43 protein-coding genes and 2 pseudogenes (1 of these 45 running past the window's edge) are annotated in these 57,671 nt (G+C 63.8%); 25 read left to right on the top strand and 20 right to left on the bottom strand.

Going from position 1 to position 57,671, the window contains the following annotated elements:
* Together HCC78_RS18690 and HCC78_RS18695 are read left to right on the top strand one after the other, a co-directional pair.
* Window positions 1-565, top strand: a 565-nt coding sequence (locus tag HCC78_RS18690) for a hypothetical protein (RefSeq protein ID WP_216671221.1), incomplete at its 5' end; no start/stop codon positions are given.
* Between the two features lie 49 nt (window positions 566-614).
* On the top strand, window positions 615-902 hold the full coding sequence (locus tag HCC78_RS18695) for a hypothetical protein (protein WP_138473155.1): 288 nt from the start codon (window positions 615-617) through the stop codon (window positions 900-902).
* Here the strand turns inward: HCC78_RS18695 and HCC78_RS18700 are convergent.
* The 3 genes from HCC78_RS18700 to HCC78_RS18710 form a co-directional block, all read right to left on the bottom strand.
* Window positions 888-1,760 carry a metallophosphoesterase gene (locus tag HCC78_RS18700; protein WP_138473157.1) on the bottom strand — a complete coding sequence of 291 codons (873 nt, stop codon included), beginning with the start codon at window positions 1,758-1,760 and terminating at the stop codon, window positions 888-890. The genes HCC78_RS18695 and HCC78_RS18700 overlap by 15 nt on opposite strands.
* 416 nt (window positions 1,761-2,176) lie before the next feature.
* Window positions 2,177-2,797, bottom strand: a complete 621-nt coding sequence (locus HCC78_RS18705; RefSeq protein WP_172330316.1) for a glutathione S-transferase — start codon at window positions 2,795-2,797, stop codon at window positions 2,177-2,179.
* Window positions 2,794-3,579, bottom strand: coding sequence for a GntR family transcriptional regulator (locus tag HCC78_RS18710; protein ID WP_371743862.1), 786 nt, complete (start codon window positions 3,577-3,579; stop codon window positions 2,794-2,796). Before HCC78_RS18710 ends, HCC78_RS18705 begins: the two co-directional genes overlap by 4 nt.
* Before the next feature lie 123 nt (window positions 3,580-3,702).
* Between HCC78_RS18710 and HCC78_RS18715 the strand changes: the two genes are divergently transcribed.
* From HCC78_RS18715 to HCC78_RS34885, 8 genes and pseudogenes are all read left to right on the top strand, one after another.
* Complete coding sequence (locus HCC78_RS18715; RefSeq protein ID WP_172330317.1) at window positions 3,703-4,461, top strand: SDR family NAD(P)-dependent oxidoreductase; 759 nt, start codon at window positions 3,703-3,705, stop codon at window positions 4,459-4,461.
* Window positions 4,462-4,525: 64 nt separating this feature from the next.
* Complete coding sequence (locus tag HCC78_RS18720) at window positions 4,526-5,041, top strand: TRAP transporter small permease subunit (protein WP_138472372.1); 516 nt, start codon at window positions 4,526-4,528, stop codon at window positions 5,039-5,041.
* A gap of 1 nt (window position 5,042) precedes the next feature.
* A complete protein-coding gene (locus HCC78_RS18725; RefSeq protein WP_172330318.1) occupies window positions 5,043-6,347 on the top strand; it encodes a TRAP transporter large permease in 1,305 nt (434 codons plus the stop codon).
* A gap of 38 nt (window positions 6,348-6,385) precedes the next feature.
* A complete protein-coding gene (locus tag HCC78_RS18730; RefSeq protein ID WP_172330319.1) occupies window positions 6,386-7,507 on the top strand; it encodes a C4-dicarboxylate TRAP transporter substrate-binding protein in 1,122 nt (373 codons plus the stop codon).
* Window positions 7,508-7,610: 103 nt separating this feature from the next.
* Window positions 7,611-8,348 carry an SDR family NAD(P)-dependent oxidoreductase gene (locus HCC78_RS18735; protein ID WP_172330320.1) on the top strand — a complete coding sequence of 246 codons (738 nt, stop codon included), beginning with the start codon at window positions 7,611-7,613 and terminating at the stop codon, window positions 8,346-8,348.
* Between the two features lie 10 nt (window positions 8,349-8,358).
* Window positions 8,359-9,150 carry an SDR family NAD(P)-dependent oxidoreductase gene (locus HCC78_RS18740; RefSeq protein WP_172330321.1) on the top strand — a complete coding sequence of 264 codons (792 nt, stop codon included), beginning with the start codon at window positions 8,359-8,361 and terminating at the stop codon, window positions 9,148-9,150.
* Window positions 9,140-10,873: an FAD-binding protein gene (locus tag HCC78_RS18745; protein WP_172330352.1), complete on the top strand. Its 1,734-nt coding sequence runs from the start codon at window positions 9,140-9,142 to the stop codon at window positions 10,871-10,873. Before HCC78_RS18740 ends, HCC78_RS18745 begins: the two co-directional genes overlap by 11 nt.
* Before the next feature lie 87 nt (window positions 10,874-10,960).
* Window positions 10,961-11,020, top strand: a pseudogene (locus tag HCC78_RS34885) (hypothetical protein); the annotation flags it as partial.
* A gap of 74 nt (window positions 11,021-11,094) precedes the next feature.
* Here the strand turns inward: HCC78_RS34885 and HCC78_RS34890 are convergent.
* Window positions 11,095-11,403 (bottom strand): annotated as a pseudogene (locus HCC78_RS34890) (Fic family protein); the annotation flags it as partial.
* Between the two features lie 2,606 nt (window positions 11,404-14,009).
* On the opposite strand from HCC78_RS34890, the gene HCC78_RS18760 reads away from it, so the two are divergent.
* From HCC78_RS18760 to HCC78_RS18820, 13 genes are all read left to right on the top strand, one after another.
* Window positions 14,010-15,449 carry a calcium-binding protein gene (locus HCC78_RS18760; protein ID WP_172330322.1) on the top strand — a complete coding sequence of 480 codons (1,440 nt, stop codon included), beginning with the start codon at window positions 14,010-14,012 and terminating at the stop codon, window positions 15,447-15,449.
* 658 nt (window positions 15,450-16,107) lie between these two features.
* On the top strand, window positions 16,108-16,479 hold the full coding sequence (locus HCC78_RS18765) for a hypothetical protein (protein ID WP_172330323.1): 372 nt from the start codon (window positions 16,108-16,110) through the stop codon (window positions 16,477-16,479).
* Between the two features lie 21 nt (window positions 16,480-16,500).
* A complete protein-coding gene (locus HCC78_RS18770; protein WP_172330324.1) occupies window positions 16,501-16,731 on the top strand; it encodes a hypothetical protein in 231 nt (76 codons plus the stop codon).
* Between the two features lie 424 nt (window positions 16,732-17,155).
* Window positions 17,156-18,169: a replication initiator protein A gene (locus HCC78_RS18775; RefSeq protein WP_172330325.1), complete on the top strand. Its 1,014-nt coding sequence runs from the start codon at window positions 17,156-17,158 to the stop codon at window positions 18,167-18,169.
* 65 nt (window positions 18,170-18,234) lie between these two features.
* Window positions 18,235-19,212: a plasmid partitioning protein RepB gene (gene repB, locus HCC78_RS18780; protein WP_172330326.1), complete on the top strand. Its 978-nt coding sequence runs from the start codon at window positions 18,235-18,237 to the stop codon at window positions 19,210-19,212.
* Entirely contained in the window at window positions 19,209-19,850 is a 642-nt protein-coding gene (gene parA / locus HCC78_RS18785; RefSeq protein ID WP_172330327.1) for a ParA family partition ATPase, read from the top strand. Before repB ends, parA begins: the two co-directional genes overlap by 4 nt.
* A 173-nt stretch (window positions 19,851-20,023) precedes the next feature.
* Window positions 20,024-23,059: a BPTD_3080 family restriction endonuclease gene (locus HCC78_RS18790; protein ID WP_172330328.1), complete on the top strand. Its 3,036-nt coding sequence runs from the start codon at window positions 20,024-20,026 to the stop codon at window positions 23,057-23,059.
* Window positions 23,056-23,985 (top strand): hypothetical protein, encoded by a 930-nt coding sequence (locus HCC78_RS18795; RefSeq protein WP_172330329.1) that lies wholly within the window; start codon window positions 23,056-23,058, stop codon window positions 23,983-23,985. Before HCC78_RS18790 ends, HCC78_RS18795 begins: the two co-directional genes overlap by 4 nt.
* Window positions 23,982-26,840 (top strand): site-specific DNA-methyltransferase, encoded by a 2,859-nt coding sequence (locus HCC78_RS18800; RefSeq protein ID WP_172330330.1) that lies wholly within the window; start codon window positions 23,982-23,984, stop codon window positions 26,838-26,840. Before HCC78_RS18795 ends, HCC78_RS18800 begins: the two co-directional genes overlap by 4 nt.
* Window positions 26,841-26,842: 2 nt before the next feature.
* Window positions 26,843-27,214 (top strand): hypothetical protein, encoded by a 372-nt coding sequence (locus tag HCC78_RS18805; RefSeq protein ID WP_172330331.1) that lies wholly within the window; start codon window positions 26,843-26,845, stop codon window positions 27,212-27,214.
* Window positions 27,215-29,224, top strand: coding sequence for a 3'-5' exonuclease (locus tag HCC78_RS18810; protein WP_172330332.1), 2,010 nt, complete (start codon window positions 27,215-27,217; stop codon window positions 29,222-29,224).
* A 19-nt stretch (window positions 29,225-29,243) separates the two neighbouring features.
* Window positions 29,244-32,561 carry an STY4851/ECs_5259 family protein gene (locus HCC78_RS18815; protein ID WP_216671223.1) on the top strand — a complete coding sequence of 1,106 codons (3,318 nt, stop codon included), beginning with the start codon at window positions 29,244-29,246 and terminating at the stop codon, window positions 32,559-32,561.
* Window positions 32,562-32,566: 5 nt separating this feature from the next.
* Complete coding sequence (locus HCC78_RS18820) at window positions 32,567-38,581, top strand: DEAD/DEAH box helicase (protein ID WP_172330334.1); 6,015 nt, start codon at window positions 32,567-32,569, stop codon at window positions 38,579-38,581.
* Between the two features lie 196 nt (window positions 38,582-38,777).
* Here HCC78_RS18820 and HCC78_RS18825 read toward each other — a convergent pair whose 3' ends face one another.
* From HCC78_RS18825 to HCC78_RS18860, 8 genes are all read right to left on the bottom strand, one after another.
* On the bottom strand, window positions 38,778-39,743 hold the full coding sequence (locus HCC78_RS18825) for a DNA-processing protein DprA (RefSeq protein WP_172330335.1): 966 nt from the start codon (window positions 39,741-39,743) through the stop codon (window positions 38,778-38,780).
* Window positions 39,740-41,005 (bottom strand): hypothetical protein, encoded by a 1,266-nt coding sequence (locus tag HCC78_RS18830; protein WP_172330336.1) that lies wholly within the window; start codon window positions 41,003-41,005, stop codon window positions 39,740-39,742. Before HCC78_RS18830 ends, HCC78_RS18825 begins: the two co-directional genes overlap by 4 nt.
* A gap of 142 nt (window positions 41,006-41,147) precedes the next feature.
* Window positions 41,148-43,226: a tetratricopeptide repeat protein gene (locus tag HCC78_RS18835; protein WP_172330337.1), complete on the bottom strand. Its 2,079-nt coding sequence runs from the start codon at window positions 43,224-43,226 to the stop codon at window positions 41,148-41,150.
* 68 nt (window positions 43,227-43,294) lie between these two features.
* The gene (locus HCC78_RS18840; protein WP_172330338.1) at window positions 43,295-43,636 is read right to left on the bottom strand and encodes a hypothetical protein; all 342 of its coding nucleotides are present in this window, start codon (window positions 43,634-43,636) and stop codon (window positions 43,295-43,297) included.
* Between the two features lies 1 nt (window position 43,637).
* Complete coding sequence (locus HCC78_RS18845; RefSeq protein WP_172330339.1) at window positions 43,638-44,141, bottom strand: hypothetical protein; 504 nt, start codon at window positions 44,139-44,141, stop codon at window positions 43,638-43,640.
* Complete coding sequence (locus HCC78_RS18850) at window positions 44,134-44,289, bottom strand: hypothetical protein (protein ID WP_172330340.1); 156 nt, start codon at window positions 44,287-44,289, stop codon at window positions 44,134-44,136. Before HCC78_RS18850 ends, HCC78_RS18845 begins: the two co-directional genes overlap by 8 nt.
* Before the next feature lie 47 nt (window positions 44,290-44,336).
* Entirely contained in the window at window positions 44,337-44,480 is a 144-nt protein-coding gene (locus HCC78_RS18855; protein ID WP_172330341.1) for a hypothetical protein, read from the bottom strand.
* A 374-nt stretch (window positions 44,481-44,854) separates the two neighbouring features.
* Complete coding sequence (locus HCC78_RS18860) at window positions 44,855-45,073, bottom strand: hypothetical protein (RefSeq protein WP_172330342.1); 219 nt, start codon at window positions 45,071-45,073, stop codon at window positions 44,855-44,857.
* Window positions 45,074-45,287: 214 nt separating this feature from the next.
* Here HCC78_RS18860 and HCC78_RS18865 point away from each other — a divergent pair, with 214 nt between their 5' ends.
* The gene (locus HCC78_RS18865; RefSeq protein WP_172330343.1) at window positions 45,288-46,913 is read left to right on the top strand and encodes a hypothetical protein; all 1,626 of its coding nucleotides are present in this window, start codon (window positions 45,288-45,290) and stop codon (window positions 46,911-46,913) included.
* Window positions 46,914-47,079: 166 nt separating this feature from the next.
* On the opposite strand, the gene HCC78_RS18870 is transcribed toward HCC78_RS18865, so the two are convergent.
* Both HCC78_RS18870 and HCC78_RS18875 read right to left on the bottom strand, forming a co-directional pair.
* Window positions 47,080-47,748 (bottom strand): RES family NAD+ phosphorylase, encoded by a 669-nt coding sequence (locus tag HCC78_RS18870; RefSeq protein ID WP_216671224.1) that lies wholly within the window; start codon window positions 47,746-47,748, stop codon window positions 47,080-47,082.
* Window positions 47,745-48,242, bottom strand: a complete 498-nt coding sequence (locus HCC78_RS18875; RefSeq protein WP_172330345.1) for an MbcA/ParS/Xre antitoxin family protein — start codon at window positions 48,240-48,242, stop codon at window positions 47,745-47,747. Before HCC78_RS18875 ends, HCC78_RS18870 begins: the two co-directional genes overlap by 4 nt.
* A gap of 586 nt (window positions 48,243-48,828) precedes the next feature.
* Between HCC78_RS18875 and HCC78_RS18880 the strand changes: the two genes are divergently transcribed.
* Complete coding sequence (locus HCC78_RS18880) at window positions 48,829-49,143, top strand: hypothetical protein (RefSeq protein WP_172330346.1); 315 nt, start codon at window positions 48,829-48,831, stop codon at window positions 49,141-49,143.
* Between the two features lie 69 nt (window positions 49,144-49,212).
* Here HCC78_RS18880 and HCC78_RS18885 read toward each other — a convergent pair whose 3' ends face one another.
* The 6 genes from HCC78_RS18885 to HCC78_RS18910 all read right to left on the bottom strand — a co-directional run.
* Complete coding sequence (locus HCC78_RS18885; RefSeq protein ID WP_172330347.1) at window positions 49,213-50,064, bottom strand: ASCH domain-containing protein; 852 nt, start codon at window positions 50,062-50,064, stop codon at window positions 49,213-49,215.
* A gap of 23 nt (window positions 50,065-50,087) precedes the next feature.
* On the bottom strand, window positions 50,088-53,066 hold the full coding sequence (locus HCC78_RS18890) for a DEAD/DEAH box helicase (RefSeq protein ID WP_172330348.1): 2,979 nt from the start codon (window positions 53,064-53,066) through the stop codon (window positions 50,088-50,090).
* A gap of 139 nt (window positions 53,067-53,205) precedes the next feature.
* Window positions 53,206-54,519 carry an EH signature domain-containing protein gene (locus HCC78_RS18895; protein WP_172330349.1) on the bottom strand — a complete coding sequence of 438 codons (1,314 nt, stop codon included), beginning with the start codon at window positions 54,517-54,519 and terminating at the stop codon, window positions 53,206-53,208.
* The gene (locus HCC78_RS18900) at window positions 54,516-55,511 is read right to left on the bottom strand and encodes an OmpA family protein (RefSeq protein WP_138473148.1); all 996 of its coding nucleotides are present in this window, start codon (window positions 55,509-55,511) and stop codon (window positions 54,516-54,518) included. Before HCC78_RS18900 ends, HCC78_RS18895 begins: the two co-directional genes overlap by 4 nt.
* On the bottom strand, window positions 55,511-57,574 hold the full coding sequence (locus tag HCC78_RS18905) for a hypothetical protein (protein ID WP_138473150.1): 2,064 nt from the start codon (window positions 57,572-57,574) through the stop codon (window positions 55,511-55,513). Before HCC78_RS18905 ends, HCC78_RS18900 begins: the two co-directional genes overlap by 1 nt.
* Window positions 57,571-57,671 carry the 3' end of a Fic family protein gene (locus tag HCC78_RS18910; RefSeq protein WP_138473151.1) on the bottom strand. Its footprint extends 1,063 nt past the window's final position, so only the last 101 of its 1,164 coding nucleotides appear in the window; its start codon lies beyond the right edge, outside the window; it ends in the stop codon at window positions 57,571-57,573. The genes HCC78_RS18905 and HCC78_RS18910 overlap by 4 nt, the downstream gene beginning before the upstream one ends.

Consider the following 57,671-nt stretch of genomic DNA (forward strand, 5'->3'; position numbering starts at 1 on the left):
CTTGGAATACAGGGACGGCCAGCAGATCCGGCGGCTCGGAAACTTGATGCTGCTGCCCCACGGTCTCAACATCACCTTGAGCAACAACACCCCCGAGGTGAAGCAGAAACAGATGGACGATGCCCGGATCACGATGCTGCGCCAGAACGCGACACTGGCGGGTGTCGTGGAAAAGTCCGGACGCTTCGTTGAGCTTATGCAGAACCGAGATGACGAACGGTTTGGCGCGCGCCGCAACCGGTTCAACACGCCGACCATCGAAAAGAACGGCACGCTAGCGCTTGTGAAGACCATTTGCGACCTGCGGGAAGAGGCAATGATCGCGTTCGCGCTGCGGGAATGGCGCATGCCCGGAGAAGCCGGTACGGGGCGACGCTTTGCCGGAATGTTCTCCTTCACCCATGCGGACGAGACCTTCCTGTCCGACAGGGAAACTGCCGCCAGCAAGACCAGCGAGAACTACGTCATCGTGCCGGACAATGCCAATGCGCCAGAGGACCTCGTGCGGCTTGAAGCCCGCAACGACGTTCTGGGCGGTGGCATGGAGCCCGTGCGCTGGCAGTAGGAGGACCGCGGCGCAGGACATGACGCCAGGAAACAAGGAGAAAAATCGCATGGAGCCTATCGAATACCTCCTGCTGCCAGTGGCGGACGATCCTTCGGAGAATGTCCGCGTCTCAGTGACATTTTCCGGGGAGGGAGCCATAGCTTCGCGCGATGTCTGCCTGCGGGATTTCCTGATCCTGATCGCCGAACAGGGGCAGGTAATCCGGTTCGACGATTATCCATGCGTCCTGACCTCGGTAAGGGTCGATTTCGCGAAGCGGCAGCTCCGCCTCGCCGCGCGGCCTTGGCAGGAGAGCGATGGTCCGCAGGGCCTCTTCGATTCAGAGCAAGGCTAGCAGCTGTTCCGGGCCAAGCCGGTCCTCTCCGTCCCAGCGATAGAGACAGGGCGCCGCCGGATAGTCGAGACAGGCAGCGCGGTCATGGTCGATCCGGAGCGGCGGAGCCATCTTGTAGTGGCCGAACAGAACGCAGGGCCCGTCCCCCGGATAGAGGATATCGGCCAGGTTGGCACCGGGATCTCCGGCAGGAAGCGCACTAGGATCGGGCACAGAAAGCGCGAGTTCCTTCCAACTCCGGGCGCCTGCCCGCCACCAGGCGACGCGGACGTCTCGGCGCAGGTTGCCCTTGATGTCGGCAAAGCCGTGGCTACCGGGAAGCCTAACCTCGGGTCCGGAGACCAGAAGCTTCACTGCGCGACTGAATTCCGTGCTTTCCGCGGCAATCTCGGGCAGGTCCCCATGCTGCAGGAAACCATCCGGACGCCGCGCCCGGATGGTCGCGATCAGCGGATCGGACCAGAAGGCATGGACAAGCCTCAGGCCGGGGCGCTCGTGCCAGAGGGGCAGGGTCCGCAGGAACCACTCCGTCCAGTCGAGTGCCTCCGGAGTCTCTGTGCCGAAGGCGGAGAGGAAGCTGCGGTGCTGGGCGATATTCTTTTGCGACCGTTCCCTGAGCGGCTGTCCGTCTGCACCGCGGCGGTGGAACAGGATGGCATTCAGCTCATGATTACCCATCACCCCGATCGCCCGGCCCGCATCGATCCGCCCGCGTACTTCGCGCAGGACCGCCGCATCGTCCGCGCCGGTGCCACCATCAATGAAGTCTCCCAGAAAGGCGATTTCCGGCCCTGCCTGGGCGAAGCTCGCGGAGAGGCGGGCGGGATCGGCGTGAAGATCGGGAATGACGGTCAGCATGCCCTCGGCCTAGCGCGGCAAGCGGCGGCAGGAAAGCCAGTTACGGGCAAGTACCGGTCAATCCGTTGGCCGACGCCGATTTGCCGCGGACGCAGTAACTAACCGTTGCATCAGGGCACGCCCTCGACTTCTGGTTCTGGTGGACGCGCATCTGGCAGATTTGGTCATCCCGTCGGCGTCAGGCTGCAACCTTCATGTCTACAGGCCGCTTGCATTATGGGACACTTTCAGCCTTCTCGCGCATTTCTCTACCAACTCAAGAATGATCCTGAATGGCGGGCTTCAGTGCCAGCACGGGCAACCGCGCGGAGAAGGATGCGCGCCTTCCGTCGGTGCGCCAGCGTGACCGGCGCCTCGAAGATTGGATATGCCGCATTTCGACCACGAACCAGCAGTCGGCGGAACAGACCGCCGGATCAGCCGCGTGGGAAGCTCGCTTTCATGGAGGGTCGTTCTGACGCCTCCGCGAACCAGGCAGCCAGCTTCGGGTGACCATTGCGCCAGTCCTTTTCGGGAAAGCGGAAGTCGAGATAGCCCAGAGCGCAGGCCGCGGCGATCGAGCCTGCGTGGAAGCCGTCCTCCAGGAGAGCGAACCAGCGCGTCTCGAGCGCGTCGAGGCCGCTGTCGATCTTGGCCATCTGGCCGTCGAACCATTCTTGCCAGCGGAGCGCCTCGGGACGCATCGCCGTTTCGTACCGGCACAGCAGGCAGGCATCGAGAATCGCGTCGCCCAGTGCCTCGAGCGTCAGGACCCGGAAACGGCTTGCGTCTTGCGGGTAGATCGTGCCCTCCGCCGCCGCGAGAGAGTCGACATAGGCACAGATCACGCGGCTGTCGAAAACTGGTTCGTCATCGGCCAAAAGCGCGCAGGGCACCTTGCCCGAAGCATTGTGGCGCACGATCTCCGCGTCGCGCTGAACCGGGCCCGCTGCCGAGGGCAGCGCCTCGATCTGGTCGGCCACGCCGCGCTCGTGCGCCGCAACCCAAACCTTCCGCACATAGGGCGAGGCTGGCGAATGGAACAGTCTGATGGTCATGTCTTCCTCCGGGAATTGGTGCCGCGTCTGGACCGTCCGGCAGGGACGGTCGCGGCGGGCACGCGCAGAAAATCGTCGGGATAGAGTTCCAGATGCGACAGGAGATGTTCCAGCGCATAGGTAATGTGTTCATGCATGATCGCGCCCGCGCGGTCCCCCTGGCCGCGGGCCAGAGCACGTGCGATTCGGCGATGGTCATCGTGCGATCTGCGGATCACGTCATAGTCGCGCCACATGATGATCCGGTCCGACGCCATCGGAACGTCATGCAGCCGCTCGACGAAGTCCCGGATCCAGGGATTGCCGGCGATGCGGATCACCAGGTCGTGGAAAGCCACGTTCATCTGCCGGTAGGATCCGAGGTTATCTGCCACCAGCTCGCCCGGTGCGAGCAGGGCATCGCCCTCCTCGACCAGAGCCGCCAGCCGCTCCGCAACTTCGGTGGTCATGTTGGCGGCAGCCTTGCGGCAGGCCATCGCCTCCAGCTCGGCACGCACCTCGAACGCCCCGACCATTTCTTCATATGAGAATTCGCGCACGCGAAAGCCGCGGTTGCTTTCGTAGACCACAAGCCCTGACTGGGTCAGCGCCGTCAGCGCCGTGCGCAGCGGCGTGCGCGAGACGCCCAGCATTTCGGCCAGCTGGTCCTGATGCAGCTTGTCTCCCGGACGCAGCTCGCCACGCAGAATCGTCTCCCGCAGCCGCGCGACCGCGATCTCTGTACTCGTCGATGCATCTGACATGTCCACTTCTCCACCTGCCGGTCCGGTCGCCAGCGGCACGACCCATCAAGTCCTCTCAGGAAGCATAATTTATCCAAAACGGGCATTCCAGCCAAAAACTTCCTTGCCATTTCCATCGTTTTGTGTCCATTTCAAATGCAACGATCTTGGGAGGATCCATACATGTCAGGACTTTGCCTGGTCACCGGCGCCGCCGGGGGCATCGGGAAGGCCGTCGCCAACCGCATGGCCGCCGACGGCTTCACCGTGCTCGCCGCAGATCTCGACCACGCGCGTGCCGAGGCTGCTCTGGCGGACCTGCAGGGCGAGGGCCATCGTGCCATCGCGCTCGACGTCTCGGACGAAGCCGCGGTTGTATCGGCTTTCAGGGCGGCCGAGGACCAGGGTCGGCCCATAGCCCATGTGGTCGCGGCGGCGGGTATCCTGCTCTTCGCGCCGGATGGCGACCGCCCGCCCCTGACCGAAATCGCGCTGAAGGACTGGGACCTGACGCAGCGGGTCAATTCGACGGGAACGTTCCTGCTCCTGCGGGAATATCTGCGCAGCACCGCCCGCGCGGACACGAAAGGCGGCCGCTTTGTCGGCTTCACCTCAGTCGCGGCTCAGCTTGGCGGCTATCGTTCGAGCGCGGCCTACATTGCCTCGAAAAGCGCGGTCCTGGGCCTGATGAAAGCCGCCGCGCGGGAGGCCGCGCCGCGCGGCATCACCGTCAACAGCGTGGCCCCGGGCCTGATCGACGCGCCGATGCTGCACCAGTCGCTCTCGCCCGAGAACTACGGCGCGGTCGCAGCCAACATCCCGCTCAACCGCATCGGAACGCCCGAAGATGTGGCGGGAGCCGTGGCATTCCTGATGGGCCCGGACGCCGCCTATATCACGGGCGCGGTCATCGATGTGAACGGCGGCTACCGGATGCAATGACGGCGGCAGGAGCGGGCCTCCGGCCCGTGCCGACGGCAACGACAGCGCGCGGGGAGGAGGCGCCATGTTCGCAATACTGAGAAATCTCACCACGGCTCTCGCAGTGCTGGCCGGCATGTCAGTGGCGCTGATGATGCTGCATGTCATGGCCGACGTGATGGGCAAGTACTTCTTCCATTATCCGGTGCCCAGCACCGCCGAGGTGGTCGCCAACTACTACATGATCGCGGTCGTGTTCCTGAGCCTCGCCTGGGTCGAGGCCAAGGGCAGCGCGATTTCGGTCGACCTGATCTATGATGCAGCGCCAGCGGGCGCCCAGCGGATCATGCGCAAGATCGGCGAGGCGGTGACGCTGGCCTTCTACATCGGGCTCGGCTGGTTTTCCTGGGACGTGGCGATCCGCGCCTGGAAGGTCAACGAAAGCGTCGACGGTCTGTGGCGCGTGACCATCTGGCCAGCCAAGTTCATGCTGCCGATCGGAATCGCGCTGGCTTGCCTGGTGCTGCTGGTCCGCATCTTCGCCGAACCCCGCATCCGCATTGACGGCGGCCATCCAGAACACAGCGAAGCGGAGGCCTGACATGGAGCGCATCGAACTTGGATTCGCGGGTCTCGGACTCGTCCTGATGTTGATTGGCGTGCGCGTGCCGATCGGCGCCGCCATGGGCACCAGCGCCTTCCTCGGCATCTGGGCAATGATGGAATGGAAGCCGGCCATCGGCATTACCAAGGCCGTGCCCTTCACGCTGATCGGTGACTGGAACTTGTCGGCGATCCCGATGTTCCTGTTCATGGGCTTCATTGCTGTCGAGGCAGGGCTCACGCGCGGACTCTTCGGCGCAGCCCGCATCCTGCTTGCACGCATTCCCGGAGGCCTCGCTTCCTCGACCGTGGTTGCCTCGGCGCTCTTCGCTTCGGCCTCCGGGTCATCGGTGGCGACTGCCGCAGCCTTCTCGCGCATCGCCGTGCCCGAGATGCTGAAGTCGAGCTACAACAGCGGGCTGGCGACCGGCTCGGTGGCGGCGGCTGGCACGCTCGGCGCGCTGATCCCGCCCTCTGTCCTGATGATCGTCTATGGGCTGCTGCTCGACACGTCGATCAGCACGCTCTTCATCGCCGGCATCCTGCCCGGACTGCTCACTGCCATGGCCTTCATCGGGCTCGTCTCGATCCGTTGCAGCCTCAACCCGTCGCTGGCGCCACGGGTGGCAGTAGAAGTGTCGAAGGAAGAGCGGAGCGCGTTGATCATGGACGCCTGGCCGCTCCCGGTCCTGATCCTGGGCGTGATGGGCGGCATCTTCTCGGGCATGTTCACGGCCACGGAGGCTGGTGCGGCCGGTGCTTTCCTCGCTTTCACCATCGCCGGTCTGCGCGGACGGCTCAGCCTGCCGGTCCTGCGCCGGGCCCTGGTCGACACCGCGTCGGGCACCTCCGAGATTTTCATCGTCGTGCTCGGGGCCGCGCTGTTCTCGCGGTTCGTGGCCCTGGCGACGATCCCCGATTTCGTCGTGGGCCTCTTCGACGGCTACTCGACCGTGACGGTCCTGATCATGATCTGCGTGCTGTTCCTGGTCATGGGCGCGTTCCTCGAGAGCATCTCGATCATGTTGCTGACGCTGCCGGTCCTCGGCCCGGTGCTGGCCGCACATGACGTGAACCTGATCTGGTTCGGCGTGCTCGCAATCAAGCTGCTCGAGATCGGCCTGGTAACGCCGCCGATGGGGATGAATGTCTTCGTCATCAAGTCGTCGATGGGCGACCGGGTGACGCTGGGCGAGATCTTCCGGGGCGTGTCCTGGTTCATCCTCGCCGACATGTTCGTCCTGGCGCTTCTTGTCCTGTTCCCCGTGATCAGCCTGTGGCTGCCGGAGATGATGGCCGGCTGACTGCCGGCGCAACACCCCTTACTTTGGGAGGAGTAAAAATGACCAAGAACCTGCTGCTGGCCAGTGCCGCCGCGATTTCCCTTTCGGCGGCAGCGTCCGCCGACACCTACCAGGCGACAAACTGGATGGCACCGTCGCACATCCTCAACGAGATCGCCTATGCACCCTTCGTCAAGGCCATCGCCGAAGGTACAAATGGCGACGTCGAATTCGAGGTCTATTCCTCCGGGTCGCTGGTGCCCGCCCCCACGACGCTTCAAGCGGTCGGCGACGGGGTGGCGCAGCTGGGGATCGTCGCGGCATCCTACACGCCATCGGAGCTGCCGCTGTCGGGCATGATCAACGACATGGCTTTCACCGCCACCGACGAATTCGCCAACGCCTTCGCACTGACCGAGATCGCGGTGACCAATCCGCGTCTCGTGCAGGAGTATGGCGATCACAACACCATCTTCCTCGGCGGCTATTCGACCCCGATCTACAACTTCATGTGCATGAAACCTGTCTCGGACCCGGCCTCCGTAGAGGGCCTGAAGGTGCGCACTGCGGGCACGGCTCAGAACCAGTGGATTGCCTCGCTGGGCGCAATCCCGGTCGCGGTGCCGATGACCGACACCTACTCCGGGCTGGAACGCGGCTCGATCGACTGCACGCTGAGCGATCCGACCAACCTCGAGAAGGGGTACAAGTTCTGGGAAGTGGTGAAGTACATCAACACCCTGCCACAGGGGGCTTCGATGGGAGCGACCTATGTGCTGAACAAGGACTTCTGGTCCGGCCTGTCGACAGAGGATCGCCGCAAGATCCTCGACCTGACCGGTCCGGCGCTGGCGGCTGCCCAGGTCGCCTACCATCAGGGCGTCGAGTCGGCGATGGCCGGAGCAAGGGAGCGCGGAATCGAGATCACCGAGGCCGATCCCGCCATGGCCGCCCGGCTCGGGGAGTTCCAGGCCAAGATGATCGGCGGGCTCGCGGCCGAGACCGCGAAGGTGCGCGGCATCGACGATCCCTCGGATATCGTGGCCGAATACCAGAAACTGGTCGAGAAATGGCACGGGCTTCTGGCCGATGTCGACCGCAACGATGCCGAGACCGTCGGCAAGCTGGTCAATGACGAGATCTACGCCAAGCTCGACGCCGAGACCTTCGGCCTGAACTGATGCCGTCGGCCGGTGCCCGGTCCGGGCACCGGCTACCCACTCTCTCCATTCGAGCCGCGGCCCGGCCACCGGCGCCTCAATCGGCCAGACCCAAGGGAATCCCATGTCCGCCCCTACCCTGCCCACCGCCATTGTCACTGGCGCCGGCTCCGGCATTGGCCGGGCCATCGCCCATCGCCTGTCCGAAGACGGCTACCTCGTGATCGTTGCCGATCGCGCAGCTGATGCCGCAGAGGAAACCGTCTCCCAGATCACGGCCGCAGGCGGCCAGGCCCGAGCCGAAGTGCTGGACATCACCGATCCTGCCGCAACCCAGGCGCTGATCGATGCGGCATCCGGGCTGCGGGTGCTGGTCAACAACGCGGGCATCTTCAACGTCATCCCCTTCGATGACCTGACCGCCGACGACTTCCGCAGGATGTACGAAGTGAACCTGGTGGCGATGTTCACGCTCTGCCAGCAGGCGGCACGGGTGCTGCCGGAAGGTGGACGGATCATCAACCTGGCCTCTCGCGCGGCCTTCGGTGCGCGCAACTATGCCCATTACGTCGCCTCCAAGGCCGGGGTCGCGGGCTTCACCAAGGCCCTTTCGCTCGAACTCGCGGCGCGCCAGATCACTGTCAACGCGGTCGCGCCAGGCGTGATCGAGACCGACATGCTGAAGGCCCGGCCCGACGGGCTGGAAGAGATGCGCGCGCAGCAGCCCTCCGGCCACCTCGGCCAGCCCGAACACATTGCCCATGCCGTGGCCTTCTTCGCCGATCCGCGCGCCGAGTATGTCACTGGGCAGGTCCTCATTGTCGATGGCGGCCGCTCGGTCGGCGGCACGGCTGCATTCTGAGGATCCGGCCATGACACTCGAACCTAGCAGCCTTTCGGGCCGCAGCGCGATCGTCACCGGCGCCGGGCAGGGCATCGGCCTGGCCATCGCCGAGGCGCTGATCGCAGCCGGGGCCCACGTCCTGGCCGTGGATCGCGACCCCGAGGGCGTTGCCGCCCTGGCCGCCCGCTTCCCCGGGGCGGTGGCGCCGGTCATCGGCGACGTGACCGATCCCGGCCTCACCGCAAAGCTCGATGCGGCGCTCGCCGACCGCGGCAGTACGCTGCACATCCTGTGCAACAATGCCGGAGTGGCCCGCGGCGCCCACGCGCTCGAAACCAGCGATGCCGATTTCGAACGCTATTTCCAGATCAATGTTCTGGGACTCTTCCGGCTGTCGCGTTGGGCGGTACCGCTGATGGTGCGGTCCGGCGGAGGCTCGATCGTCAACACCGCCTCGATCTTCGGCGAAATCGGAGCCCAGAGCTCCTGCGGCTACTCTACCTCCAAAGCGGCGGTGATCGGGCTTACGCGGCAGATGGCCACCGATTTCGGACCGAACGGCATCCGGGTGAACGCCGTTGCGCCAGGCCTGATAGAGACGCCGCTGACGGCCGAGCGCATCCAGACCGAGTCCTGGCGGCGCATGGTGATGATCGACGGCGCGCCGCTGCGCCGGGTGGGCACGCCCGCAGATGTCGCGCGCGCCGTGCGCTTCCTTGCATCGGACGAAGCCGGCTTCGTCACGGGCCAGGTGCTGGCCGTCGACGGCGGCTGGGCGGCGGGCCGCTATCCGCGCGAGGTGCCGATCGATGTTGCCTGAGGCTTTCCCCGATCCCGACGCGCCCCTGCCCGAACGCTGCGAGCTCCTGGTGGTGGGCACCGGTGCGGCCGGCATGGCCGCCGCGCTTCGGGCAGAGGCATGCGGTCTCCACCCCATTCTCGTCGACAAGGCTCCCGTCTGGGGGGGCTCGACCGCGGTCTCGGGCGGTGCAATCTGGGTGCCGGACAATCCCCTCATGCGCCGCGCGGGCATGGCCGACGACCGCGCCGCCGCCAGAGCCTATCTGCAATCAGAGGCCGGCAACCTCTTCAATGCCGAGTTGGTCGATGCCTTCCTGTCCCAGGGCCCCGAAGCCATCGCCTTCTTCAACGACGAGACCGAGCTGACACTGTCCCACCGGCCGGTCTCGCCCGACTACCATTCCGACCGCTACGGCGCTGCCGAAGGCGGGAGGGCGCTCGACGCACATGATTTCGACGGCCGCAAGCTCGGGCCGATGCTGGCGCGGATGAAGCCGCCGATCGAGGATTTCACGATCCTCGGCGGGCTCACGCTCGGGCGGCCGGACATCTACCATTTCCTGAGGATGACCCGCTCTGCCGTTTCGGCCCGGTATGCGGCTGGCCGGATCCTGCGCTATGGGATCGACCGGCTTGGCCATGGTCGCAATACCCGTCTGGTAATGGGCGCGGCGGTGGCTGCGCGGCTGGCGTCCAGCGCTTTCGCCCGCGGCATCCCGATGCATCTGGGACAGGAGCTCGTGGCCCTCGAACGCAACGCCTCCGGCCGTGTGACCGGGGCTCAGCTGCGCTGTGGCGGAGTCATCCGGCGCATCACAGCGAGCCACGGCGTGGTGCTGGCCGCAGGCGGCTTCCCGCACGACGCCGCTCGCCGTGCGCGGACCTTCGACCACGTTCGCCGCGGCCTGCCGCATTACTCGATGTCGCCTGCGTCCGGCACCGGCGGTGCGATTGCCGCTGCCGAGGCAATCGGTGCAGCCTTCGTCGAGAGCAATTCCAACGCCGCCTTCTGGACACCGGTCTCGCTTCTGAAGAACCGCGATGGCAGCACCCGCCCCTTCCCGCATCTGTTCCTCGACCGCGCCAAGCCTGGCGTGATCGCGGTCGGCCATGACGGGCAGCGCTTCGTCAACGAGGCGGTGAGCTATCACGACTTCGTTCAGGCGCTGATAGGCAAGCTTCTTGACGGGGGACAGCGTTCGGCATGGCTCGTCTGCGATCATCGGGCGCTCAGGCGCTACGGGCTAGGTGCGGTGCCGGCCTTTCCGGGGCGCATCGCTCCCCACCTGGCCAGCGGCTATCTGAAGCGCGGTGCGACTCTGGCCGAGCTTGCTGGCAATTGCGGCATCGACCCTGCAGCTCTCAGCCAGACGATCGAGAGGTTCAACCGGGACGCTGCCTCCGGCACCGATAGCGAATTCGGCAAGGGCACGACTAGCTACCAGCGCTATCTCGGCGATCCCGAGTGCAAGCCGAATCCCTGCCTGCGGCCGCTCGTGGGCCCGCTTTATGCAGTCGAGATCTTTCCCGGCGACATCGGCACTTCGATGGGTTTGGAGATTGACGCGCAGGGCCGTGTCAAGGACCGCGAGGGCCAGCCGATCGAGGGGCTCTTCGCCTGCGGCAACGATATCAACTCGATCATGTCAGGGGCCTATCCAGGCGCCGGAATCACCCTCGGCCCGGCATTGACCTTCGGCTATATCGTCGGCAACAGCGCCGCTGAACTACCGGCGGCCTAGGCGCCGCCGGGCACGGACCGCCACGCGGCCGAGTTCGACCGGCAGTTGCTTGCTGCCGCGAGCCATGACAAGGCAGCGGTCTTGCTGATGACGATCCCGGGCATCGGACCGGTGACTGCCCTGTCATTTTCCGCCGCAGTGGAAGACCCGGGCAATTTCCGGCGGTCGCGTTCCGTTGGGGCGTGGCTCGGGCTGGCTTCGGAGCGGGCGAGCGCCATGTCGGCGATCGCGCGGGCAATGCGGCCGTTGCCATCCTCGAAAGGATGGATGGTCACGAACCACAGATGCGCCAGCGCGGCGCGCAGGACCGGATCTGTCTTGTCGGGCCGCTCGAACCAGTCCAGCCGGACGCAGCCATTTGCGAAGGTCGCAGAGAGCGGCCTCACTGTCGGCATTTTACCGGAAAGGCTGGCGGGCGGACGTGCCGGGGCGGCCGGAAATCTGCGGGTCCCAGCCCTTGGCGGCACTGCCGCATGGAGCCGCGGCCCTGCCTGGGCCATTGAGGCCGCCAGTGCCTTCGGCCGTGCCATGCTGCCCGCGGAGTCTCCCCTAATCCTCCCTTTTTGTTACGTGCTCCCCGAAATCCGGAAAACGCAATGAAAACAATGCACGGATTGGAACCCCAGGCAGCGATCAGCGGTGCAAAAGTTACGTTTTATTACGTATGCCCATCGAGGGCACCCGCGCGCCGGATGGATTTCAGGCCGCCATGCCGCCGTCATGCCCATGTCCCCGGAGGCGCCGGGGGCACCCCTGGGCTGCATGCTCCGTGCCGCCATGGCTGCGTCCATGGGGGTCCCCGCCGGGTCGGGTGGCGACGGCAGACAATGCCCGGATGGGGCCCCTCCCGCTTGCCCGACATGCAGCAGCGCGGCCGCGGCCAGCGTCCCGATGGCGTCGCAGGGGGCGGCAAGCCGCCGGAGCGCGGCCCCCTGCCAGCCGCCTCTTCGATGGGAAGCAGCCGCGGTCCGGACCATGGCGCCCGGCCAGGGCCATCGGCACCGGCTTGTCTCCCGGTCGGCGGACCGGCTGCCCCGGCTGCAGCGAAGGGATGGACGGCCAACTCCGCGCAATCCCTGCGGCGGCGGCCCTCCTGCGGCATGGGGGTCCGGAGCGGCGCCCGGAACGGGACTGCGGAAACCCGAAGACGCTGGGCGTCGCGCCGAAGGGCCGTCAGAGCGCCTGTAGCGCCTCCTGAGCGGGGGAGTTTCATTTCCGGCTGGCTAGCACCGTCCAAATGAAGTCCGCATTCTGGGAGCCGCCTGGGAGAGTTTGCAAGCTTTCCGGGACGGCCGGAGATGTTCCCGGAGGTGCCGCCGCAGAGATGGACTTGGCGGGCAGCGCCCAGCGCGTTTCCGGGCAAGACACCATTCGGCCCGCGGCATGAGCCGCGCCGGGACGCTCCGTGGCACCGGGTTCAGGGGGAAGACCCCGGCAACACAGTTCCGGAGATTGGGAGGCAGGAAAGCACCGTGCCTTCGCCCAGCGCGTTCCCGGGTGCGACAGCGTCAGCGGCAGCGGGACCGGGAGAAGGCCCCTCCGGCAGCAGATGGAACCGATGGCCCATATCCGCAGCTCTCCGCAACCGGCCTGTCCGCGCGGGCGGTCCCCGGGAAGGCCCCATGCCAGGAATGCTGGCTTGATGGCCTGGCTGGCCGATGCCGGGTCCTGCGCCGGTTTCCGGCCGCCGCTGTCATCCTGCGCGTGCAGTGCCCGTCCGCTGTGGTTTTCTGTCCCGGGGGTTCGGGAGCCAGGCCCTTCGCGGGAAGGCCGTCCCCGGGCAGAGGCTTGCCTTTTGCCGGTCAGCTTGTCCTGGAGGCCGTTCCGCTTCCGCACGCCAATGCCCGGCGGGACCGCGATCCATCCCGGGATGTCAGGCAGGTCTCTCCCCTGCCCGCCTGCACGGAAGGCAAGCCGGAACCGGACGTGAGGACGCCGTCCGCATCGAAACCCGGTCCGGCGAGGGAGCCGGGGCAAGGCGCCGGACATCGTTCCCTGTCCAGGATGGAGGCCGCTGTTGCAAGGGGCTGTCCGGGCGCTTCGGTCCTCACGGCAAGGCAGCCGGGGCAAACCCTTCACCGTGGCCTGCTGCCTCCGCGGACTGGCCCGGCAATGGCGGACGCGCCGGAGATGCAGAGCGCCCACCAATGCCGCCCCCTCTCGGCCCCCCGGGCCCAATCCGAACGGTCCAGACCTATCCCCGGTGCGCCCAGCGCGTTCGCCGGGCCTCCGGGCAGAGCGGGTGCAACTGGTGCAAGCGCCGGTTCCGGTGCCGCCATGGGCAGGCGCTTCCCGGTCCGGACAGGCGGGACCAGCCGGCCGCCATCTTCGTCATTCCGCCGACGCCTGCCCTTTCCCTGGCTCCGCAGGCCCTTCCCTTCCCCTTGCCCGGAAGGGGGAGCCGCCCTGCCGCAGACGGTGACCGGGACGGGGAGCAGGCATCGTCCCGGTCACGGCGGAACTGCCCGTGGCAAGCTTTCCCGTCCCGCCCAGCGCGCCGTCAGGCTCCGCGGCCGGAGGCTGCTCCATCCATGGATCAGGGCGTCGCGCCGAGCGGCCGGGACCCTTGCATGCCGGGCCGCGGCCAGCGGGGCAGCTGCCGGTCCTCATCATCGCCGCATCTGTCTGGCCGTCCGGCGGCGGTCCGGGACATGAGCGCTTCGATGTCGCCCTGCAAATGCCCGTCGCGACTTTCCCCCGGGATTGCCGCAGTGCAGGTCACCCGATCGGCACCGTTCTGATGGCGTCGCCGGTCAGCGAGGCAAGGCTGGCCTTGGCTGCGCCACGCTCTGCCCCGTCAAGGAGCGCAATCCTCCCGGCGAGGGGAACCGGAAGAAACGCAACCTCCACCCCGTTCGTGTCCCTCCCGCGAGGGCCGCATTCCGGAAATGCGTGCCGGACCTTGCCGCGCAGCTCCCCGCAATGACGGCGCACAGCACAGCCCGGACCAATGGTCTTCCCTCGCGGTCCTGGCGGTTCATCTCCTGTCCGCCTGGCCACATGCGGGAAACGGCCGGATCGCGGGGCCCGGCCGCAAAGCTGCGGCACGTCCGGCAGAAAATCCCAAATCCGTTGGCACCCGACATGGGGTGTCCTAGACCGGAGCCATGACGCTCCACTTCAGGCAGGCATTCCAATGAAAACCTATTCCTTCCGCGGCTACACCCTCATCGACGGCAGCTTGTCCGGTCTCGCGACGCTGGATGTGGTGCTCCCGGACCTGCAGGAATTCTTCGACTATTCGGTCTCGCAGAATTTCTTCGGCCTTCCTGTCGCGGATATGAGAATCCTCGACAGCTCGGGCATTGCAGCAGATGTCCGCCTCAATGGGGCCTCCGTCCCGCAGGACCATTTCGGCGGCCGCTACACGGTGCTGGTTCTGGAGGTTGCCACCGGTGTCCATGCCGGAGCGATCCTGCTCGATCTCTACGATCTCGACGCCAACACCGACATGATCTTCCATCTCGGCGGCACCGCTGCCGATCTATCGGATCTCGATGGCGTGCTGGAATTCATCGGGAGCTTCGATCCCGGCGTGCCGGGCGCCCTGCAGGTGCCGGAGGGCAGCTTCGCCCCGGGAACACCGATCAGCATTCCGGACCTGTCCGGGCTTGCCGAGATGCCAGACGACCTTTCGGGCATCTCCGAGGACGACATGGTCACGGGAACCCGGGAAAGCGAGAGGATCGCCACCGGGCCCGGCAACGACACCGTGTTCGCGAGCGGCGGGCAGGACCGTGTGGAGGGGGGCGACGGGGCCGACGTGCTCTACGGCCAGGATGGCAATGACACCCTGATCGGCGGCTTCGGCCGGGACACGCTGGACGGCGGAACTGGCAACGACATCCTGGAAGGCCGTTTCGGCGATGACAGGATCTACGGAGGCGACGGGAACGACACGGCCGAGGGAGGCCTCGGGAACGACCGTATCGAAGGCGGCGAAGGTTACGACCTGCTCTTCGGCCAGGGCGGCGACGACATGCTGGCCGGTGGCGCCGAAAGGGACCGGCTTGTGGGAGGCTTCGGGGACGACACGCTGGATGGCGGCAGCGACGACGACTTCCTCTGGGGCGGCTTCGGCAATGACCTGCTCTCGGGCGGAGACGGAGCCGACACCCTCGATGGCCGTGGCGGGGACGACACGCTGGATGGCGGGGCGGGCGACGACTCCCTGGAAGGCCGCTCCGGCAACGACGTGATCTCGGGGGGCGACGGCCAGGACACCTTGAATGGCAGCAGCGGCAATGACCGGCTGGACGGGGGCGAGGGCGACGACCATCTGGGAGGCAGCAGCGGCCAAGATATCATGACCGGAGGCGAGGGAGCGGACAGCTTCCATTTCTATTTCAGCTCGTGGTCCGTGAACAGCGCAATCACCGATTTCGAACTCGGCGAGGACGTGCTGCTGCTGAACCGGTCCATCATGAACGGCGCTGCGGACACGGCGGCCTTGCTGGACCAGGTTGCGGCCGATGCGGAAACCGGCCTGCTGCTCGATTTCGGCGGAGACAGGACGTTGCTGCTCGAGGGAATCGCCGACAGGATGCTGCTTGCCGACGACATCTCGTTCTTTTGACCCTCTCCCGGCAGGCGCGGCTCATTTCCCGCCTCCCCGCTTCCGCACGGGTTTCGCTGTCCTTGCGGCGGCAACCCTGCCGCGCTCATAGGCGTCCAGATCGGAAAGGCGCCACCGCGTCGTTCCGGCGGCGATCCGGACCGGCTCCGGAAAGCCGTCCTGGCCCCCTGCCCAGCGCCGGACGGCAGGGCGGGCAACGGAATGGCGCGCGGCGACCTCCCTGTCGGACAGGTACATGTCCCGTCCGGGGCCGGAAGGATTGCCCGGCCGCCCGGAAGCTGCGGCGAGGCTTTCCGCCCGGCGGGCGCCTTCCGTTCCGCTGCCCCGCCCTCCGGGCCTGCAACGGCTGCACGTCCGGTGCGGTCGGCTTCCGGAAAGGTCCCGGTTCCGTCCGGGGAAAGAGCCCCGTGTTCGAACAGGGCTGGCTGGCGATTGGGGAGCACTGACATGTGTCCACCCTCTTGTTGGGCAGCCCGGCACATCATGTGTATATCGGCCGGAATTTTCCATGGACCCCTAGCCGATCTGGCGATCGCGCTGCGGTTGGATACAAGATGCTGCGAGGTGCAGCGGCTGTAAAGCACGAATTCAGGGTCGCCGATGCGGCCCGGCATGCGGGTTTCCGGCAGCCTCCGCCGGGACCGTGCCGGAACGGGCCGTGCCCCTGCCCTCCCCTGCCGCATCCGGCAGCGCCGCGCAGCATCCGGTAACTCTGGCTACGGAAGAACCCGAAATCTTCGCGGGACGAACAGTGCTCGCCGCAGGGGGGCCAGAGGGCCGCTACGAGTATCGAAAGCGCGGCGGGGAAGAAACACACAAACTTACACCGGATGAGATGCCAAGACATGATCACGAACCGGACGGAAGGCTTGAAGGCTACTGGGCAAATGTCCGGGGCGACTCCGCCACAAACGGCTTTCAAGGTGGAAGCTATCGGGTGACATCCCGGAAACCGGTCGCCGCTGGAGGCAGCGAAGCCCACAACAACATGCCGCCCTATATTGCGCTCTACTTCTGCAAGAAGAGCTGATGGGCGGGCTGGGGACCGGTCATGCTGCCTGATGGCGATGCCGCCGTGTCCGGCGGCCTGCTCGCCCTAGTCGCCGCCTCGGGCGAGCGGGCCACGGAGCGCACGCGGGAGTTCTTTGGCGCCCGGATCCGCAACCCGAACACCCGCCGCACCTATCTGCGCGCCGTGACGGAATTCTGCGCCTTCCTCGACGACTTGGGCGACATGCAGCCTCCAGGAGATCCGGCCGCTGCATGTCGCCGCCCATGTTGAGTGCCTGCTGCAGGCCCGCGCGTGCGCCACCGCGAAGCAGCGCCTTGCCGCCATCCGCAGCGGGAATGAGCGTTGGCAAGCGTTTGTGCTCTTTGCTCTTGATACCCGTGACTATCATCTTGCGGGTACATTTTGGTCTGCTTTGGCTCTGAGTTAGTAAGTTAAATAAGAGTTAAAGAGTTACGGTCTGTCGATAACTTGAATCGTCATTGTAAAACAAATGGATAAACTTCGTGACTCGGCGTCGAGTCACGAAGTTGTTGCAGCAAGTTGGCCCCGAGTCACGAAGCCGATGCATCAACACCAAGAATTCGCCCGACTCGGCACTCGTCGGTTGACGTGGCCTGAAAACACGAAGTAGGCTTGAAAGCACGAAGCGGGCCTGAAGGCACGAAGACCGCGTGAACCCACGAAGTATTTGCAGATGAACCAGCAGCTGATCCCTAGCCCTGCACAGCCAGATTTTTTCGTGGCGGATATTCTCGATGCAGCGCCTAGGGGTGATCTGGCCTCGATGGAGCATCCGATCTTCTCGATTTCAACACGTCCTGACATGGTTGCCCGGACTTACAATCTTGGCAAGACCTGCATGGAGGTCATTCCGTCGGGCCGTGGGCTTGCAACCGTGCATGACCGGGATGTTCTCATTTTTGCTGTTTCGCAGCTGGTCGCGGCGGCGGATGCAGGCCGGGAACCTACGGCATATCTCCGTATCAACGCTCATCAGCTACTCCTCGCGACAAACCGTGGAACGGATGGAAGGGCCTACCGGGCGCTGACGGCGGCGCTCGAGCGACTGAGAGGAACGACCATCAAGGCGAACTTCGTCATTGGGGGAAAGGAAATCACCGAGGGGGTCGGCCTGATTGATGGCTTCCGGGTGGTCCGCGAGACGACCGACGGGCGCATGTCGGAGCTCGAGCTCAAGCTGGCCGACTGGACGCTCGATGCAGTCCGGTCGCGGGAGGTCCTGCGCATCTCGCCGGATTACTTCCGTCTTCGCAGTCCGCTTGCGCGGCGCCTCTACGAGATTGGCCGCAAGCATTGCGGCCAGCAGGTGCGCTGGACGATCGGCTGGGACAAGCTCTCGCGTAAAGTTGGAAGCCGCGCCCCGGCGTCGAGGTTCAAGAGGTCGGTCCGGGAACTCCTTGCCGAAAATGGCCAGGATAGATTCATTCCCGATTACCTGATCGAGGAAGAAGGACCGAACGTGATCTTTCGCCGTATTGGCGCGCAGGAGCCCGGCCTTATCCCGACGATGCTTCTGCAGCCGGAAGACTACGAAGAGGCAAGGGCGGCTGCGGCCGGCTGGGATGTCCATGCGCTGGAACGGGAGTGGAGAGAATGGATCGAGGAACTCGAGGATTCACCGCGAAATCCCGGCAAGCACTTCGTCGCGTTTTGCCGGGCGCACGCCAAGCGCAATCGGCTCGACTGATGTTTTGGGGCAGGGACTTGATGTCTTGCCTGGCGGCTTTGTGGCCGGGAAAAGAGGAATAGCCCATGGCTGCGCGCAAGAGTTCGTTGCGGGATTTGGCCGCGAAATCCAGGAAAGGTGGGTTGGCAGCTGCCAACATTGGGCCGGTCGCGGGACGAATTGCCGAACTGGATCCGGAACTCGTCCATGCCGGTGGACTTGAGGATCGCATCGAGGTTGATCAGGCTGAAATCGTCACTTTGGCCGAAAGCATTCGGGTTGCCGGACAGAAAGTCCCGATCCTCGTTCGGCCACATCCCGCAAAACCTGGAGAATACGAGATCGTGGCTGGCCGCCGCAGGCTGGCAGCGTGTAAGCAGGCCGGTCTGACCGTCCGGGCAGAGATTCAGGACCTCGACGCCAAGGAACTGGTCATGGGGCAGGCGATCGAGAACATCGCTCGGGAAGACCTCAGCTACATCGAGCGGGCGAGACTTGCCGTCCGCATGGTCGACGAGGCTGGCTTGACGCCAGCCGACATCGACGCTGCCTTCTCCTGCGGAAAGACCGATAGATCGAGGTACCTCAAGATTGGACGGGGCATTCCTGAGGATATCCTTGCCTTCATCGGGAAAGCGCCTGGTGCCGGTAGGCCGCGCTGGGAAAAGCTTGTCGCGCAGCTCGAAAGCGACGGTACCGCTGAAGGACGGATGCGCGAGGTGTTGGCAGCTGCCAACATTTCGGATGCTGCAGTTGCGTCTTCCGATGCCAGGTTCTCCAGCATCTTCGATGCGGCATTCAGGGTTGAGAAGTCAGATGGGAAGATTGGCATCACAAAGGCCGCGCAGGTAGAGCTCTGGGTGTCTTCTCATGACAGGCCTGTTGGCAGCCTCCGGCGTACAGCCTCCGGCGTCCACATTACCCTCAAGGATGCTCCAAAGGCAGGCTTCCTCGAGTGGTTGTCGTTGAACGGCGGTGTCGTCGTCGAACAGATGTTGCGAGAGTACGAGACATACTTGGAGAGCGATGGCGCGACACCGGACACCGATGAAGGTGGTGCATGAATAGGAATACGAAGGTCATAGCCGTCGCCACGCAGAAGGGCGGCGCGGGTAAGAGCACCATTTCAATTCACCTCGCGGTGCAAGCCATGCAGAGCCGCAAGAACACTCAGGTCGTCCTTCTCGACCTTGACCCCCAAGGGTCTGTCTCTGATTGGGCGAAACTACGGGATCTGGAAGACCCGATTGTGCTGCAGGCCATGCCTGGCAACCTTACGGCTTATCTGAGACAGGCCGAGGAAGACGGCGCCGACTATGTGGTGATCGACACGCCGCCGCACGCGGGCGGTACCATCGACGTCGCAGTTCGTGCCGCTGATTTGGTGGTTGTTCCCATCCGTCCAGGCCCGTTTGATATCAATGCGGCCGCCGGAACGGTTGAGATCATGAGGCAGGCCGGTCGTCCGGGCGTCTTCGTCCTGAGCCAAGTCGCAGCTGTCGGTCCGGAAGGGGACGACACGGAAGCAGTATTGCAGGAACTCTACCCTGAAGTGCCGGTTGCAAAGGCGCGTTTGGGGCAGCGCAAAGCCTTTATGCAGGCCTTGATTTCCGGTCGCGCTATTACGGAATTCGATAAACCAAGCTCGAAGGCAGTCGGCGAGATCAAGGCGTTGTTCCGAGAGGTGAAGGGAAGCCTGTAGCCAAGCGGATTTGGATGCAAATAGATGGAATCTAAAAAGATTATCTCAGTTTTCCAGAGCATTGACGATTCGTCATCTGCCAATTCACCCAATCCTACACCGTCCTGTATTGCTCTCCCGTGCTCTCCAGAGAATACAGAAATGAAAGCCACAAGATTTCACGAGGCCGGTTGATGAGCTTTTTCGAGAAACCGATTTTGAACTCGCCATACTCCGAGCCCGACCGGCATTGGGAACTGGATAAGGATGGCCTGCCGACAGATGTAATCGCGGCAACTCGGCGGCGATCCGATCTGGTTGCGGCCATGCCTCAAGTGCGAAGCCGGAAAGAGGTTCGACAGGATTCCTTCGATCTCGGGCACGAAGCGTTGAGCGGTTCTGGCGTCGAATACAACGTAACAGAGTTCGTCAACGAAATTCGACGCGAAGTCGAGGTGTGGCGCCGACTGCCGAACCCGGCGCAATGGCAGGTCACTCCGGTGACCCAGAGGCTGCTGCAGCATTGGCGCGCCCTACAGGCCGACGAGATGCAAGCGATCCGGCCCTTCTTCTGCCAGCTCGAGGCTGTTGAAACTGCCATATGGCTGGCCGAAGTGGCTCCGAAGGAGAAGAAGCGTGGCAGCCGGTTTCGGGCCCGTCTCGAGGCGGCGAATGCGGCGGCCAATCCGGACCTTTTCCGGATTGCGCTGAAGCTGGCGACCGGTGCGGGAAAGACGACCGTCATGGCGATGCTGATCGCTTGGCAGACGCTGAACGCGGCGCGCAGCCAGAACTCGAAATCCTTCGGGAAGGGGTTCCTTATCGTGACCCCGGGCATCACGATCCGCGACCGCTTGCGCGTGCTCCTGCCGAATGATGCCGAGAGCTACTACCACAAGCGCGATCTTGTGCCGGTCGATATGCTCCGCGAGATGAACGAGGCGAAGATTGTCCTGACCAACTACCACGCCTTCAAGCTGCGGGAACGTATCCAACTCGCGAAGGGCACGCGCGAGGCGCTGGCTGGCCATGGCGAGGGGCTGGCGACGCTTGAGACAGAAGGCCAGATGCTCCAGCGGGTGATGCCCGAGCTGATGGGGGCCGGTCCCATCACGGTCATCAACGACGAGGCGCATCACTGCTACCGGGAACGGGAAGACAAGACTGACGAACCGAAGCTCACGGGAGACGAGAAAAAGGAAGCTGACGAGAACCGCGAGGCGGCGCGTCTTTGGATTTCCGGGCTGGAAGCCGCGAAGCGCAAACTTGGGGTCCGCGCCGTCTATGATCTCTCGGCGACACCTTTCTTCCTGTCCGGGTCCGGCTGGGTCGAAGGCACGCTGTTTCCTTGGGTGGTTTCCGACTTCTCGCTCATGGATGCGATCGAATGCGGCATCGTCAAGCTGCCCCGGGTCCCGGTGGCGGACAACCTGCCGGGGCAGCCGCAGCCGCTCTACCGGAACCTCTGGAAGACCATCGGTAAGAAGATGCCGAAGAAGACACGCGGCAGTACACGTCTTGATCCAGACAAGCTGCCGCTTGAGCTGAAGACCGCCATAGACGCGCTCTACGGGCACTATGCGCAGACATTCAAGCTCTGGCGCGAGGACGGGGTCGGCGTGCCCCCGGTCTTCATCATCGTCTGCAACAACACGACGAACTCGGAACTCTTGCGCGACTACGTGGCCGGGTGGGAACGCGAGAATGCCGACGGCACGATCGAGGTGATGCCCGGGAAATGCGAGCTGTTCTCGAACTTCTCCAGCGATGGCGAACGGCTTGAGAGGCCGCGGACGGTGCTGATCGACAGCGCGACCCTCGAGGCGGGCGGTGACATCGACAAGGCCTTCCGGGATGCCCATGCCGAGGAGATCGAAGCCTTCCGGCGCGAGCAGGCTGTCCGCGATCCAAGCGGGGCTCCCCTGACCGATGCCGATATCCTGCGCGAGGTCATGAACACCGTCGGCCGCAAGGGCAAGCTCGGCGAGCAGGTCCGCTGCGTCGTCTCGGTGTCCATGCTGACCGAGGGCTGGGACGCGAACAACGTCACCCACATCCTCGGGCTGCGCGCCTTCGGGACCCAGCTGATCTGCGAGCAGGTCATCGGCCGCGCACTCCGCCGCCTCTCCTACGATCTCGACGACACGCCTGACCCGGATACCGGCCGCCGCCACTTCCGCACGGAATACGCCGACATCATGGGGATCGACGGTCTGAACTTCTCCGCCCAGCCGAACATCGCCCCGCCGCAGAAGCCCCGCGATGTCGTTGCCGTCCGTGCCGTCAGCCCCGAGCGCGACCATCTGGAGATCACCTTTCCGCGCGTCCAGGGCTACGTTGCCGAGATCCCGCCGGACCGGCTGGAGGCCGACTTCTCGGGCCTGGAGCCCTACATCCTGACCCCGGACAAGGTTGGCGCCTGCGAGATCACCATGCAGGGGATCGTCGGCGAGGATGTCGTCCTGACGCTCGACTATCTGAAGGCCCAGCGGCGCTCCTCCATCGCGACGCACCTGGCCAAGCACCTGATCTTCGAGAAGCTCCGCGATGCCAACGAGCAGCCGCGGATGCATCTCTTCCCGGCGGCCAAGCGGCTGGCCAACCAGTGGCTGGGCGAGGGCCATCTCGTCTGCAAGGGCGGCACCATGGAGGCGCAGCTGCTCTACCGCCAGCTGGCCGACGAGGTCTGCGACATCATCCTGGGCGCGCTCCTCGACAAGCCCCGCGGAGACAGCCTGCTGCGCGCCGTGCTCGATCCCTACACGCCCACCGGCTCGACCCTCGACGTCGCATTCACCACTTCGAAGGCCACCCGCTTCGCGCCGGATCCGCGGCGGTCGCACATCAACTGGGTCATCACCGACAGCAGCTGGGAGGCGGACCTCTGCACGGTCATCGAGGGCAATTCCCGCGTCCTCTGCTACGCCAAGAACCACAACCTCGGCTTCGAGGTGCCCTACCTGGTTGAGGGCGAAAGCCGCATGTACCGACCCGACTTCCTGCTCCGCCTCGACACGCCCGAACCGGTGACGCTGGTCGTCGAGGTGAAGGGCGAGCGCGACGACACCGACCGGATCAAGGCCGGAACGATGCGCGGAAAGTGGATCCCGGGCGTCAACCGGCTGGGCAAGTATGGCCGCTGGGGCTTCGTGGAACTGCGCGACCCCTTCATGTTCGGGCCGGAGCTCGATCGTGCCATCGACGAGCTTCTCGGTGTGGTACCGGCATGACTGACATCGCCTTTGGCAGCCTTCGGGAGGTCCCTCTGCGCGACGCCTGGGCCCATGAGGCCCACGCCTTTACGCCTTGGCTCGCCCAAAACATTGACCACTTGGCCGAGGCTGTTGGCATCCCACTGGAACTGACCGGTACAGAGGTCGCCGTCGACACCTTCGCGGCGGACATCCTTGCCCGCAATCCGCTCGACGACAGCGTCGTTTTGATCGAGAACCAATTGGAGACCACTGACCACGCTCATCTCGGCCAGATCATGACATACCTTGCCGGACTGGATGCCCGCACCGTCGTCTGGATCGCTCCGAAGTTCCGCGTACCGCATCTCTCGGCTATCCGTTGGCTCAACGAAAATACTTCGGATGGTTTCTCGTTCTTTGCGGTCAAAGTCCGTGTTGTCCGCATCGGGGACAGCCCCTTTGCGCCGATCTTCGAGGTGGTGGAGAAGCCCGATGGATGGTCCCGCGCCCTAGTTGAAACGCGGCGACAAGCGACGTCTTCGAGCGACCTGCACACAGAGACACGAACTGCTTTCTGGACCCGATATCTCGAACTTCACCCGGACTCAGCCGAACAAGGTATCAAGGCACAGAAGGGATGGAACGGATACACTGCTCTCGCCGGTGGCACTGTGCGCATCTCGGTTTGGATTGGAGAAAAGTCCGCTGGCATCTACGTCAGAGGTGGCCGTGGCGACGACAAGTTGTCCGCAGCAAGCCTTCTGATGCCGCACACCAAACTGTTTGCGAGAGACCTCGGGATCGAGATCTACAACCCGGAACCAAATGGTCACGTCTTTGGCGAACGGCTGGAGAAATCTTACATTGATCCGGGCAATTGGCCGGAGATCATCGACTGGATGGAGAGCCGTAGGAAAGCCTACGTGGCAGCAATCTCCGACGTGCTGGAACAAAGCCAATGACCGACAAGACCACCCCCATCGACCCGATCACCCATTCCGACGAGCGGCTGAACATCCCGACGCCGGAGCTGGCGCCGATGATGGATCCGGACGATGCGGCGCCGATCAAGGTGGCCTACCGGACGCGGAACCCCGATCTCGATCCGCAGCTGATCTGGCGCGGCAAGGATGTCGACCAGGCCGCGCTGACCCTCGACGCGCCGCCGATCTACCTGCAGGAGCAGGTGCACCCGAAGGCAATCATCGAGGACCTGCGCGCGGGCGGGAAACGCAACGGCGAGGGCGGCGGGGTCGACCTCTTCGACCATTTCGGGGTCAGCGATGACGACCGCGAGGCGGAGATCGAATTCTACCGCCACCACCGCAAATGGTCGAACCGGATGATCCTGGGCGACGGGCTGCAGGTCATGGCCAGCCTTGCCGAGCGCGAGGGGCTGAAGGGGCAGGTGCAGGCGATCTATCTCGATCCGCCCTATGGCATCAAGTTCAACTCCAACTTCCAGTGGTCCACCACGTCCCGTGACGTGAAGGATGGCAACCTCGCGCACCTGACCCGCGAACCCGAGCAGGTGAAGGCCTTCCGCGACACCTGGCGCGACGGCATCCATTCCTACCTGCAATACCTGCGCGACCGTCTGGTGGTGGCGCACGAATTGTTGACCGAGAGCGGATCCTGCTTCGTCCAGATCGGGGATGAAAACGTCCACCGGGTGCGGGCGCTGATGGATGAGGTGTTTGGGGAGGAGAATTTCCTCTCGATGCTAACAGTTCAGAAAACTGGTGGATTGGTCTCAAAGGGCATCGTTCATACGCTCGACTATTTGCTTTGGTTCGCGAAAGACGCGGACAAGGTAAAGGTAAGACAGCTGTTCGATGAACGAAAGGCCGGTCATACTTCACTGGAACGGTATGACCAGGGCACCGACCGGATGGGCCAACTCGTACGATGGAACAAGCTTTCTGAGAAAGCTCGGTTTTCTGGGGAGTGGTTTAGGGCGAGAACTGTCGCACTTGAATCCGCTAATCCTCGTTTCGAGTTCGCTCATGAAGGGTTGATGTTTAACCAGCGGTGGAAAACCAATCTCACCGGTCTACGAAAGTTGCAACAAAGTCTGAGGATACAGAGTACCGGAAAACGGCTGAACTCGATACGACTCGTCGACGATTTTCGTATCATTCCCATCACTGATCGTTGGGAATCTATGCAGATCGGCAAGGAACTGACGTACGTCGTACAGACACCAGAAACCGCAATTGCTCGCTGCCTCCTCATGACCACCGATCCCGGTGACCTCGTGCTCGATCCCACTTGCGGCTCCGGCACCGCGGCTTACGTCGCCGAGCAATGGGGGCGGCGCTGGATCACCATCGACACCTCTCGTGTGGCGCTGGCGCTGGCCCGCGCGCGGATCATGGGGGCGAAATACCCCTGGTACCTCCTCGCCGACAGTGCCGAAGGCCAGCGGAAAGAGGCCGAGGTCACCCGCTCCGCCCCCGCCACGGCCGCGACCTACAACGACATCCGCCACGGATTTGTTTACCAGCGCGTCCCGCACATCACCCTGAAGAGTATCGCCAACAACACCGAGATCGACGAGATCTGGGCCCAGCGGCAACCGGCCGTCGAAGACTCGCTCGCGGCGCTCAACGTCGTGCTCCGCGGCCACACCACGCCTTTCCCGGTGGAAACCGGCGGCCGCAAGGGGAAGAAGATCGACTTCACCGCGACCGGCGACACCACGCTCCCCTCCGGCGAACGCGCGCCCGCAGGCGGGCTGATGGAGTGGGAGGTCCCGCGCCAGGCGCCGAAGGACTGGCCCGCCGCCGCCAAGCCGGCGCTCGACGCCTTCTGGTCCGCGCGCATCGCCCGGCAGCAGGAGATCGACGCCTCCATCGCCGCCAAGGCAGAGTTCGAATACCTCTACGACAAGCCCTACGAAGACAAAAAGCGCGTCCGCGTCGCCGGTCCCTTCACTGTGGAAAGCCTGTCGCCGCACCGCACCCAGGCGGTGAACGAGCATGGCGAGCTGATCGACGAGGCCGAGGCGGCTGCGGGCGGCCGTGGCCGGGATGCGCAGGAGGCAGAGAACTACCTGGCGGCGATCCTTGAGAACCTGCGGAAGGCCGGGGTGCAGCAGTCGGACCGCGCCGACAAGATCGAGTTCACCTCGCTGACCCCCGGTTGGGGCGGCGAGTGGATCGTGGCCGAGGGCCGCTACATGGAAGGCGAGACCGAGCGGCGCGCGGCGATCTTCGTCGGCCCCGAATACGGCACGGTGCAGCGCGCCGACCTGGTGGCTGCGGCGCGCGAGACGGCCGATGGCGGCTTCGACATCCTGATCGCCTGCGCCTTCAACTTCGACGCCCACACGGCGGAGTTCCGCAAGCTCGGCCGCGTGCCGGTGCTGCACGCGCGGATGAACCCGGACCTGCACATGGCGGGCGACCTGAAGGCCGGGGGCGGCAACCTGTTCGTGGTTTTCGGCGAGCCCGACATCGCCGTGGTGCCGGAGGGCGACCGGTTCCGGGTCGAGCTGAAGGGCGTCGACATCTTCAAGCCCGCGACCGGCGAGGTGGTGAGCTCGGAGCCGGACGACATCGCCTGCTGGTTCATCGACACGGATTACAACATGGAGTCCTTCTTCGTCCGGCACGCGTATTTCCCGGGGGCGGACGTGCCCTACAAGCAGCTGAAGACGACGCTGAAGGGCGAGATCGACGAGGACGCCTGGGAGAGCCTGAAGCGGACGGTCTCGCGGCCCTTCGCGCGGCCGAAATCGGGGCGGATCGCGGTGAAGGTGATCAACCACCTCGGGGATGAGGTGATGAAGGTGATGAAGGTGATGGGGGTGTGAGAATGGAAGCCAGTCAAGATTTGATGGCCGGATTGAAATCTGCTGCTCGGATCAGTTTCGAACAGCTCTGGAAGAAACACTCCCATAATGTCGAAATTTCTGATTTGGAGGAATACGAGGGCGGCCTGCATTGCAAGGCCTCATTCGATTGTCCCTTTGATGGCACCACGAATGGCGAGTACTCGTTCGAATGGTCCGCAGTGCTCTTGATGATCGAAGATCCGAACGAGATTGAAGGCGTCGAAGACAGCGTCACGGAATGGCTATCGGAGAACTTTGAATCTGACGGTCATTCCGAATTGTGTATTGATGAAGATGGTCGAGTACACGCAGCTTCCACAATGCGGTGGTTGTCTGAATTCCGAGACGGATAAATGACTTTCCGCATCGCCGACACCTTTTCCGACAGCCTCGCGAAGCTCTCCGCGCAAGAGCAGAAGGCGGTGAAGACTGCGGCCTTCGACCTGCAGATGAACCCGGACACGCCCGGATTGTCGCTGCACCGCGTTGATCGTGCCCGCGATCCCGGCTTCTGGACCGCGCGGGTGAACCTCGACATCCGGCTGGTGCTGCACAAGCACGGTGGCGACACGCTGCTGGCCTATGTCGCCCATCATGACGATGCCTATCGCTGGGCCGAGACCCGGCGGATCGACACCCATCCCAAGACTGGCGCAGCGCAGATCGTCGAGATCCGCGAGACTGTCGAGGAAGTGGTGATCCAGCGCTATGTCGAGGAGGCGGTGCGGCTGCCGCGGATCTTCGCGGAGGAGAGCGATGACACGCTGCTCGGCTGGGGCGTGCCCGAGGACTGGCTCGGCACCGTGCGGGACGCGACCGAGGACACGGTGCTCGACATCGCAAGCCACCTGCCCGGCGAGGCGGGCGAGGCCATTCTCCAGGCAGCCACTGGCAACCGTCCGAAGGCGCTGTTCTCGGCATCCGCCGATGGCGATCCCTATGCCCATCCGGATGCGAGCCGCCGGTTCCGTACCATGGAGAACCTGGAGGAGTTGCGCGCGGCGCTGGACGCGCCATGGGAGCGGTGGGCAGTCTTCCTTCATCCGGCGCAGCGGGAGTTCGTGGACCGGGACTTCAACGGTCCCGCACGGGTGATCGGCTCGGCCGGAACCGGCAAGACCGTGGTGGCCCTGCACCGCGCGGTCCGCATGGCCCAGGAACCCGCCGCGCGCGTGCTGCTGACGACCTTCAACGCGCGTCTCGCCGAGCGGCTTGCCGAAAAGCTGCCACTGCTGGCCGGAGAGGACGTGCGGAGCCGGATCGAGGTGCTGTCGCTCGATGCCTGTATCACGGAGCTGCACGAGCAGGCCTTCGGGCCGACGCGGGTGGCTACGGATGACGAAATCGCGGGGTTACTGAATACGGCAGCGGAGACCGTCGGACTGTCTGTCGATCCGGATTTCCTGATGGACGAATGGACGCTGATCGTCGATGCGTGGGATGTGCCGGATGCCGACACCTATCGCGATCTGCCGCGTCTCGGACGCAAGGTGCGCATGGCGGCATCCCGGCGTGATCAGCTCTGGGCAGCGTTCGAGAGTGTACGTGCTGCGTTGGCCGACCGCGGCTGGACCACCATGGCTGCGAAAGCGCACGACCTGCGGAAAGCCGGGCGCTTCCCCTACAGCCACGCGATCATCGATGAAGCCCAGGACATCGCGGTGGCGGAGCTGATGTTGCTTGGTGCCCTCCTGGGCGAGGTGCCGAACGGGCTCTTCTTCGCAGGAGATATCGGTCAGCGCATCTTCCGGGCGCCATTCCCGTGGAAAGCCGCTGGCGTGGACCTTCGCGGCCGCTCGCGCAGCCTGAAGGTGAACTACCGCACCTCGCACCAGATCCGCCGCCGGAGCGAGGGGCTTTTGCCCGAGACGCTCGTCGAAGCGGATGGCTCGGAGGATCAGCGCCACGGCGTAACCTCTGTCTTCGACGGACCGGCTCCACTGATCAAGGTGTTCGATTCCAGAGAAGAAGAACTGGAAGCTCTCATCGGGTGGCTTGGCGAAATTGCCTTGGATGGGATCGGAGCTTCCGAAACGGCAATCCTTGTCAGGAACAAAGACCTCTCCGGGCTTCTGTCCGAAGCCGTTAGTTCAGAAGTTCAAGTTTTGCCCATGCATGATGCCAAGGGAGCGGAGTTCCGGGCGGTTGCGGTCGTAGCACTAGACCATGACGTGGTTCCTGACGAAGCCCGTCTTCTCGCAGCCCGGGACGAAGCGCAGCTCGACGAGGTCATGGCGACAGAACGGCACTTGCTATACGTCGCAGCGACGAGAGCGCGCGACAGATTGTGGATGTCGGGGGTGAACCCAGTCTCCGAATTCGTAACCGATCTTCTGGCCGCAAAATCAGAATTTCCGACCTAAGAATTGAACTGGACTCCCTATGCCGGACGCATGTGATACGCATTTTCCGACGGGCACGCCTGCCCCATGCCAACATCTCTTTGACAAGATCGGCCTTGCATATCGATCCGGGCAGCCCCTGCACGCATATCGGCTTCGGGACGATGCGGTCGACCTTCTTCAGACGCACCTGGTGGAGGCAATCAAGAGACGTCGGCTGAACGAATACGCTGCGGTCTTCGTGCTGTGGAGCGCGGAGACATTTCGTCGCGAGTTCGACGGTGGGCAATACACTTGGGCGTTTCTGACGGACCGGCTGAATTCAACGCCGGAAGCGCTTGATCTGCAGCACATCGTGCAGCGCGGCCTCACATGGTTTGGCCGTAAGCTAACCCGCACCGAGCATGGCACCACGTACTATCTCAAGACGCTCGCAGCCGAGGGAGGCCTTCCCGAAGCGCTGCTGGCCGATACCGAAGGCAATACCCGCAGGCTAGTGCGTGGCCTTCTTGCCGAAATCGACAAGGTTGGACCGGGCGCGCCCGAGGAGGTTCTCGACGCGCTCACCGCGCAAAGGGCGCAGGCGCTTCCAATGGGGTTCCGAACCCCCGAGTTCCAAACACTCCTGCGCGAATTCTGCCTTCTGCTTCTGGCACGAAAATCCGAGATCCCGCCGGGAATTCCGCCAGGCGCCCGGCAGAGTTGGCTCGATGCGAACCGGCCGGGCTGGAAGGATGCCCTGCCGCTGCGGATCGACTCCACCGCGGCGCAGAGCCTACTCTACGAGGCGGTCCGCACCGAGAACAGTGCCGGGCGCGACACCATCGCGACCCGGCACCTGGTTCGGGTCGAGGACCGCTGGGTGCCGAAGCTGCGCATCGCCCAGTTTGCGGAATTGCCAGATTGGATGATGGGCCTCGACGAGCCCGGACGCCTGCGCTCAGTCAGGTTCCTGCCGGATACCGACCTTGCACAGCAGGCGCCCGGGCTTGTTCTGTCGGCCTACAGAGAAGCGGACAGTCGGAGCTGGGAAGTACGCCGCGACGGCTCCTTGCGACGTGCGGAGATCGCGATGCCGCTTGATGCCCCGGTTGCGTTCCGGCTGGTGGCGGAAGGACAGCTGATGGGCACACATGTGCCCCCAGGCTGCGAGGTACAAGGGGATGACGATATCCCCACTATCTGGGCTGCCGAAGAGAAGGACCCGGATGGCAAGGTGCAGAGCCTGCGCAAACTGGGCGCGAGTGCGCAGAGAACCAAGGCTCCGCACCTCTGGGTGCTGGCGCAGGACGGCACTGCCCGGTTCGAGGACCTTGAGGCAACGGTAGACAGCAGGATCGGCACCGCGACACTGTGGCGGGTGACCGGCAAGGGTGTGGTGATCAATTCCGCAGGGCGCATACCGATCGCCACCGCCGCTGAGGACGAGGCGACCGACAGCCTGATGGCCAGGGCTGCCTCGGTACCTGGCTTGCGTGACAAGAACCGATCCGAGTTCCTGCGCGGGCTGCCCACCTTCCAAGTATTGACCGTGGACGGTACCGGCCGTCGGCTGACCCGGAAGCAAATGTGCTGGCGGGCGGCTGGCCAGAAGAACTGGAAGAAAGGCCTGCCAGATGCTGCAACTTGTCTTGGCACCTATCAGTTCTGCTGGATGGAGGAACATGGAGGCCTGCGCGCATTCACTACCGTCCGGCTGATCCCGGACCAGGCACAGATCGTCCTGATCGATTGTCACGATGGATTTTACGAATGCCGTACGACAGGCCTGCCTGCGGGGACAGTAGTCAGCCTCGGGCAAGGCGTTTCCGGCATGGTCCCGGCAAATGGTGTCATGACCTTGCGCATGGGCGATGCCGCCTCTGTATTGGGACGCATTCCGTTGCACATCCGCCCACCTGAAGATGGAGCCCGCGCTTTCGATGCGACCCTGCCTCGCCCCGGTGACCGGGGCCATTTCATCGATGCCGAGGATCGCATACTTCAAAGCGATATCGAGCTCGACCTTGGCAGCCTTCGCGGCTGGCGGATCGACGCGCCGACCGACCGGAAGGCCGAACTCCGGCTCCGCCTCCAAGGAGAACACAATCCGCGCAAACCGATCCTTCTGAGCGTTACCAACGAGACATCGCTCAGTGCATTGTTGCCCCGGTTGCGCGGACTGATGGCCATCGGCGGGCCGGACAGCGAGCTTCGGATGCGCATCATGGTTGGATCGACGCAAAGCCACCGCATCACGCTCCGGCGCCATCTGCGCAGCGGCGAATGGAACTCTGAAGCCTTCAGGCTAGGGCTGGATAACGAGGCCGTCTCTCCTGGAGGGCTAGAAGTCGAGGCCGTAAATATCTCGGCGCCCTCGCTTAGCACCACGATCCCCGCGCTGCACCCCGGTGAGAGTCCGATGCCGCTTCTGCCGGAGCACCCCGGCCCTTGGATGATCTTTGCACGCGACGCCGAGGGCCTGGTCCGTCCGCCACGGCCACTGGAAAAGACCCTTTCAGGCGAAGCCATCCCGGCGCCACGGTTCTCGGACGAGATGCTGTCCTGCGGACAGTACAGACACCGGAACGAACGGATCGCCGCCTTCGGCAAGGCGTTGCGCGGTCTGCTTTCCATCCAGGGCATGGGTGACCTAGGCCTTTACGAGGAGCAACTCGACGTGCTTGGCGAAGGCGAGGCACTGTCCAGCCTCGACTCCGTCGTAGCATTGTCCGATGCACCGGAACTTGCCTGTCTGCTCCTGCTGCGCGCAAGGCCAGAGGCGCTCGGCGCAAGGCTGGAATTGGAAAGCGTCAGCCCGTTCTCCTGGACTACGCTGCCTTTGAATGCCTGGTGCAAGGCGCTATCCGCACAAGAGGCTGCGCTCTTCTCCCAGCTGCTTCATAGCGGCCTGCCGGAAGGCGACGCACGCAACTACTCACGGAAGGCCGTCGCGGATCGTCTACGGCAGATCCTGGATCGCCGCCCCGAGATCGCCGGACAGATTTTCCTTGCAGCGATGGAAACAGGCATTTTCTTGGCCTTGAAAGATATCTGCCATCCGCCCCCAGCCCTGAACAATCCTGAGGCGGCGCTCTCCAATTTCGCGCAGGAAGCTGTCAAAAAGCACGAGGCTGAAAGGCAGCCATTCGATCTTCGCTCACAGTATACGCCTGCTTCGTTCGAGAAATTCTTCGACGGTATCCGTGGGTTGCTAGACGCGCCACTTGTGGCGGCAGAGCATGTCCTTGGGCTGCTGCCGCATCCGCCAGATACCGAGACCGCCGTCGCGCTACTGCATTATCGGCTGCACGACCCCGACTATTTCGAGACGGCAATGCCCGCCGCCATCGCCCTGATCATTGCCAAGACGAAGTGACGACCATGAAAAGCTCAGGCTACGGCGCCACCCTTTCCAGCATCGCAGCCCGCGCGGCCTCCGCCATTGTCGCGCGCGGCAACATCCGGTCGGATGCGGCCCGCGCGATGTTGCTGCGCCGCCTCTCCGCCGCTCCCGGGCAGGACGACAGCCTGATCGCGCCGCCCGTCTACGAGGCAGCCCGCATTTGGCAAGCAGCCGAGCCAGACATGGCGCAGCTTTCCGGGGCACTGCTCCGGCCTGATCTCGTCAATGCGCTGGACGAAGCAGGCGCCGAGGCAATCCCGAAGGACCGCCACCCCTACTGGCACCAGCACGAGGCATGGAAATCCGCTGCCGCCCGGCGCAGCTACATGGTCACCAGCGGCACCGGTTCGGGCAAGACGGAATGCTTCATGGTCCCGATGCTGAACGATTTGCTGAACTGCGCCGAAACTGGTGCGCGGCACGGCGTGCGCGGGCTCATCCTCTATCCTCTGAACGCGCTGATCGACTCGCAGCGGGAGCGGCTCGGTGCCTGGATCGCCCCTTTCCACGGGCGGATTTCGTATGCGCTGTACAACGGCGACACTCCGGAGACGCGAAATCCGAACAAGCGTCCTGCTCCTTCTGAAATTGCCGATCGCAAGAGCTTGCGCAAGACACCCGCGAACCTGCTGGTGACCAACGTCACCATGCTGGAATACATGCTTACTCGGGCGCAGGACCGGGGCATCCTTGAACAATCGCAGGGCCAGCTGCGGTGGATCGTCCTCGACGAGGCGCACAGCTACGTCGGAGCCCAGGCCGCCGAAATGGCCCTGCTGCTGCGGCGTGTCCGGCAAGCTTTCGGCGTCAAGCCCGAGGACGTTCGGCTGGTCGCTACCTCCGCCACAATTGGCGAAGGTCCCGATACCACAAAAGCGTTGAAACGCTTCGTCGCAAGCCTCGGCGGCGTCGATCCGGAACAGGTCGACATCATCATGGGGCGCGAAGAACCTCTTTCCCTTCCGACAACTATTGCTGACGGACCAATCGAGGCAATCGGCGACACGCCAGAGGCGCTCTGGTCGGCCCTTGCACCGCATCCCCGTGCGCAGAGGGCCCGCGCCATGCTGCGCGCGGGCGGCGCGCGCCTAGACCGCCTGGCGCAAGTTCTCGTGCCCGAGACATGCAGCGCTTCGGAAGCCGAAATCATTCTCGACGCAATGGCACAGGCTCAGCAGGCGCCAAACCTTCCACCCCTGTCGCCATGGCGGCTCAATGCTTTCGAGCGCTCGCAGGCCGGACTCTGGGCTTGCGTCGACCCAGCTTGCACACAGCGCGCGCCCGAGCTTTGCGCAGAGGGCAGCGACTGGCCCTATGGCCAGATCCACCTGTTCCAACGCGAACATTGCAGCTGCGGCGCCCCGGTGTTCGAGATCGGCTCCTGCTCCGATTGCGGTACGCCTTGGCTTCTGGCCCACGAGGAAATCGGCAAGCAGCGGATTTTGCGCCAGTCAGTCACGGACACCGAGGAGGACGATTTCCGTCTCGACGTTGAACCGGGCGAAGATGGCGAAGGTGCCGTGGTCGGTGAAGCCTGCCTTATCGGTCCCGCAGACGAGGCGCATCCGATGCATCAGTTGCGCCACACCGATGCAGTCGTACGGGATGTCGAGACCAGTGAGCCGGGGCACAGCACCATCCGCATTTGTTCGCACGAGGACAGGGGCTGCTGCTCGAATGCTCATCATGCCCGCAGCCGAGTTGCGGTGCAGCGGTTCGGCTCTCCTTTCTTACTGGGCAGTGCAATCCCACAACTTCTCGAGGCGATGCCGCGCCCCGAGGGCATCGACGGTCCCGCTCCGATGGGAGGAAGACGGCTTCTGTCCTTCACCGACAGCCGCCAGGGCACGGCTCGGTTTGCCGCAAAGCTACAGCAGGAGGCCGAGCGCGGCCTGACCCGTGCCGCCATCTGGCACGCGGTGCAGGGCAAAGCCGCGGGCGATCCAACCAAGGCCGCCGATCTGCGGTTGAAGATCGCCCAGCTTGAGGCCATCCCGGGAATGGAAAGCATCGTCGCCGAACAACGCGAGAAGCTCGCCGAAGCCGAAGGCGGCTTTGCTCCGATCCCCTGGAGCGAGATGCTCAACATCCTGGCAGATGTTCCCGACCTGCGCAGCTTCGGCGGGGAAGTTTGGCAGGGGCGGTCGGCCAGCCACCCGTTCGGCGGCCTGACGCTCGCGAAGGAGCCGGTCGAACTGGCAAAACTTCTCTTGCTGCGCGAGATCTTCCGTCGCCCGAAACTGCAGAATAACGTCGAGACGATGGGCTTCGCCCGCCTCTGCTGGCCGGAACTCGAACGTCAGATGTCCGATGCAGATGTCCCCGCTCCGCTGCGTGAAGCTGGGCATGACGCCACGGTTTGGGTGGCGCTGGGACAGGCAGCAATTGATTTGGCCTTCCGAAACCGGCTCGCTGTCCAGATGGAGCGCAATCCTGTCGATCTCGCGCACTGGATCTCGCCACGCCAAGCTGTAACACAGGTTGTCGAGCCTGGTCTTGAATTCGATAACGGCAGTACGAAACGGACATCGCATAGATGGTGGACGGCGACTTCCAAAGCCGGACTTGTTCAGATCATCTATCGACTTATCGGCGGCAGCATTGAATCTTCCATTGATCGGGATCGCAGCCAATCCGTGCTGGACGCACTCTGGACAGCGCTTGTCCGTTCGAAGGTGTTGACTCGCGCCGACCCCGCCTGCTGGCAGCTCGACTTCACGCGTTCCGCACTGATCGGAATGGAACACGCCTGGCAATGCCCCGTGACCGGCAAGATTCTGCCCTACTCCGTTGCAGGAACAACTCTGAACGAGCCGTCGGTCGACAAGGCCATGGCCAAGATAGCGCTGCCGCGCCTCCCTATCGCCAGTCCCGCCGGTCTGACTGAGACCGAAAGGTTGGAGGTCGAAAACTGGCTTGCCAATGACGAGACCGTCGCCACCCTGCGCAACAAGGGCCTCTGGACCGACCTGCAAGACCGCGCTGCCGCCTTCGCGCCCTTCCTGCGCGCGCAGGAGCATTCGGCGCAGATTGATCGCGCAAGCCTCAAGGACTACGAGGAAGCCTTCCGAAAGGGCAGGATCAACATCCTCAACTGCTCGACCACCATGGAAATGGGCGTCGACATTCCCAACGTCGGCACTGTGGTGAACACCAACGTTCCGCCTGCTCCGTCGAACTATCGCCAGCGCATCGGCCGGGCTGGACGGCGCGGCGAGCCATGGGCCATGTCTTTCACCTTCTGCAAGGACAAGCCGCTCGACTGGCAGGTATTCCGCAATCCCGAGACATTGCTGCGTGCCGAGATCCCCGCTCCAGCGGTACGGCTCGACAGCCCGGTGATGACATCACGCCACGTCAATGCTCTGCTGCTCGGCATGTTCCTGCGCCGGGAAGGCGGGTTGAGCATCCAGACCGCCATAGGCTCTTTCTTCGGTGCGCAAAATTTTCGGCTCGATGACGATCTTCCGCAGACCTGGGTGGAAGGCGCAATGGCCGACCAGTTCCTGTCCGAGCTCGATAGCGGCTGGGCACGGGAACCGCAGATCGCCGAGGCCATCGCGCTGCTGGTGCGTGGCACCGCGCTGGAGGGCAAGACCAGCCTGCCCGCAGCCACTGCGACTGCCTTCGCCGATCTCGCGAAGCGCTGGCGCCTGGAATACGAACGGCTCGTGGATGGCTGGCGCGCGGCGTCGCCACGCAGTCCGGAAAAGGCGTTCTATGCCAACCGCGCAAAACGGATGCGCAGAGAGTTCCTGATGACGGAACTGGCCCGGCGCGGCTTCACCCCCGCCTATGGCTTCCCGGTCGATGTGGTCACTTTCGACCATATCGGTGGCGACGGCGGCAAGGGCCCCTCGCGACAGCTCGACATCGCGATACGCGACTACGCCCCGGGCTCGGAAATCGTCATCGACGGGCTAGTGCATCGCTCCGACGGCATCCTGCCGGCGTGGAGCAATACCGCTGATGCCGACAGCCTCGACGACCTGCGCAGCCACTGGCGCTGCAAGACCTGCGCAGCCTTCGGGTTGTCTCGTGAAAACGTGCATGTCTGCCCGCAATGTGGCGATCCCGCAATCAACGGCGAGCTGCTGCGCCCCTCCGGGTTTCTTGGGCGCCGCAAGCCTCATGCGGGCTACGAGCAGGTGAGCTTCGTCGCGCCGGACCGGCCGCGCGTGTCGAGCGGCGACACGCCCTGGCTCAGCCTTGCCGACCCTTCTGTCGGTCGGCTTCGGGCATCGCGGCAAGGACATGTCCTGTTCACTGCCCCGGGCCAGCATGGCCACGGCTACGCCATCTGTCTCGCCTGCGGGCAGGCCGAGCCAGAGACTGGCTCGGCGCAGGACACGCCTCTGTCGCGCAGCATGGCGACGCACTGGCCGTTGCAACCGATCCGCAACAACCCGCGCCATGACGGCAAATGTCCGGGCGGCGACGAAAGCTCTCGCAAGATACGCCGCAACGTGGTGCTCGGAAACGAGATCACCACAGATGTCTTCGAATGGCAGTTACGAGATCTCGGCAGCGCCGCCTCGGACCGCTCGCGCGCCATGGCCATAGCAGCTGCACTGCGCGAAGCGCTGGCAAAGTCGCTGGGGATCGAAGCCGAGGACATGGGCATCGCCTCCGCGCCGAGCCTACTCGAGGACGGCAATCGCGCGATGTCAGTGTTTCTCTTCGACAGGGCCTCCGGCGGTGCGGGCTTTGCGCCGCTGGCTCAGGATTCGCTGCCAGACATCGTCGACAGAGCCAGCCGCATCCTCGATTGCCCGGCGCATTGCGCCTCAGGTTGCCCCGAGTGCATCCTGCGCGGCGACCTCCAGTACGACATGGCGCTGATGGACCGCCCCGGCGCCCTTGAAACATTGAACGGCATCCGCGATCGGCTGAAGCTACCCGCTGCGCTCAAGCTTTTCGGCGAATCTACCCGGGCGCTGCCACAAGCTTTGCCGGACTGGCTCGCACCGCGAATGCGCAGTGGCCACGTAAGCGAGCTTGCTCTCTTCATGCATGGTGAACCCTCGACGTGGGATTTGCGAGACCTAGCCGCACGGCTCCCTCGCCGGGACGAGGCAAGAGTGGCGCAGATCGTGCTCCAGCACGATGTCTTCATGCGGCTGGAGATGCCAGAGAAGGTTGACCTGGTGCGCTTCCTTGCCGAATGCGGCGCAAGACTGCACGGTCTGAAGACCTTGCCCAAGCAAGGCAAAAATCCGGTCCTGTGTCAGTTCCTCTATGAAGGACAGCCACAGGCAGTCGCCGCCCAAGCCGAGGCAAGCGCGGTGCCCGATGGCGGATGGGGGCAACCGGAGGAGGGGCCGATGCTTCTCGGCACCCGCGAGCCGGAAGATCTTGGGCAACGGTTGTCGGCGGAGAAGCTGGTCCAGTTTAACGAGGGAAATTCCATCCACCGCGATGCAGGAACCCAATTCGACCGCAGCGTGGGACATTTCGGACATGCGTTCTGGAAGTTGATCCGCGAGATGCGCCCGCAGCTCGCCCGCGATATTCCTCTGGCTGCGGTTACCTACTCTGACCGCTACTTGCGCGCGCCGCTGCCCCTGCGGCTGCTATTCGAGGTGCTGCGTACCATGCCAGATCGGAAGGAAGGAACTGTGATCACCGTGAACACCGCGGAACAGGACAGGGACAATCGCTTTCTGAGCCGCACCATTGAGGACAACTGGACCGAGGATCGCGTGCGTCTTCAGACCATGAGGGCGCTCCTGCACGGCGCAGACGTGCGCATCCTGCCCAGGAAACTCTGTCCGCACCCACGCAGTTTCGAGCTGATTTGGCAGGACGGACGAAGCGCACGCATCCATCTAGACCAAGGCCTCGGAAGCTGGACTGTCCCGAACCGCATGGCACCGCGCTTTGACGTAGAAGACGATCCCCTTAGGCAAGCAGCCACGCTGGCGAAGATGTCCTTCGAGGTACGCAACCGCCAGCAAGGTGGCGTCGAAACACCAATCTGGGTGTCATGGTGAAATTGCAGGCCGCGCGAAGCTGGCGCGGCCTGCTCCACCAATGCGTAGAATTAATGGCATTGATGGCAGAACAAACGTTCTGCCAGTTTAGACTTTTAAAACTGGCGATACCGCCGCCCCTTTCCGCCCCTTATATGTCCGGTAAGGTTGCATTATCGGGCGTTATGGTGCTCTATCAGTACTGAACGAAACTGGCTCAAACCAGGGAGGTTGCGGACGGTTCCAAGAGCCGGAGAATTGATGCATAGTCCGCCCGGGAATTGATCGGCACCAATGTCGGTCCCTTGGCGCTCTTCACCTGCGCAAATTTCTGCAGCCCGTCTGGTCCTGTTGCCAGCAGTGCATTCGCGCCGAACACCGGATCGGACGCCTCTGCCGTTGGCGGAACGAGGTAGGCGATCACCCTTGGCTGATCGCATGCCTCGGCAACCGTGAAGCGCGAGCCGCCATCAACCGGGCTCTGGACTAGCAGCAGGGCATGAGAGAGACCAGCCTGGAGGCCGCAGGAGGCAATGACCGCATACTGATCCTCGCGAGCGCCGGGGGCAGCATCCGTAACTAGCAGGCCTCCGGCCTCCAGCACGCGCGTCGCCCGCGTGACAATCCGCTCCGGTGCAAGCTTCTCCTCGATCAGATCGAGACCCGCCGCCATCACAGCCACCGCCCCAGGAACAATCTCTCCTTCTGGCTTCATGCTGCAGATATCGATGCCGTCCGCGAGCCCATTGCAGATGGAAACGCCATGAGACGAGAAATGTGCTCCGATCCGGGCAGCCGCGACCTCGCCGATCCGCGTAGGCTTGCGGGTACCGATGACCCCGAGGGTCGGTCGCTCGAGCAGCTCCGCCCGGCCCCGGCAATACAGCACGGCCGGAGGCTTGCGCATTTCCAGCAACCGAGCAGGATAGGCTGGATCAAGCATCGACAGCGCCACGATGCCGACCTCTTCGCATCGTGCCATGACACGGTCAGCCTCACCCAGCCCAGCTACCCACTCTGCCTCACCTGCCTTCTTGCCGATGACGGGAGCCAGCGCCTGGAAGATGTCCGGCTCTGACATGGCCGCGCGGATCTTTCCCAGGCTCTTCTTCATGGTCGCCGGACCAATGCCCCGCAAACTGCTCAAAGCCAGCACAATGCGGAGGGTGTCGTCTTTGCTCATCCGATGTTTCCCACCCAGCCGCATCCCTTGCCTCTATATTCAGGAGGTACACAACTGTAGAAGGCACCGCCATCCTTCTTGCGGTACCTGATCCGGACTGTCCCGGCCTTGCCGCATCTCGGACAGGAGCGTTCGATCGGAACGTCGTTCACAAGAAAAAATAGGGCCACGAACAACACGTTGCGCGCACCAGCTTCCAGAAGCATGTCGGCGTGTGCCACGGCCGTCGCTCCGGTCGTGTATTGGTCGTCGAAGACAATCACGCTCTTGCCATGCAAGTTAGCCGCCGGATCCAGACGGACGAACTGTCGAACGAACTTGGTTCGGTCGTCCCTTTTGGGCTGGTGACGTATGCTCCCCTGCACATCAGGGAGCCATGAGAACAGTTCGGCCTTGGGCACGTCGACATCGAGAGCCTGGAGGAAATTTGCCATCTTCCGCGGCGGCTTGGTCGTAGTCTTGTCCGCAACGCAAGTCGCGAGATCCCAGGAAAACTTGCCTTCGGTCAGGACCTCCTCCCGCAGGTAAAGGCTGACATCCCGCGAGATCCGGCGAAGAAAATCATCCGTCCGATCCTCGCTCTGGAACTGGCGGGACCTCATGCGCGCGCCGTAGGCATCACAGGGCCCCTGTTGCTCGCGAGCCAGCGCTCGGATCACCGTGACGCCATCGCGCCAGTTTTCGTCTGTGCGCAGCCGAGCCGATGACCGGCCTTTCGGGTCCTCGAGGACGTATCTTTTCTCCGCAGGGTTATCAAGGATGCCCAAGACCTCGTCGAAGGAGCGGCAGTAATAGGTAGCCCCCTCCTGAATTCGTTTTGCGCGGTCACTGGAAGGATCTGGCTGATCCCGGTTGGGCGCTCCATAATGCCACAGGTCGAGCATAACCGACGGTATCCAGAGCCCGCGCGCCAGCTGCACATCCAGTTTTGTATCACCGACGAACAGGAACTCTTCCGGCACATGCTGTAGCGGAAAGCCCATGCGCTCGGCGAGAAAGCTGCGTAGATTCGCGATGTTCGGCTTATCCGCCAAAGCAAGCCAGGGCAGGCCGAAACGCTCCTCGGCAACGCGGCCGACATAGGCACCATGTGAATCCGAGACGATCAGGATGCTGTCGCAGCGCTCGCGAAGCGTCTCCACGAACTCTTCGGCGCCCGGGATGGACGGGATGTCGGCCAAGGAAAACTGACGATCCCGACCGTGCTTGATGTCGTGGAATTTGCAGGAGTTCGTGTCGACAAGCGTACCGTCGAGATCCAATAGCAGATGCAAAGAAGACCCTGGAACAATTGAAACCAGACCGAACCCTCAGGGTTCGGGAAGTCGGCCGGGCGCGTGACGCGTGCCGGCACATTCTGTCCGCGGCGCGGCTGCAGAGAGCCGCCGCCTAAGTCAATGCAGATCAGCTTTCTTCTGGCATGCCAGGCGCCTGCGCTTCAGTGTCGAGCGATGCGATCAGCGCAGCGAGTTCTTCTTCTTCAAGGAAGCCGGACATCCTGAGCCAGCGGGCCGCCTCGTCCGGATCCGGCCCAATGCCGTCACCCTTCCAATAAGCACAACCCAAAGAAAATTGAGCGACCTTGCTGCCCTGCTCCGCAGCCTTGCGGAACCAGAGCGCCGCCTCTGCCAGATCGATTTCTGCTCCCTCTCCCTTTTCATAAGCGCGAGCAAGAAGTAACTGTGCAGCCAAATATCCCTGCTCCGCTGACAAGCGGAACCAATGCACGGCCTCATCCGCATCTTGATTGAGGCCGTCTCCTTTTTGATAGGCGAGTCCAATGCGGAACTGGGCAAGAGCATATCCCTGCTCGGCCGCAAGCCGGAACCAGCGAGCGGCCTCCGCAGCATCCTGATCGACGCCGGAACCCTCCTGATAGGCACAGCCCAGGAACCACTGAGCCAGCATCTCCCCTTGTTCTCCGGCAAGGCGGAACCAGCGGGCGGCCTCCGCGGCGTCCTGATCGACGCCGGAGCCCTCCTGATAGGCTAGGCCCAGAGACATTTGGGCGTGAGAATGCCCCTGCTCAGCGGCAAGTCGGAACCAGCGCGCAGCTTCCGCAGCATCCTGATCGACGCCGGAACCTTCCTCGCAAGCGAGACCCAGATACCACTGGGCAATTGCATTCCCCTGCTCGGCGGCAAGTCGGAACCAATTCGCAGCCTCCTCCGCGTCCGGACTGACGCCATCGCCCTTGTCATAGGCGAAACCCAGATCAAGCTGGGCCGGGATATGCCCCTGCTCTGCAGCCAAACGGAACCAGCGCACAGCCTCGGCTGCGTCCGCCTCGACACCGTTTCCGTGCATGAGGCAAATGCCGGAATAATGCTGGGCAGAGGCGTCCCCCTCTGCGGCCAGTTCCAGAGCCTCGCGCCGGAAGTCCAGACTGCCGTCTGCAAGCGTCCCGCTAGCAATCCCTCTCGCGAACACCTTGGCCAGAAGGTCTGCTGTTCCGTCGAGGCAAACCTGAAGATCCGGGGAACCGGCGAGACCTGCCAACTTTGAGAAGGCTTCCATCCGCTGCCCGGCCATTTCGAAAAGACGGCCTGCTTTCGCCATATCCCGCTCGACACCTCTACCCATCACATGCATGAGGCCGAGGAGGCCCTGTGCCAAGGGCTGGCCCTGAGCCGACGCCTGATCCAGCCATCTCGCCGCTTCGGCATCATCCTCCGGCCCATTGTCATTGGCGAATGCCGCAAATCCCGCCGCTACAGCTGCCAAGCCGTGGCCTGCTGCTGCCGCTTTCCGGCACCAGATCAGAGCCCCAGCCCGATCACCATCGGAGAGAAGCTTGGCACTCAGGAAAAGGCAGGCATCCGCATCGCCTTGGTCTGCAAGAACAATGAGGGCCCGTTGGAAATGCACATCATCTGCATTGTCAGGTAGACCCGCAGCAATCACCGCCGTGACGCGCACTGTACCAAGAAGGAAAGCCGCCACCTCTGGTAGAAGTCCCGTCTGCTGACCCGTGGAGCGGCATTTCTTCGCGAAGTCCTCGCCCTGTTCCTCCGCCAGCGCGAGGAGCCTCTCCGCCTCGGTCAGGTCCCTGTCGACACCAACCCCTGCAGCCAGCATCATCCCGAACAGGGATTGAGCTTCTTTCTCCCCTTTCTCAGCAGCCACCGCCAGCCAATGCGCCGCCTCGACAGGGTCTGCAGTGCCTCCGAGGCCAATGAGGGCAATGACACCCAGCCTAGCCTGGGCAGGCGCGTAGCCCTTTGCAGCCGCCTCGAGCAAAAGCGGCCTCGCCTCGCCCAGCCCTTCGCCATTGCGGCTTGCCCCAAGATGCAGCCCGGCCAGAGACGTCAGCGCGACCTCACTCCCAGCCGCGACTGCATTCGACAGCCAGTCAGGTGCCACGACCTCGCGGCCCCGTCCCATTTCCAGCGTCATGTCCCCGAGCAGGGAAAAAAGGTCGCCGATAGCCTCTTGGCGTTTCGAGCTTCCGTCCTGGTCCCCAGATTTCCTGTAGCGCAGCATGGGCGTACATCCGTCCAAACGATTGTTACTTTTATATTTCAATCCGCCAGAGCCAGTTGCTCCGGAGATCAGTCCTTGATTTCGATAACGCCCCGCTCGACCAGAAGGTCGAGCGCGCTGCCTCTCTGGAGCTGGCCGCCTTCCGCGAGGATCTTCCTGATCTGCTCCGCCGCAAGATCGAGCGCCCTGTCCGACGACACGAGGTAGAGGAACAGGCTCTCCGACAAGCCGTCGCTGGCATATTCTGCGGGGCTCTTGGATGTCAGCCTTGAGACCAGATCCAGCAAAGCAGAAATCTTGTCGCCGGGACGGATGCTGAGCAGCATGCTCGGGTCGTCATCCGCCCCCGACTTGCCGACGGCGTTTGCCATGATCCCGGAGATCAGGTCCCCTTTTTTCCGTCGTGCCATGTCAGGACCCGATCATGAGCTTTACCACCTGGTGGAGGTGGCTGTTGCCCTTCTTGTACTTCTCGACCATCTGCAGAACCGGCTCGAGGTCGGCCTCCCGGGTACCGGCCACTTGCGCGACGATCTCGTCGATCTCGTCTGCCATCAGATCGTATATCCAGGGCGTGGACATGATGTCGTACTCTGTGGAGGAGTCTGCCGTCGCGGCGATCAGGAGAAGCGCATCGGCACTGTCCCCGACCATCTGTTCCAGCTCCCGGAAGATGTGGTCATAGATCAGGAAGGAAACGAAGTACGAAGCCGACCTCCCTTCCATGTCCGCGGCCAGCTTGATCACGTCGTAATCCTGCCGGAGCAGCTTGATGTTGTACTTGCGCTCAGGGCCGCGCCGCGATCCCAGAGCGACAGCACTGCTGTACCGCTTCGCCCGGGCGCGATTGACCACGACGACCGGCTTGGCCGCCGCGCCTGAATTCCCGGGGCCAGCTCCGGCTGCATCAGCCATGGCGGATCCGGCAATCCCGCAGGGGAGCAGTGTTGTAATAGGTCGTGATTTTCACTTCGCCGCCCTGCTTGACGACCAGCGTCGCCCCGCCGCGCCTCAGCAGCCGCTCGAGGAGCTTCTTCTCGTTCTGGTCAATGGAAATGCTCATGCGTCTCGTCCTTTAAAGTTCGAAGGGAGGTTCAGGCCCAGTTCCGCCTAGGCGGACTTGGTCCGCGCGTCTTCCTTGAAAAGGTTCAGGATCATCTTCCTGGAAAGGATGATCCGGTCTCCGCGGGCATTGAACTCGCCAAACCTCTCCACCAGCTCGACCATGTCATCGCTTATGCCTCGCTGCGACATCCGGAGTTCCATGTGTTTCGTTTTCATATCTTTGCCAAAGGGTCAAAGTCATCATCTGGTATTACTTATTCCTATTTTGGACTCTATAGTAAAGTCATATTTTGACTATCGTGTAATGCACTGTTTTAAATCATATTTATAGGATTCGACGACGGCAAATCGTGCCTGAAAGCACTATCCAGCCACGAATCAACATTCAGAACGGCTGCATGCGCAACATGGATCAGGTTGCCGGAGAATTTTGGGAGGCATGGGCTTTCTGATCGCACCCGGGAGATGGCACAGGAGGCAGCACGCGGAACCTTTGGCGTAGCGCGCCGCAGCCGGAAGTGACGCTGTTGCTCACCTTGGACTTCGCAAAGGGAACCGCGACCTCATACACCGAGCTTGCGCGCAGCTGGACGCAGGCTGATCTGCAAGGCGGCGAGTTTCTCTGGGGGCATGGCCTGCGGATCCAGATATTGCAGCCAGGCCAGTAGGTCGTCCTGCCGTGGCCGCCCGAAAGCGAGCCAGTACACCGCCACTGATCGGCGCAGCCAAGCCAGACGTCCAACTTCCCGGCTGAACGGAGGCAGGGGAACTACGCTCTGCATCCGGGCATCCCCTTCGAGAATCCACCAGGGCGGTCGGGCGACTGCATCAGGTCGATCCACACGGTGGAGGCGGGTCCGGCCTTGCGCCCCGCCACCAGCGTGAAAGTTCCCTTGTGTCTTCCCGCTTGCCATTACGTCGCAGAAAGCCATAGCCTCTTGAAGACAAGGTCGGGGCCAATTGGTCAGGCCGACGAACTGGGTAAATTAGAAAAGCATGCAGATATCTAGTTATACCGCCCTCACCAGTAAAATTGACCGGCTTCATGGCAATCTTATGTTACTGGCTCCGGTAGGAATTGTTTCTCTAATATACATTCTGACTAGGGAAATAAATGGCGATTCTGTCCCTATTTACGTTTCTCTAATATCTGGCACCTCATGGTTGTACGTATTACGAACATGGCTAAAATATAAATTCCTCTCCAAAAGGAATATCGACTACAAATCTTGTCAACGGATACTCCAACGAGCAAATAATGACGACGATATTTTCTTCCTGCGCCGAGCAATAAAAGACTTGGACACTGGCCGTGGGAAGGACGTTTTGGTAGAGGAAATGGTGAAGAATGACCTTCCCGCACTCCGAAGAAAGTTGGATCTTTTGGAAGATGAAGAAACGCGCAAGGAACGGGAAGAGGATTTAAAAGCCTGCTTTTCATCAGCGAGAGGCAGAGTCAAAACGCAGATGGAAGGCCTAAGAAGCTCCTCAAGAATAATTCGCGCAAGAAATCAAGTTATTGCCGCGGTTGAAAATGCAAAAAGGCAACGACAGCAACTCGGGCGCGACGTCGACGCGCATGTGGCGAAACTGTCTTGGTGGAACCAGCTTACCTTTGATTACCCAGACTATAGGGAAATGGATCGGCAAATTGATAAGCTGCAGACAGAGGGGAACAGCTTCCTCTGGAGAAATAGGTCTGAAATATCGAAGGCAGATAACGCCTTCCAAGAAATGGAAGTGCGAGCACTCCAGAGAATTGACATCGCAGAAAAAGCGTCGATTTCCGCCATACCGCACCGTCGCTCTATTAGCTTTGAGGAGCGCAAAATGGCGAGCAGCGCCTTGTTGCTTGGAGCCCTGTCGGTTCCCGTTTCAGCGTGGAATGACATTTCACGTTCCGGACAGGTATATGACGCCCTCAGATCAGTGAACGGCAACTATGCAGGCATGAGTGACACTGAAATTTGGATGCAGTGCCTGCTTCTGCCTCCGGATAGCCTGCTTGGGCTGGCATCCCTGACCAAAGGCGCCCTGTTTGAAGGTCATGTCGCCGGTACAACCGGTGGAAATCTGCACACCAACTTTAATTTCCCAGAAACGGATATCGTGATCGATGGTACTGCCTACCAGATCAAGGCTACTGACAGCGAAAGCTACATCGCCACAGTTGACCCCGACATTCCGGTGATCGCCACAAGTGAAGTAGCGGAAAGGACCGATGCCATCGACGGAGGACTCTCCAACGCGGAGCTCGAATCCTGGACCGAGCTCGCCTTGGGAGGTACGGTCATTGACCTTGGAGATACGGCGATCGACGCGGTCATGGCCGGACTGGGGGGGCTAAGCGTCCTCGCAACCATTCGCGGCATCAACCATGCAGCTGCGCGGCATAGGGCCGGGATTGACGGCATTGATGCGATTGCGGAGGGTGTTGGAGTGGCCGTGACCGGCACAATGAAGGCTACGGTGGATCTCGCGGAAACGGGCTACAAGATCGCGAAGTCCCGCCCTAGCCGCTTTGTGGGGCGGCAGGTAATGCGTGGCCTAGGTGCCGTGGGGCGTGCCATTGATGGGCCTTCCGAAGACGAGGGTAAGGTTGACGACAGCCGCAAGCGTTGACTTGGCTCTGGTCTCACGAAAAACGCGAGCAGCTCAGGGAAGGCTTGCAACGCCATTCACTCCAATTGTGAGCCTAGCTACGGCCCAAGGTGAGGTTTTGTTGATTATAGCGGCTATTATGGAATGTTAATGGCAAGCTTCTGCTCGGAATGCATGCGTGGCCGGTCTATCCCGGCAGCCTCATCTCGGCGCAGTGCACCTGGCCCTGCTGCGGCACCACGAGCCGGAAATGCCTGCATTGCAGCACATCCAGCACGCCGCTCGGACGGTAGGATACCCAGTTCGTTCCCCCGGCATGGCGCACGCTGTCATAGACGATGCCTGCATGGGGCCCGGCACGGACCGTGCGGGAAAACCCCTGGGTCGAGGGGTAGCTGGCCGGATCGGGGTCGTGAAGCTCCGGGTGCGTGCCCCGGATATCGACGAAATCGCCTGCCAGATTGGCCGTGTATTCCCGCATCTCCTCGGTCTTCTGCTGCAGGGCGCTCAGCGCGATCTCCCCACGGATGCCGTTGGCAACCTCTACCACCGCCGTCTCGAGAGAGCTGGCAGCGTACCACGCCCCGAGCGCAGCATCGGCAAAGCGCGTTCCCTGCGGCGCGCCATGCAGGAAGGCGGCCATCACCACGCTTGCATTGGGACGGCCGTAGACCCATTCGGCCTGCGGGAGCCGCCTCAGCCGTGTCGCCACGAGGCGGTCATTTGTCCAGCCTTCGAGTTCCATCACGGCCTCCAGATCTTCGGGCCGCGTCACGGCCTCGAAGGCGTTGACCGGCGGGAACCGGGACGGGATCAGCCGGTGGGTCCGGTCCGGCGCCGCAGCAAGGCGCGTCACGAGAAGACGACATCCTGCGCGCGGACCGGCTCGAAACCGGCGCCGCCGCGCAGCCCCCCGCGCCATGCATCGAGATAGCGCCGCACCGTGAGGATGCCGTCGAGACCTCCCCCGATCATCACCTCGACCGGGGCCTGGCCGCCGAACACCTCGCCATGGTGCGGCCCCTTGAGCCAGGTCATCCCCTCGGCCTCGATCGGGAACAGGATGCCCAACGCCTTGTGCACCCCGAGGACCCCGGAGATCCGCGTCAGGGTGTCCAGAGGCAGCATGAGCGGCGCCTCCTCCCGCGCCTTCCTGACCCACTCGAAATAGGTCGACCGGGAGGGTTCGCCCAGAAGCTCGATCTGGTCCTGGGTCGCAATGCCGTACCGCTCGGCAATCGCGAGGAAAGTCCGCAGGCCCGGTCCGCTGACGCGGCGGCGCGCGGCCTGATCGATGGTCTGCGGCACCGGCTCTGCGCCCGGCTGTGCCGGAAGCTGAAGAATTTGCATGGGCTGTCTCCGTATGTATCTGGATACATAGTCCAAATCCGGACTCAATGCAAGATGTCACCGACGCTCCTCCCTCGTCTTCAGCCTGGAAGTCAACAGAACCCGCCGCGCCCCGCAGGGCAAAGTTGCCGTCCCGGCCCCGCAGACGGGGGGCGGGCGATGCTCTGCCGTCGGCCCTGCAGCCACACCCCAGCCCAGCACGCAGGACCGCACCCTGAACAATGGCCCGTCCAGCACTGGCCTTCGAGCGAAAGCGGCCTTGCCCCCGGATGTGCCCTGTCCGGGGCCTTCCTTCGCGGGGCAGCCTGGGGCCGCTCAGAGGAAAAGTTGCACCCGGCGATATATCCTGCCAGTCTCCCCAACCCCCAACGCAAAACGCCCTCGGAAGCCGGTCTGGTCGGGAAACCGGGCCGGTCATACTTCGTTAATGGATACCCCCTCAGAGCCGCGGAGCGGCCCTCCGAGATGGGGCCGTTCGTCCGCCCCAAGTCAGCTTGAGAATGCTGCGCAGGAAGGCTTCGTCCTCGGCTTCGCCCGCCTCGCCCTCGCCTATCCCCCGGCGTTCTGGGGCGCAAAGAACGGCCAGATGGAGCGCATCGTCCCCGAAGGGGCCGTCACCTTCGAGGATCTGACCCGCACCGGTCTCGGGCGCGAACAGGCCGAAGCTGCAATGGCGCGGCTCTCCGGAGTGGCCAACCAGTGCATCCTGACGCGCGAGGAACAGCAGCAACGGGCGGAAGTAGCGAAGCGTGCCTGGCTGGACACGCGGTCCGAAGAGTTCCGCGAACGGCATCTGCTGACGGATTGGCCCGGTCTTGCCGACCCTGCGCAGCTCGCGCTCTTCCACGGCCGCCGCGAAGAGGCCCTGCTCGAACGGATGGCGCTGCAGCCTGCCGCCTGACCGGAATGCCGCCCGCCGCCGCCCAGCCGGGCGGCGGCGCTACCGCCATCTCGCCACCATGCGGCCCTGTCAGCGCAGGACGCGGACGCGGTATGCGTAGGGGCCGGTTTCCTCTACCGCGACCGTGTCCCCTTCTCTTGCATCGGCCGCGGCGAAGAACTTCCCGATCCAGCCGCGGGCCCGGAAGATGGACTTCGTCCCGTCGATATCGGTCAGCACGGCTTGCGGTCCGCCCCAATCAATCAAGATTTCTCGTTGCGCCTTCGAATCCTTGTTGCGACCGCCGATGGCATCGGCCGGAAATTTGCCGAGAATGGGCCTCAGGTTGATGTGACTGTTCCTGATGTTGCCGCCGCTCAGGACGCATTCCCCCAGTCTCTTTCCGCCCGGCCCCCGCAGGTTTGCGACCGGCGCGCTCCGGTCTGCATCGGGCCGCGCGCCGGAAGCTTCCGCCGCCTCCCCGAGCGCAGTCAGTTTTTTCGCCTCGAGCGGCGTGCCCGGCTCTGCCTCCGGGACATCGGACGAGGCCGCGAGATCCAGCGCAGCCAGCTGCTCCCGGGCGGCCTCATCGAGCTTGACCCAGAGCGTCGCCCCCGATGCATGCCGATAGGGGACCGGCCGGTCGAGCGCGCGGACATCAGCGAGCTTCCAGGGGGTGGTCCATTTCGCGACCTCTCCCGAACGGATCATCCGCTCCGGAATTCTGTGCCGGTCCCGAGCGGCGATCATCTCGTCCACTGTCAGCGGCTCGCCGCAACCGACCAGTCGCGCCACGCCGACCACCGTCCCGGTGCCCTGCCGGACGAGAGCGAACCAGCCGCGATGCGCGGTCTTCGCCGAGCGCATTTCCCAGGTCTTTACCCCGTCGAGGATCAGATCGATCCACGGTTCGCGAATGACAAGACCAACCTCGATTTCCATATGTATTTCTTTCACTTATCTTCTCACGGCAGACGGTAGGCACCGTTCGCATCGGGCTGCAATCCGGGCATGCTGTCGCGCCGGAACAATTCTGCCATGCTCCCCTCCAGTGAGCCGTCCCGGGGAGCCATCTCGGCGCCAAGGGATGCCTGAAGGGCCGCAACCTCGGCGCCGGTGTCGCCCATGGGCCAGAGCGCCTTCTGCGCAAGGCGGCGCTTGCGCTGCATCAGGCTCTGCAGGAGACCGTCGAAGGACGACGCGCCGTAGCGGGGATGGATCGCCATCGGGACATGGACCTCGACCGGCCTGGCCTGACCGATCCGGTGGACCCGGTCGTTGCATTGCTCCTCCACGGCCGGGTTCCACCAGCGCGACAGGTGGATAACATGCGTGGCCGCGGTCAGGGTCAGGCCGGTTCCTGCTGCACGGGGTCCGAGAACGAGAACGTCGAACCCCTGATCGCCCTGCAGATGCCGCTGGAACCGGGTCACGATCTCCTGCCGCCGCGGGATCGGCGTGTCGCCATTGATGATGTCCACCCGTTCCAGGCCGAAGAAATGCCTCAGGAGCTCGGCAAAACGGAACTGCATGTCCCGGTGCTCGATGAAGACGAGCGCCCGTTCGCCTTTTCCGGCGATGCGGCGGAGGATGGCGATCGTCGCATCGAGCCTGGCGCTCAGCTTGACGAAATCGTCCGGCAGCAGGTCCTGCCCGATGCCCGGATGGACCGAAACCGAGCGGATGTGATGGAGCATCTTGAGCTGCGCGCCCATGCCGCCTTCGGCCAGCTTCCGCCGCGCCTCCTCGTAGGCGTCCGCTTGGATCTGCGGCATCAGCTGCGGATGCAGGAACCGAGACTTCTGCGGCAGATCCTTCGCCACCTCGTCCTTCAGCCGCCGCAGCCCGAGCGGCGGACAGGAACCGGCGGGCCGGAACACCCTGGCATGAAGCTCGTCCATGTTGCCTTCGTCCGGGGTGCCGTAGCGCGACCGGAACTCGGCCCCGGAGCCGAGAGAGCCCGGCGCGATCCGGTCCATGATGGTCCACAGATCGATGGTCGCATTTTCGATCGGCGTCCCGGTGAGTCCGATGCGGAAATCGGCATTCATCGCCTCCGCGGCCTTCGAGGCGATCGTCGCGCGGTTCTTGATGTTCTGGATCTCGTCCATCACCATCGCGGCGAAGGGGATGCGGCCGAGCGAATGCTGGTAATTGGCCAGCGTGGTGTAGGTTGTCAGGATCCAGTAGCGGTGCGCCCTGCCCTCGCCGACCGCCTCCTCGAGCCAGTCCAGGTCGAGATGCGGCAGACCGCTGGCGGTCTCGGTCCCGCGCGTGCCGCGCCGCTTGTGCGAAGACAGCGAAGACCCGTAGAGTCGGACCAGCGTGCCGAATTTGCGCGGGGCAACGTGGGTCTCGACCTCCTGCTCCCAGTTCCGGAGCAGAGACGTCGGCGCCACCACCAGGATCGGCCCCTTCGGCGCCGCCCCGGCCACCTGCATGTGCGACTGGAGCCAGGCCAGGAAGGCGATGGTCTGCAGCGTCTTGCCGAGTCCCTGCTCGTCGGCATTGAGAATGCCCGGAAGGCCCTTCTGCCAGGCGTCGAGAGCCCAGCGGAAACTCTCGAGCTGGTGCTCGCGCAGCGGAGTCGCGATCACCGAAGGCAGCGCCGTTTCGACGGCCGGAACACGCGGGCGCAGCTCCTGATGCCAGGTCAGCTCCTCGAAATTGTCGAGAGTTTCCAGGATCACCGGACCGGCCCGCTCTTCGTCGCCCTCGTCCGGGCTAACGGGCGTTTCATCCTCCGCTTCCCGGGACCGCCGCAGTGTCTCGGCTTCCACCGCCGCCACGGTCTCCGGGGTCACCGGAACCTCTTCGCCCGCGATGGCGACGCTGGCCGCCGCACCGTCGCCGAGAGCCGCCTTCATCCTGGCCTGCAGATCATCCAGCTCCGCATCCGGCATGGCCTTCAGCGCCCCGGCCACAAGCTCGCCGAAGACTTCCGGCAGCCATGTCGTGCCGCTGCCTTCGTAGTCCTGCGCTGGCTTTCGATATTCGACCGTGCCGGTCACGCGCTCGGAATACTCGCGGCTTTCGATCAGCGCAGGTCCCGCCACGGACGCGGTCAGTTCCTCCTGCGCCGCATCGTCGAGACCCTCGAAAGCGCCGGAAGCTTCCAGATGCCGGGAGACGGCATCCGTGATGAAAGCTCGCGGATTGGAAATGAACTCCTTGCGCTCGTCGCGATCGGCCTTCTGCGCCCGGACGATTTCCTGCAAGACCGGAGCCGCGCCGGGATCTACGACCAGATAGGAATTTCCGCCGAGGCTGTAGGCCGGTTTCGCGCCTCCGCGCCGGAGACCATATTGAAACGCGGCCAGCGCCTCGCCCGAAAGCTCCGCATCGCCCTCGGCAACCTCCGCCTCGCCAACACCTTTTCCGTCCAAGCTCCGCCCCGAATAGGGCACGACCTCGAACTGGCTCAGCCCTTCGACGGGAGAGATCGAAAAGCGGTCGGCCAGCCGGACCTCGAGCCCGCGCAGGAAGGGAGTCATCGCAAGCGCGGCGACATCCCGGTTCTCCGGCATCTCGCCGGTCTCGTCCGGATCGATGGCCCGGCGGAATTCGGCAAGCGCGCGCCAGTGGTCCTCCAGCGGCGCAGCGGCGTCGAAATTGTCCGCAAGATCAAGCGCCCGCTTCATCCAGAGCGGCACCCGCCGCGCGCCGTGCCTCGTATGGAGGAAAGCGCCCTGGCGACGCGGCGTCTCGCGGCGACCGTTCCGTTTCCATTCGTAGTCAAGCCGGAAGTCCGGACGGCCGAGGCTCCCCGTCGCGTCGGTCCGGAGAACCAGATCGACATCGCCGGGCAGTCCGAGCGCCGCGGCAGAGCGTGCCGAGAGGCTCGCCGCCGCATCATGGCTGAGGCTCATATGACCATCGGCAATCTCCACTTCGCTGGGATGCGCGTCCTGCCAGTTGCGCAAATCCCCCATCGCGAACAGCAAGTCTTTCTCGCTGGATTCGAGCTCGGCGATGGAACGCGGCTTCGTCCCCTTCCCAGCCAGGCGCCGAAAAAAACCGCGCTTGCCGTCGGTAAGTCGGATAGTGACTCCATGGTCGCCGATCTCGTGGACAAGGCTGGCATCAGACATTTTGCAGAACCCATTGAGACCAAACAGGAATTGAATTGTGCGGCTTTGACCGGGGCGAGCGGCGCATGATCTGATCGCAACGGTACTCGGACTGGTAGAGTTTCGGCGCATCAATGGAATTTGCGTCGAAAATGTGTGTCCGGTAGCTGTGGCACCCGTCCACGACGATCTTGCCGCCGATGCGCATCACGAGCAGCGACGTGCTCCCGCCCCGGTCGAGCTGTCGGCCGAAGCGACGGCTCAGGATTGCATCGTTGGAACCCGCCAGAAGTTCGCGGGCATAGCGCCTGGCCGCCCCGCCGAAGGCGACCCACGCCTCGTCGATGCGGCCCTCCTCGTAGAGGTCCAGCCAGAAATCCCGCCGCGGCGGCCACATGTGGCTGTCCTGGGTGGCATCCACCATGTCGCAGAAGAACTTCATGTCCTGCTTGGTCAGCCAGCGCAGCAATATCGACCGCAGCTCGGGATCGAACCCTGACCAGATGCCGCCGCGGTGCAGCCGCGGATCGTTGTAGGCGCGGATGATGCGCTCGCTCAGATCGTGCCGCACGTCGTCCGGCGGCATCTCGGTCCGCCAGGCCGCAAGGAGCGCTTCGACCGCCCTCGCCGCGCCGGTTTCCAGCGCGTTGCCATGCTCCGGGATCAGCCAGCGCAGAAGCTGCTCGCGCGCATCGGCACGCCTGAGCGACGGGGCAAGCTCCTTGACGAAAATGTCGTGTGCGGCGCAACACAGGCCGGAGGCATGCGGCGTCCTCAGACCGAGCTCCTTCAGCGCCTCGTAGGGATCCGGGCTCTGCCGCATCAGCTCCGCCAGCTCCTTCGGGGCGAGCTGCGGCGAGAAGATCCGCGGCAGCCTGATGACAAGCTCGCGGATCCGCGCGCCGAGGGCGGAGGCGCGTTTCGCCAGCATTTCCGCCAGGCGGTGCGTATGCACGGCCCCTGCGCGGAACGTGTCCGCATAGACCCGGACCATCGCATCCAGGAACGTCGTCGATGTCGATGCCGCGATCTCGTCGAGGTAGAACTCGCGGACCTTGGCGAGGTCGTCCCTTTCGCACCTCTCGGCATCGAAAACGGCGAACGCCGCGGCCGTGATGCGGGAGGTCTTGACGCTGCTCCAGTCCCAGCGAAGCACGCGGCGCAACATTTCCTTGGCGAGCTTTTCGCGGTCGCGCTCCTCCGGCTGCGAAACGACATCGGGCCAGCGGTCGAGCACGCGCTTCACGCCGCGGTCCAGCAGCTCCAGGGACGGCAGCACGCGCACATTGAGGCTCGGAGGCCGCCCCAATGCGTCGCGGGCCTTCATTCGGCGGTCCCCAGCGATGTTTCCAGCGCAGCCCGGATCGCGGCGATGCCGTCGGTGTCCTGCGGGGTGACCATGATGAACCGCAAGTCGATCCGCCGGTTCGTCGCGCGCCCCTCCTCCGTTCCGTTCGCCGCCACCGGCCGGTCCGGCCCGTAGGCTGCAACTGAGAGAACCGGCTGCAGCTTGAGATTGAGCTGCTCCATCAGCAACGGCGCCGCTCCGGTCATTGCAAAGAAGGTGCTGTTGGCCCGGGCCGTCGACAGGTTTCGGTTGAGCCTGTCCGTCCCGACATTGTCCGTGTGGCCCTCGATCTGCACGGCTTCGATCATGACGAAGCCCGGATTGCAGTCCTCGGCGAATTTCGATCTCGGTCCCAGGGTGAAACACGGCAGAACCTCGTCGAGACGCTGCGCCAGCCGCGCCACGATGTCCTCCTTGGCGGGCGTCAGGTTGGAGCGCCCCGACGCGAAGAGCCCCTCCCCCTGGAACCGGAGCGCATCGCTCTCTTCGCTGAGCTCGACCTGGAGATCGGGGAAATCCTTGCGTATCGCGTCGCGCAGCCGGACCAGAACCTCCCTGCGCGTCTGCGTCACACGGGAGAGATAGGCCTCGAGAGGATCGACCTTGCGAAGCTCCGCCAGCTCCGCCTTCAGCTCCCGGATCTGTTTCTCCAGTTCCTCGATCCGAACCTTCGCCGCCTGCAGACTGGTCCGGGCCTGCTCGAGATCGTTCTCGGTCTGCTGCAGCTGCAGCTGCAGTTGCGCGAGAAGCACCTCCAGTACGGCAACCCGCTTGAACGCGACATCGCGGTCACGCACAACCCGTTCATGCGTTTCGAGAGGCACGGTCTCTGTCTGATCCAGGGCTTGGCTGACGAAGAAGGCCAAGAGGATCATGATGATAAAGAGGAAACCGACGGTCATGTCGGTCATCGAGACGAAGGCGCTCTCCTCGTCCTCGTCCTGCAACCTCCGCCGGAGCTGGCCCCGCATCAGAGCCTCCGCTGCGACGGGATGAAGTTTTCAGCCTGCTCGACGACGCCTTTCAGCGTGTCGATGCCCGGCGCCAGCGTGTCGCGCATGCGCGTGACATGGTCCTGAGCCGTGCCGAGCGCGGAATCGAGCTGGGCATTGTAGTCGCGCAGCGCTCGTCCGAGCATCTCGTCGATCCGGTCCAGCTGTTCCGCCTGCCCGGTCAGTGTCGAGAGAGCGGCCCGGATGGATCCGAGCGCCGCCTGGATGCCTTCCCGCTCGGTGCCGAGCGCCGATTGCGCCGTCTCGAGCACATGCTGCGCGTTCTCGGCGATCATCGCGGAGTTCTGCGTTAGCGTCGCAGACACCGTCTCGACATTGGCCTCCAGACGGCGGAGGCTCGTTTCGATCCGCTCGTGCGACGCCCGGAGGGGCTCGCTCGCCGCACGCATGTCGCGGCTGGCCGCGCCGAAGGCCGTGCTCGCCCCCGTGATGGCATTCGCGCCGTCCTTCATGCCCGTCGCAGCCGATTTCGCGCTCTCCGCCCCGTCCGCCAGGGCCAGCGCGATATCCTGCAGGCCCGTGCCGACAGACTGGATCCGGCCCATCAGATCGTCGCCGATCGCGCCGCCCATTTCGGCCCCGAGCCGCGCAATATTCGTTCCGACGGCTTCGAAGGAGTCGAGAAGAGACTTGCCCGCACCCTCGATCGCGCTGCCGGCTTCCTGCGTGCTGGCCGCCATCCTGGCCTGAAGCGCCGCCGCCCCTTCCGCTCCGGCGGCATCAAGCTGCTCGCGGAAGCCTTCCGCCGCTTGCCGCAAGTCGGCGGCCGCCGTTCCCATGGCCTCGGCCCCGCGCGCCGTGTTCTCGCGTATGCCGCCCAGCGTCTCGTTCATCACGGCGAGCATCTGCTCGGCGCCGGCCGTCATGCTGTCGGCCGCCGCCCGGCCGCTGGACGCAATTTCGGTGCGCATTTCCGCCAGCGACCCGGCAAGCTGCGACAGCGCCGTCTGAAGGCCTTCCCCGGCTTGTGCATTCGACGCATTCATGCGATCGACCATCAGGCCGATCCGGTCGGTCGCCTCGCCCAGCGACACGCTGGCCTGCGTCAGGGCATTCCCGACCGAATGGCTGAGCTGCGAGGACAGATCGCCCACAAGGCCCTCCATGTTCGACGATCCCATGGCGCCGACCTTGTCGAAGATCGGTTCCATGCGCTCGGTGATCGCCGTCGTGATGCGATCCGGCATCACCTCGAGCGGCTGCCGGAGTTCAGCCACCATTTCCAGCCCGATCTGACGCAGATGTTCGCGCTGCTCGTCCGCGGCCCGCAGCTGTCGGAATGCGAGATCCTCGAGGCTGACAAAGCTCAGGCGGCGCTCGATCGCCACGCAGAGCCCCTGGAGGTCGTGTGCGACCCGATCCGAACGCACGCGCAGGAAGATGTTGAACAGGATGGAGCAGACGAGCCCGGCCAGCGACATGATGAATTTGGCCGAGGCGATCTGCATGAAGTCCTGCATCGCCAGATCCATCGAACCCCCTCCGGGACCGGAAATCTGGCCGGAAAATCCATGAAGCGCCGCCACCAGCCCGAGGAAGGTCATCAGCAGGCCGAGCGACACGAAGAGGTTCGGCAGGATCCGGAACCAGCCGGGGCCGTAGCCAAGGTCCTCGACATTCATGAAGACGGCGGGGCGGATGGAATTGCGCAGGGAGACATTGCCGTCCAGATCGTCGGCAACGACCGTTTCCGAAAACTCCTGCCAGGCATCGCGGAGCGACGCACGGGCCCGAGACGCGTCCGGGATTTCCCCGACCTTGGCCTGGAACACCTCGTAGTTCTCGCTGAACGCTTCCTCGTCTCGGTATTCGGCCAGGAGCTTGCGCATCTGGCGGATCGCCCGGCGCTGTCTGCCCGTCTTCCAGAAAAACCAGACGCTGAAGACCAGCAGCATGAAGCCGAGACCCGCGGCCACCACGCCCGGGGCGCTTTGCGTCTTGGTCAGGGTCTCGGCGATGGCGATGATGCCGTCGACAATGGAAGAACCTGCAGAGCCGAGAATTTCGAGCAGCTCGTTCATTGGAAACTCGTTTTTTCAAACAGCAACTTGAAACCCTTCCTGGTCTTCCCGCCCCGCCCGGGCACCGCGAGGCTGTAGCCCGTGCTGCGCCCGCCGC

It is taken from the genome of Mangrovicoccus sp. HB161399 (genome assembly GCF_013184745.1).
Lineage (GTDB): Bacteria > Pseudomonadota > Alphaproteobacteria > Rhodobacterales > Rhodobacteraceae > Mangrovicoccus.

Excerpts from the sequence above, each read along its gene's own strand:
- HCC78_RS18695 (WP_138473155.1), top strand. The coding sequence starts at position 615 with ATGGAGCCTATCGAATACCTCCTGCTGCCAGTGGCGGACGATCCTTCG.
- HCC78_RS18700 (WP_138473157.1), bottom strand. The coding sequence starts at position 1,760 with ATGCTGACCGTCATTCCCGATCTTCACGCCGATCCCGCCCGCCTCTCC.
- HCC78_RS18705 (WP_172330316.1), bottom strand. The coding sequence starts at position 2,797 with ATGACCATCAGACTGTTCCATTCGCCAGCCTCGCCCTATGTGCGGAAG.
- HCC78_RS18715 (WP_172330317.1), top strand. The coding sequence starts at position 3,703 with ATGTCAGGACTTTGCCTGGTCACCGGCGCCGCCGGGGGCATCGGGAAG.
- HCC78_RS18720 (WP_138472372.1), top strand. The coding sequence starts at position 4,526 with ATGTTCGCAATACTGAGAAATCTCACCACGGCTCTCGCAGTGCTGGCC.
- HCC78_RS18725 (WP_172330318.1), top strand. The coding sequence starts at position 5,043 with ATGGAGCGCATCGAACTTGGATTCGCGGGTCTCGGACTCGTCCTGATG.
- HCC78_RS18730 (WP_172330319.1), top strand. The coding sequence starts at position 6,386 with ATGACCAAGAACCTGCTGCTGGCCAGTGCCGCCGCGATTTCCCTTTCG.
- HCC78_RS18735 (WP_172330320.1), top strand. The coding sequence starts at position 7,611 with ATGTCCGCCCCTACCCTGCCCACCGCCATTGTCACTGGCGCCGGCTCC.
- HCC78_RS18740 (WP_172330321.1), top strand. The coding sequence starts at position 8,359 with ATGACACTCGAACCTAGCAGCCTTTCGGGCCGCAGCGCGATCGTCACC.
- HCC78_RS18745 (WP_172330352.1), top strand. The coding sequence starts at position 9,140 with ATGTTGCCTGAGGCTTTCCCCGATCCCGACGCGCCCCTGCCCGAACGC.
- HCC78_RS18760 (WP_172330322.1), top strand. The coding sequence starts at position 14,010 with ATGAAAACCTATTCCTTCCGCGGCTACACCCTCATCGACGGCAGCTTG.
- HCC78_RS18770 (WP_172330324.1), top strand. The coding sequence starts at position 16,501 with ATGCTGCCTGATGGCGATGCCGCCGTGTCCGGCGGCCTGCTCGCCCTA.
- HCC78_RS18775 (WP_172330325.1), top strand. The coding sequence starts at position 17,156 with ATGAACCAGCAGCTGATCCCTAGCCCTGCACAGCCAGATTTTTTCGTG.
- repB (WP_172330326.1), top strand. The coding sequence starts at position 18,235 with ATGGCTGCGCGCAAGAGTTCGTTGCGGGATTTGGCCGCGAAATCCAGG.
- parA (WP_172330327.1), top strand. The coding sequence starts at position 19,209 with ATGAATAGGAATACGAAGGTCATAGCCGTCGCCACGCAGAAGGGCGGC.
- HCC78_RS18790 (WP_172330328.1), top strand. The coding sequence starts at position 20,024 with ATGAGCTTTTTCGAGAAACCGATTTTGAACTCGCCATACTCCGAGCCC.
- HCC78_RS18795 (WP_172330329.1), top strand. The coding sequence starts at position 23,056 with ATGACTGACATCGCCTTTGGCAGCCTTCGGGAGGTCCCTCTGCGCGAC.
- HCC78_RS18800 (WP_172330330.1), top strand. The coding sequence starts at position 23,982 with ATGACCGACAAGACCACCCCCATCGACCCGATCACCCATTCCGACGAG.
- HCC78_RS18805 (WP_172330331.1), top strand. The coding sequence starts at position 26,843 with ATGGAAGCCAGTCAAGATTTGATGGCCGGATTGAAATCTGCTGCTCGG.
- HCC78_RS18810 (WP_172330332.1), top strand. The coding sequence starts at position 27,215 with ATGACTTTCCGCATCGCCGACACCTTTTCCGACAGCCTCGCGAAGCTC.
- HCC78_RS18815 (WP_216671223.1), top strand. The coding sequence starts at position 29,244 with ATGCCGGACGCATGTGATACGCATTTTCCGACGGGCACGCCTGCCCCA.
- HCC78_RS18820 (WP_172330334.1), top strand. The coding sequence starts at position 32,567 with ATGAAAAGCTCAGGCTACGGCGCCACCCTTTCCAGCATCGCAGCCCGC.
- HCC78_RS18825 (WP_172330335.1), bottom strand. The coding sequence starts at position 39,743 with ATGAGCAAAGACGACACCCTCCGCATTGTGCTGGCTTTGAGCAGTTTG.
- HCC78_RS18835 (WP_172330337.1), bottom strand. The coding sequence starts at position 43,226 with ATGCTGCGCTACAGGAAATCTGGGGACCAGGACGGAAGCTCGAAACGC.
- HCC78_RS18840 (WP_172330338.1), bottom strand. The coding sequence starts at position 43,636 with ATGGCACGACGGAAAAAAGGGGACCTGATCTCCGGGATCATGGCAAAC.
- HCC78_RS18845 (WP_172330339.1), bottom strand. The coding sequence starts at position 44,141 with ATGGCTGATGCAGCCGGAGCTGGCCCCGGGAATTCAGGCGCGGCGGCC.
- HCC78_RS18850 (WP_172330340.1), bottom strand. The coding sequence starts at position 44,289 with ATGAGCATTTCCATTGACCAGAACGAGAAGAAGCTCCTCGAGCGGCTG.
- HCC78_RS18855 (WP_172330341.1), bottom strand. The coding sequence starts at position 44,480 with ATGTCGCAGCGAGGCATAAGCGATGACATGGTCGAGCTGGTGGAGAGG.
- HCC78_RS18860 (WP_172330342.1), bottom strand. The coding sequence starts at position 45,073 with ATGCAGAGCGTAGTTCCCCTGCCTCCGTTCAGCCGGGAAGTTGGACGT.
- HCC78_RS18865 (WP_172330343.1), top strand. The coding sequence starts at position 45,288 with ATGCAGATATCTAGTTATACCGCCCTCACCAGTAAAATTGACCGGCTT.
- HCC78_RS18875 (WP_172330345.1), bottom strand. The coding sequence starts at position 48,242 with ATGCAAATTCTTCAGCTTCCGGCACAGCCGGGCGCAGAGCCGGTGCCG.
- HCC78_RS18880 (WP_172330346.1), top strand. The coding sequence starts at position 48,829 with ATGGAGCGCATCGTCCCCGAAGGGGCCGTCACCTTCGAGGATCTGACC.
- HCC78_RS18885 (WP_172330347.1), bottom strand. The coding sequence starts at position 50,064 with ATGGAAATCGAGGTTGGTCTTGTCATTCGCGAACCGTGGATCGATCTG.
- HCC78_RS18895 (WP_172330349.1), bottom strand. The coding sequence starts at position 54,519 with ATGAAGGCCCGCGACGCATTGGGGCGGCCTCCGAGCCTCAATGTGCGC.
- HCC78_RS18900 (WP_138473148.1), bottom strand. The coding sequence starts at position 55,511 with ATGCGGGGCCAGCTCCGGCGGAGGTTGCAGGACGAGGACGAGGAGAGC.
- HCC78_RS18905 (WP_138473150.1), bottom strand. The coding sequence starts at position 57,574 with ATGAACGAGCTGCTCGAAATTCTCGGCTCTGCAGGTTCTTCCATTGTC.